General features: G+C 59.7%; 51 protein-coding genes and 1 tRNA gene (1 of these 52 running past the window's edge). 25 read left to right on the top strand and 27 right to left on the bottom strand.

The features are described 5' to 3' along the window. Window positions 1-219, top strand: the 3' end of a protein-coding gene (locus CRO46_RS13580; protein ID WP_097108342.1) for an alpha/beta hydrolase. 579 nt of this gene lie to the left of the window's left edge; the window shows 219 of its 798 coding nt (coding positions 580-798); the start codon falls outside the window, past its left edge; it ends in the stop codon at window positions 217-219. A 241-nt stretch (window positions 220-460) separates the two neighbouring features. Next, window positions 461-1,069 (top strand): transglutaminase-like cysteine peptidase, encoded by a 609-nt coding sequence (locus CRO46_RS13575; protein ID WP_097108341.1) that lies wholly within the window; start codon window positions 461-463, stop codon window positions 1,067-1,069. Between the two features lie 31 nt (window positions 1,070-1,100). Here the strand turns inward: CRO46_RS13575 and CRO46_RS13570 are convergent, their stop codons facing one another. The 3 genes from CRO46_RS13570 to mbfA all read right to left on the bottom strand — a co-directional run bounded on the left by CRO46_RS13570 (window position 1,101) and on the right by mbfA (window position 5,541). Continuing rightward, window positions 1,101-2,282 (bottom strand): MFS transporter, encoded by a 1,182-nt coding sequence (locus CRO46_RS13570; protein ID WP_143439049.1) that lies wholly within the window; start codon window positions 2,280-2,282, stop codon window positions 1,101-1,103. A gap of 97 nt (window positions 2,283-2,379) precedes the next feature. After that, entirely contained in the window at window positions 2,380-4,284 is a 1,905-nt protein-coding gene (locus tag CRO46_RS13565; protein ID WP_097108339.1) for a polysaccharide biosynthesis protein, read from the bottom strand. 273 nt (window positions 4,285-4,557) lie between these two features. Further along, entirely contained in the window at window positions 4,558-5,541 is a 984-nt protein-coding gene (mbfA, locus tag CRO46_RS13560) for an iron exporter MbfA (protein WP_097108671.1), read from the bottom strand. 125 nt (window positions 5,542-5,666) lie between these two features. Here mbfA and CRO46_RS13555 point away from each other — a divergent pair, with 125 nt between their 5' ends. The 7 genes from CRO46_RS13555 (at window position 5,667) to CRO46_RS13525 (ending at window position 12,683) form a co-directional block, all read left to right on the top strand. Then, entirely contained in the window at window positions 5,667-6,506 is an 840-nt protein-coding gene (locus tag CRO46_RS13555) for a YiiX/YebB-like N1pC/P60 family cysteine hydrolase (protein WP_097108338.1), read from the top strand. Between the two features lie 47 nt (window positions 6,507-6,553). Beyond that, on the top strand, window positions 6,554-6,835 hold the full coding sequence (locus CRO46_RS13550) for a SulP family inorganic anion transporter (RefSeq protein ID WP_097108337.1): 282 nt from the start codon (window positions 6,554-6,556) through the stop codon (window positions 6,833-6,835). A 316-nt stretch (window positions 6,836-7,151) separates the two neighbouring features. Next, complete coding sequence (locus tag CRO46_RS13545; RefSeq protein ID WP_210421528.1) at window positions 7,152-8,360, top strand: sugar transferase; 1,209 nt, start codon at window positions 7,152-7,154, stop codon at window positions 8,358-8,360. Window positions 8,361-8,437: 77 nt separating this feature from the next. Next, window positions 8,438-9,367 (top strand): SDR family NAD(P)-dependent oxidoreductase, encoded by a 930-nt coding sequence (locus tag CRO46_RS13540; RefSeq protein ID WP_097108336.1) that lies wholly within the window; start codon window positions 8,438-8,440, stop codon window positions 9,365-9,367. Then, window positions 9,340-10,620 (top strand): glycosyltransferase family 4 protein, encoded by a 1,281-nt coding sequence (locus CRO46_RS13535; RefSeq protein ID WP_143439048.1) that lies wholly within the window; start codon window positions 9,340-9,342, stop codon window positions 10,618-10,620. The genes CRO46_RS13540 and CRO46_RS13535 overlap by 28 nt, the downstream gene beginning before the upstream one ends. Window positions 10,621-10,671: 51 nt before the next feature. Beyond that, window positions 10,672-11,523: a dTDP-4-dehydrorhamnose reductase family protein gene (locus CRO46_RS13530; RefSeq protein WP_097108334.1), complete on the top strand. Its 852-nt coding sequence runs from the start codon at window positions 10,672-10,674 to the stop codon at window positions 11,521-11,523. A gap of 125 nt (window positions 11,524-11,648) precedes the next feature. After that, a complete protein-coding gene (locus tag CRO46_RS13525; protein ID WP_097108333.1) occupies window positions 11,649-12,683 on the top strand; it encodes a polysaccharide biosynthesis protein in 1,035 nt (344 codons plus the stop codon). A 107-nt stretch (window positions 12,684-12,790) separates the two neighbouring features. On the opposite strand, the gene CRO46_RS13520 is transcribed toward CRO46_RS13525, so the two are convergent. From CRO46_RS13520 to CRO46_RS13435, 18 genes are all read right to left on the bottom strand, one after another. Continuing rightward, window positions 12,791-14,146, bottom strand: a complete 1,356-nt coding sequence (locus CRO46_RS13520) for a UDP-glucose dehydrogenase family protein (protein ID WP_097108332.1) — start codon at window positions 14,144-14,146, stop codon at window positions 12,791-12,793. A gap of 145 nt (window positions 14,147-14,291) precedes the next feature. Further along, window positions 14,292-15,530: a glycosyltransferase family 4 protein gene (locus CRO46_RS13515; protein ID WP_097108331.1), complete on the bottom strand. Its 1,239-nt coding sequence runs from the start codon at window positions 15,528-15,530 to the stop codon at window positions 14,292-14,294. Between the two features lie 39 nt (window positions 15,531-15,569). Continuing rightward, entirely contained in the window at window positions 15,570-16,676 is a 1,107-nt protein-coding gene (locus tag CRO46_RS13510; protein WP_097108330.1) for an N-acetyl sugar amidotransferase, read from the bottom strand. Beyond that, window positions 16,673-17,929 (bottom strand): hypothetical protein, encoded by a 1,257-nt coding sequence (locus CRO46_RS13505; protein WP_097108329.1) that lies wholly within the window; start codon window positions 17,927-17,929, stop codon window positions 16,673-16,675. Before CRO46_RS13505 ends, CRO46_RS13510 begins: the two co-directional genes overlap by 4 nt. Beyond that, the gene (locus CRO46_RS13500; RefSeq protein WP_097108328.1) at window positions 17,929-18,687 is read right to left on the bottom strand and encodes an AglZ/HisF2 family acetamidino modification protein; all 759 of its coding nucleotides are present in this window, start codon (window positions 18,685-18,687) and stop codon (window positions 17,929-17,931) included. The genes CRO46_RS13505 and CRO46_RS13500 overlap by 1 nt, the downstream gene beginning before the upstream one ends. A 7-nt stretch (window positions 18,688-18,694) precedes the next feature. Beyond that, window positions 18,695-19,318, bottom strand: a complete 624-nt coding sequence (gene hisH / locus CRO46_RS13495; RefSeq protein ID WP_097108327.1) for an imidazole glycerol phosphate synthase subunit HisH — start codon at window positions 19,316-19,318, stop codon at window positions 18,695-18,697. Further along, window positions 19,315-20,775, bottom strand: coding sequence for a hypothetical protein (locus CRO46_RS13490; RefSeq protein ID WP_097108326.1), 1,461 nt, complete (start codon window positions 20,773-20,775; stop codon window positions 19,315-19,317). The genes hisH (CRO46_RS13495) and CRO46_RS13490 overlap by 4 nt, the downstream gene beginning before the upstream one ends. Next, window positions 20,776-22,050: a lipopolysaccharide biosynthesis protein gene (locus tag CRO46_RS13485; protein WP_097108325.1), complete on the bottom strand. Its 1,275-nt coding sequence runs from the start codon at window positions 22,048-22,050 to the stop codon at window positions 20,776-20,778. A 1-nt stretch (window position 22,051) separates the two neighbouring features. After that, window positions 22,052-23,149, bottom strand: a complete 1,098-nt coding sequence (locus CRO46_RS13480) for a DegT/DnrJ/EryC1/StrS family aminotransferase (RefSeq protein ID WP_097108324.1) — start codon at window positions 23,147-23,149, stop codon at window positions 22,052-22,054. Next, window positions 23,146-23,616 carry an acyltransferase gene (locus CRO46_RS13475; protein WP_097108323.1) on the bottom strand — a complete coding sequence of 157 codons (471 nt, stop codon included), beginning with the start codon at window positions 23,614-23,616 and terminating at the stop codon, window positions 23,146-23,148. Before CRO46_RS13475 ends, CRO46_RS13480 begins: the two co-directional genes overlap by 4 nt. A gap of 4 nt (window positions 23,617-23,620) precedes the next feature. Then, a complete protein-coding gene (locus CRO46_RS13470; protein WP_097108322.1) occupies window positions 23,621-24,676 on the bottom strand; it encodes a Gfo/Idh/MocA family protein in 1,056 nt (351 codons plus the stop codon). Between the two features lie 96 nt (window positions 24,677-24,772). Then, window positions 24,773-25,423 carry an imidazole glycerol phosphate synthase subunit HisH gene (hisH, locus tag CRO46_RS13465; RefSeq protein WP_097108321.1) on the bottom strand — a complete coding sequence of 217 codons (651 nt, stop codon included), beginning with the start codon at window positions 25,421-25,423 and terminating at the stop codon, window positions 24,773-24,775. After that, window positions 25,420-26,196 carry an imidazole glycerol phosphate synthase subunit HisF gene (gene hisF / locus CRO46_RS13460; protein ID WP_097108320.1) on the bottom strand — a complete coding sequence of 259 codons (777 nt, stop codon included), beginning with the start codon at window positions 26,194-26,196 and terminating at the stop codon, window positions 25,420-25,422. Before hisF ends, hisH (CRO46_RS13465) begins: the two co-directional genes overlap by 4 nt. Window positions 26,197-26,216: 20 nt before the next feature. Then, the gene (locus CRO46_RS13455) at window positions 26,217-27,545 is read right to left on the bottom strand and encodes an N-acetyl sugar amidotransferase (protein WP_097108319.1); all 1,329 of its coding nucleotides are present in this window, start codon (window positions 27,543-27,545) and stop codon (window positions 26,217-26,219) included. A gap of 90 nt (window positions 27,546-27,635) precedes the next feature. Next, window positions 27,636-28,664 (bottom strand): N-acetylneuraminate synthase, encoded by a 1,029-nt coding sequence (gene neuB, locus CRO46_RS13450; protein WP_097108318.1) that lies wholly within the window; start codon window positions 28,662-28,664, stop codon window positions 27,636-27,638. Then, on the bottom strand, window positions 28,665-29,363 hold the full coding sequence (locus CRO46_RS13445) for a NeuD/PglB/VioB family sugar acetyltransferase (RefSeq protein WP_097108317.1): 699 nt from the start codon (window positions 29,361-29,363) through the stop codon (window positions 28,665-28,667). It lies immediately after the preceding gene. 10 nt (window positions 29,364-29,373) lie between these two features. Then, on the bottom strand, window positions 29,374-30,558 hold the full coding sequence (gene neuC, locus CRO46_RS13440) for a UDP-N-acetylglucosamine 2-epimerase (protein WP_097108316.1): 1,185 nt from the start codon (window positions 30,556-30,558) through the stop codon (window positions 29,374-29,376). A gap of 4 nt (window positions 30,559-30,562) precedes the next feature. Next, window positions 30,563-31,525, bottom strand: coding sequence for a Gfo/Idh/MocA family protein (locus CRO46_RS13435; RefSeq protein ID WP_097108315.1), 963 nt, complete (start codon window positions 31,523-31,525; stop codon window positions 30,563-30,565). Window positions 31,526-31,668: 143 nt separating this feature from the next. Here CRO46_RS13435 and CRO46_RS13430 point away from each other — a divergent pair, with 143 nt between their 5' ends. Both CRO46_RS13430 and CRO46_RS13425 read left to right on the top strand, forming a co-directional pair. Further along, window positions 31,669-32,382, top strand: coding sequence for an acylneuraminate cytidylyltransferase family protein (locus CRO46_RS13430; RefSeq protein ID WP_097108314.1), 714 nt, complete (start codon window positions 31,669-31,671; stop codon window positions 32,380-32,382). Window positions 32,383-32,440: 58 nt separating this feature from the next. After that, window positions 32,441-33,802 (top strand): DUF2793 domain-containing protein, encoded by a 1,362-nt coding sequence (locus tag CRO46_RS13425; protein WP_097108313.1) that lies wholly within the window; start codon window positions 32,441-32,443, stop codon window positions 33,800-33,802. Between the two features lie 8 nt (window positions 33,803-33,810). Here the strand turns inward: CRO46_RS13425 and CRO46_RS13420 are convergent, their stop codons facing one another. Next, window positions 33,811-34,932 (bottom strand): hypothetical protein, encoded by a 1,122-nt coding sequence (locus CRO46_RS13420; RefSeq protein ID WP_097108312.1) that lies wholly within the window; start codon window positions 34,930-34,932, stop codon window positions 33,811-33,813. A gap of 136 nt (window positions 34,933-35,068) precedes the next feature. Here CRO46_RS13420 and CRO46_RS13415 point away from each other — a divergent pair, with 136 nt between their 5' ends. From CRO46_RS13415 to CRO46_RS13380, 8 genes are all read left to right on the top strand, one after another. Continuing rightward, window positions 35,069-36,505 carry a hypothetical protein gene (locus tag CRO46_RS13415; RefSeq protein ID WP_097108311.1) on the top strand — a complete coding sequence of 479 codons (1,437 nt, stop codon included), beginning with the start codon at window positions 35,069-35,071 and terminating at the stop codon, window positions 36,503-36,505. A 4-nt stretch (window positions 36,506-36,509) separates the two neighbouring features. Next, window positions 36,510-37,235, top strand: a complete 726-nt coding sequence (locus CRO46_RS13410) for a class I SAM-dependent methyltransferase (protein ID WP_097108310.1) — start codon at window positions 36,510-36,512, stop codon at window positions 37,233-37,235. Continuing rightward, window positions 37,232-38,281, top strand: coding sequence for an N-acetylneuraminate synthase family protein (locus CRO46_RS13405; RefSeq protein WP_097108309.1), 1,050 nt, complete (start codon window positions 37,232-37,234; stop codon window positions 38,279-38,281). The genes CRO46_RS13410 and CRO46_RS13405 overlap by 4 nt, the downstream gene beginning before the upstream one ends. Then, window positions 38,268-39,254 (top strand): phosphotransferase enzyme family protein, encoded by a 987-nt coding sequence (locus CRO46_RS13400; protein WP_097108308.1) that lies wholly within the window; start codon window positions 38,268-38,270, stop codon window positions 39,252-39,254. The genes CRO46_RS13405 and CRO46_RS13400 overlap by 14 nt, the downstream gene beginning before the upstream one ends. A gap of 63 nt (window positions 39,255-39,317) precedes the next feature. Continuing rightward, window positions 39,318-40,334, top strand: a complete 1,017-nt coding sequence (locus CRO46_RS13395) for a Gfo/Idh/MocA family protein (protein ID WP_097108307.1) — start codon at window positions 39,318-39,320, stop codon at window positions 40,332-40,334. Then, window positions 40,334-40,987 carry a hypothetical protein gene (locus tag CRO46_RS13390; protein ID WP_097108306.1) on the top strand — a complete coding sequence of 218 codons (654 nt, stop codon included), beginning with the start codon at window positions 40,334-40,336 and terminating at the stop codon, window positions 40,985-40,987. The genes CRO46_RS13395 and CRO46_RS13390 overlap by 1 nt, the downstream gene beginning before the upstream one ends. Window positions 40,988-41,221: 234 nt before the next feature. Then, window positions 41,222-43,087 (top strand): ABC transporter ATP-binding protein, encoded by a 1,866-nt coding sequence (locus CRO46_RS13385; protein ID WP_097108305.1) that lies wholly within the window; start codon window positions 41,222-41,224, stop codon window positions 43,085-43,087. Beyond that, window positions 43,087-44,724 carry a hypothetical protein gene (locus CRO46_RS13380; RefSeq protein ID WP_097108304.1) on the top strand — a complete coding sequence of 546 codons (1,638 nt, stop codon included), beginning with the start codon at window positions 43,087-43,089 and terminating at the stop codon, window positions 44,722-44,724. The genes CRO46_RS13385 and CRO46_RS13380 overlap by 1 nt, the downstream gene beginning before the upstream one ends. Before the next feature lie 9 nt (window positions 44,725-44,733). Here CRO46_RS13380 and CRO46_RS13375 read toward each other — a convergent pair whose 3' ends face one another. The 5 genes from CRO46_RS13375 to wecB all read right to left on the bottom strand — a co-directional run bounded on the left by CRO46_RS13375 (window position 44,734) and on the right by wecB (window position 50,429). Next, the gene (locus CRO46_RS13375) at window positions 44,734-45,492 is read right to left on the bottom strand and encodes a right-handed parallel beta-helix repeat-containing protein (protein WP_097108303.1); all 759 of its coding nucleotides are present in this window, start codon (window positions 45,490-45,492) and stop codon (window positions 44,734-44,736) included. Continuing rightward, window positions 45,489-46,643, bottom strand: a complete 1,155-nt coding sequence (locus CRO46_RS13370; protein WP_097108302.1) for a DegT/DnrJ/EryC1/StrS family aminotransferase — start codon at window positions 46,641-46,643, stop codon at window positions 45,489-45,491. The genes CRO46_RS13375 and CRO46_RS13370 overlap by 4 nt, the downstream gene beginning before the upstream one ends. Before the next feature lie 4 nt (window positions 46,644-46,647). Continuing rightward, window positions 46,648-47,886, bottom strand: coding sequence for a polysaccharide biosynthesis protein (locus CRO46_RS13365; protein WP_097108301.1), 1,239 nt, complete (start codon window positions 47,884-47,886; stop codon window positions 46,648-46,650). A gap of 40 nt (window positions 47,887-47,926) precedes the next feature. Further along, window positions 47,927-49,012 carry a nucleotidyltransferase family protein gene (locus CRO46_RS13360; RefSeq protein WP_097108300.1) on the bottom strand — a complete coding sequence of 362 codons (1,086 nt, stop codon included), beginning with the start codon at window positions 49,010-49,012 and terminating at the stop codon, window positions 47,927-47,929. A 295-nt stretch (window positions 49,013-49,307) separates the two neighbouring features. Then, window positions 49,308-50,429, bottom strand: a complete 1,122-nt coding sequence (wecB, locus tag CRO46_RS13355) for a non-hydrolyzing UDP-N-acetylglucosamine 2-epimerase (RefSeq protein WP_097108299.1) — start codon at window positions 50,427-50,429, stop codon at window positions 49,308-49,310. A gap of 296 nt (window positions 50,430-50,725) precedes the next feature. On the opposite strand from wecB, the gene lepA reads away from it, so the two are divergent. From lepA to CRO46_RS13320, 6 genes are all read left to right on the top strand, one after another. Next, complete coding sequence (gene lepA / locus CRO46_RS13350) at window positions 50,726-52,534, top strand: translation elongation factor 4 (RefSeq protein ID WP_097108298.1); 1,809 nt, start codon at window positions 50,726-50,728, stop codon at window positions 52,532-52,534. A gap of 255 nt (window positions 52,535-52,789) precedes the next feature. Next, window positions 52,790-52,876 (top strand) — tRNA-Leu (locus CRO46_RS13345). Between the two features lie 87 nt (window positions 52,877-52,963). After that, the gene (locus CRO46_RS13340) at window positions 52,964-54,325 is read left to right on the top strand and encodes a DUF6538 domain-containing protein (protein WP_143439046.1); all 1,362 of its coding nucleotides are present in this window, start codon (window positions 52,964-52,966) and stop codon (window positions 54,323-54,325) included. Between the two features lie 277 nt (window positions 54,326-54,602). Further along, the gene (locus CRO46_RS13335) at window positions 54,603-55,355 is read left to right on the top strand and encodes a TIGR04255 family protein (RefSeq protein ID WP_097108296.1); all 753 of its coding nucleotides are present in this window, start codon (window positions 54,603-54,605) and stop codon (window positions 55,353-55,355) included. A gap of 360 nt (window positions 55,356-55,715) precedes the next feature. After that, window positions 55,716-56,363, top strand: coding sequence for a Fic family protein (locus CRO46_RS13325; protein WP_097108294.1), 648 nt, complete (start codon window positions 55,716-55,718; stop codon window positions 56,361-56,363). 437 nt (window positions 56,364-56,800) lie between these two features. Beyond that, window positions 56,801-57,583, top strand: coding sequence for an AAA family ATPase (locus CRO46_RS13320; protein WP_179759063.1), 783 nt, complete (start codon window positions 56,801-56,803; stop codon window positions 57,581-57,583). Window positions 57,584-57,671 lie beyond the last annotated feature (88 nt).

Genomic DNA, 57,671 nt, shown 5'->3' with positions numbered 1-57,671 from the left:
GTTCTCGACGGACTGATCGACACCGGGGCGCCGGTTCATATCATCCAGGGCATGGCTGACCCGGATGTACCGTGGGGCCACGCCTTGCGGCTGCTCGAACACCTGCCGTCAGAGAACGTTACCCTGACCTTCATAAGGGACGGCGATCACCGGCTGTCGCGGGACGAAGACATCGCCCGCATTCTCGCTGCCGTGGACGGGATCGCCGAACACGCCTGACCCCGGACCGGACCCTGACGGGTTGTCCGCAACCGGCCTGCCGCCGCTTCAGTGGCGCATTTCCGACCGGCAGCGGGACGACAGAGAAGACGCTGTAACCCGGGCCCTGCCGCAAAGCTGTGATCGAAATGCCTCGGCCGGTAACCATGTCCGGACAAGACGCGGCCGCGCAATTGACTCTTCCGCCCATCCGACATTAACTCTTTGTTAACGAAACGAGACGGCGTGGAGTAGACCGGCGATGTTGCGCGGACCGGCACAAGCAAAGCGGGCAATGATTGCCCTGTTGGCATCCTTTGTGTTGCCCGCGGGAGCCTTCGCCTCGGGCCTCTCGATGCAGGTTGGCCGGATCACCTCGCAGCCCATCGGCCACTACGAATTCTGCAAGAAGTTCAGCGCGGAATGCGCCCCCGTGAACGGATCGGGTGCGGCGCCAAAAGTCACCGACTACGGCTGGGACGTGATCCGCGAAATCAACCGTGCGGTCAATTTCTCGGTGATGCCGAAAACCGACCTGGAGCTGTTCGGCAAGGAAGAAGTGTGGACCTATCCCACCATTGCCGGGGACTGCGAGGACTATGTTCTGCTCAAGCGGCACATGCTGATCGAGCGCGGGTTTTCTCCCTCGGATGTCCTCATCACGGTGGTGCGCAAGCCGGATGGCGAAGGCCATGCGGTACTCACCCTGCGAACCTCGGAAGGTGATTTCGTGCTCGACAATCTGGTCGATGAGGTCAAGAGCTGGCGCAAGACGCCCTACAGCTACCTCAAGCGCCAGGCATCGACGAATTCCGGGCGCTGGGTCACCATCGAGAACGGATCAGACGTTCTGGTCGGCGCGCTCAAGTAAACATCCCGATGCATGCCATATTGCTGAGTGCTCAGCCGTCCGCGGCGGCAGGGTGCCCAAGTGCCAATGCGCGGTTCTCGATGATGCGAAGCGCCAGGGAGGCAGCTACGCCGATCACGGCAATGAGCATGAGCAGGAGGAAGGCCATCCCGATTCCGGAATGGGAAATTACCAGCGCGGTGCACACCGGGGCACCGGCCATCGCCAGCAGGCGGACGGTGGCAAGGTTGCCGGTCATGGCGCCGTAACCCTCGGTGCCGAACAACCGGGCCGGCAAAATCGCGCGGGAGATGAAATTCAGACCCTGACCGATGCCGAAACTGACGGCAAAGGCAATCACGATCAGCTCTCCATCGATCCACAGCCCCGCTGCAAGGCATGCGAGGCCAAGCAGCAGGGCCGCACTCGAAATCACCCCGACGACAGAGGACGCAACCCGCTCACCGGTCAGCATTTCGACAAGCCTCGCTGCGACCTGCATCGGTCCGATGACGGCCCCCGCCAATGCCGCAAGCGCAGGCCCCCGCCCCATCTGGTCAAGGATGAGAAAGAAGGATGTGTGGACCGCCGACATCAGGAAACTGCCGCCGGCAAAGGCGATCGCCATGAACAGGAATGCAGGGGCTCGTTTGCCGGGCCCGAGCAGGCCCGGATCTCGATTCGAGACCGGGATTGGCTCTGTCAGCTCAAGTGCTCTGGTCCGGCCCGGAATTGCGGCATGGATCGGCAGGGCCACGAGAACATTGATCGCGGCGAGAACCAGGCAGACGCTACGCCAGTCCATGAAGCCGAGCAGCCAGTGAATCAGCGGCCAGAAAACGGTGGATGCAAAACCCGCAACAAGCGTAACATGAGCAATCGGGCGCCGCGCATGACGGCCGTGGATTGCCGTCAGGGCGGCAAAGCCAGTCTCATACTGCACCATCCGCGCACCCAGCTCGATAATCAGCATGGCGACAATGAAGGCGGCCATAGAATGAACCGCCGACAGGTTGACGAGAGCAAGAGCTGCCAGGCAGGATCCCGCTACCATGACCGGACGGGCACCGAACCTGTCCATCGCCCGCCCGACCAGCGAGGCGGTCACGGCGCTGGTCAGCAACGCAACGGAAAAAACCCCGAAAACGAAACTGTTGCTCCAGCCCTGGCCGCGGGCGATTTCGGGTCCCAGAATGGCAAAGGGATAGTAAAGTGTTCCATAACCGATGGTCATGGAAACCCCTATCAGCAGCGTCAACGGCTCGACGCGGCGCCCCGGGCTGGTCACCTCGCCATCCGGCAAATGACAGCGACCGTCGGGCCGAGCATTGTCATCCAGCCTCCAGCCCCATGCCGGCGACGCGACGCAGAAACTCAAGCAATCTGTCACGGTCTTCACTGATCGTCAGATCCTGAAGTTCGCGCATCATTTCTTCGATATCGAGACCTTCGGGAGCAGACTCGGCGGCAACGGTTATCTTCTGGTGCGACGTCGGTTTTGCCGCCTCGACGGAGAAGTACAGCTCCTCGTGCAGCTTTTCGCCGGGTCGCAAGCCGATCTCGTGCATGGCGATGTCGCCTGCAGGGTTGGACGCGTCGCTGACCGTCAGGTTGGACAGCTGCACCATCTTGATGGCGAGGTCCCGGATTCGGACCGCCTGTCCCATGTCAAGCAGGAAGATGCGCCCCGGGAATTGTTTACGAGCATCGTTGTGACGGGCGAGACTTCCGGCCTGAATGACCAGTTGCGCGGCCTCCTCGATGGACATGAAATAACGTGTGGTTTCGGAGTGGGTCAGTGTAATCGGCCCACCCCTGCGGATCTGCTCCTTGAACAACGGTATGACCGAACCGCTGGATCCGATGACATTACCGAAGCGGACGGCGCAAAATACCTTTGCCTTGCCGTCTTTCTGCGCCTTTTCGGCGAAATCCTGGACGATGAGTTCCGCGACGCGCTTGGAGGCGCCCATGATGCTCGATGGCCTGACAGCCTTGTCGGTCGATATCAGGACGAAAACCTCGACATCGCTTTCATAGGCGGCCGACGCCACCGTTGACGTGCCCCATACGTTGTTCTTGATGCCTTCAAACGGATTTGCCTCGACCAGCGGCACATGCTTGTAGGCTGCAGCATGGAACACCGTCTCGACGGCATGTTCGCGCATGATCCTGCGCATCAGCGCCGGGTCATCGACGGATCCAAGCACTGCAACCCGTTCAAGGCCGCTCTGGCTGGCCAGTTCCCGGTCGATCTGATAGAGCGCGAACTCGCTTGAATCCAGCATGATCAGCTTGGACACCCCGACCGTGCTCAACTGCCGGCAGAGTTCGGATCCGATCGAGCCGCCCGCACCGGTGACCAGCACGACCTTGTTACGGGTGTTGGCCTCCATCAGGACGGGATCCGGCGGCACCGCATCCCGTCCAAGCAGATCGCCGATCTCGACGTCGCGAATCAGGTCAACCGTATGCTTGCCGTCGGCGATATCGACGAAGGCAGGCAGAATGCGCACCCGCAGTCCGAGATTGCTCAGCCGCTCGACCACTTCCGCACGACGCGCCGAATTGGCGCTGCGCATGGTCACGATGCCTTCGCTGATGCCCTTCTTCTCGATCAACCGTTCCAGGTCTGCCGGGTTGCTGATCCGGATACCGCCGATCGTGGCACCCCACATGGTCGGGTCGTCATCGACCTGATGAATGGTGATCCGGTTGCTGCTTTGCTTCAGCGTCGCCGCAATCTGGCGGCCGGCATCGCCCGCACCGTAGACCAGGATGTTCCTGCGCTGCGTCTGCTCCTGGGTGAACTCAAGTATGAGCCATCGCGAGACATAGCGAAAACCGGAGATCAGCAGCAGGGACAGGAGCCAGAACAGCACCAGAACGGTGCGTGGGACAAGGGTGGAGCCTTCAAGCCGGGCAACATAGGCCACAACAGCCCAGAACACAGCGGTCAGCGCCACAGCCTTGAAGATCGTCCACAATGCATGCTCGCCCACATAGCGCGTGATCGAAGTATAAAGCCCGAAGGCATACATGATCGGAATTCCGATCGCCGGTGCCGCAAGCATGAGGAGCACCTGATTGATGTCTGGATCGTAAAGCGCGTTGAAGCGAAGCGAATAGGCCAGCCAGACGGCACCCGAAAACAGGATGGAATCGATCATGACAAGAATGAACTGCTTGGAGCGTCGGCTTCTGGCCGCAAGCCAATGGATCACCTTACGCATCATGCCCGTATTCTCTTGTTGTCAATCGATTCCCGCCGAAACACGAGATCCCACAGAAGGCTCAATGGCACAGCCCCCGGCGCTTGGCAACACGAACACGAGACGGATGGCCGAGGGGCTGCCGCCCCCGGAGTTGGCGGGGTTGGTCCGCCGTCAGGTGGATCCCTGACCGGAGATGGCGCAATCTCGGCCTGAGAGAGCGCCCTCTGCAGGTCCGGGGTGGCGGCAGTCCACTAGACCGCCCGACCGCCCGGTCGGGGAGTGCACTGGTTGTTCTCAGGCATTGCCGATCAGCAGGCCTGCTGCAAAGACCAGCGCGCCGCCCAGGACCACCTGAAGGATCGCACGGCTCCAGGGCGTGTCCATCCAGTGGTTCTGAATCCACGCGATGGCCCACAGCTCGACAAACACCACGGCTATGGCCACTGTTGTCGCGATGGTGAAATCGGGAATGAGATAGGGAAGCGCGTGACCGAGGCCGCCGATCGCCGTCATGATGCCTGATGCAAGGCCGCGTTTGAGCGGTGACCCGCGGCCGGAGATCACGCCATCGTCATGGGCGGCTTCGGTAAAGCCCATCGAAATGCCCGCGCCGACCGAGGCTGACAGGCCGACAAGGAAGGTTGTCCAGGTATCACCGGTGGCAAAGGCGGTGGCAAAGATCGGTGCGAGGGTGGAGACCGACCCGTCCATCAGACCGGCGAGGCCTGGCTGGACATAGGTGAGGATGAATTTGCGCCGGTCGGTCTGGGCTTCCTCAGCCTTGACGTCTTCCGGCGTGTGTTGGAGCCCGAGCCTGCGGGCGAGTGATTCATGGCTTTTCTCCGCCAGAGCGAGATCGCCGAGCAGCTTTCTCGTGTCGGCATCCCCGGTGCGGGCAGCCGCGGCCAGATAGAAGTTGTGGGCCTGCGCCTCCATTTCCTCAGCGGTCAGCCGGATCTTGTCGATCGACTGGTTCTTGACCAGCCAGTCGGGCTTGCGTTCGTGGAAACCTCGGACATGCTCGCGGCGAATGAGAGGGATGCGGTCGCCGAAGCGGCTCTTGTGGCGCTCGATGAGACGCACCCGGTGAACGCCCTCTTCCGCCGCCATCTCCTCGAAGACCTTGGCGGACTGCGGGAAGTCGCCACGCAGATGATCCGCATAGGCAAGGTAAATCCGCGCATCATCCTCTTCCGACGATATGGCGAGGGCCAGGACTTCCTGCTCGCTCAACGATTTGAATGACCGGCGGCCGGAACCGAGAATGCGAGACAACATGGAAAACCTCATAAATTAGAATAATTCTAAACTACGATGTTCCAGCGCGGCTATCAAGGCCGGTAAACACAAAGTTGAAGCCGCCCGGGTTGATCAATGAGCCAACCCGGGCCAAGTGTTGCACCATGACCGAAGCGCGTGGCATCGCAGACAGCTTTCTGGACCGGCTGGGACGTTTTCTTGCCCGGCGGCTTCACTCTACCAATGCCGGTTACGAGCCCTACACGCCCTCCGATCCGACAACGCTTTCCCGCACCCTGCAGCCGGGCGATATCGTGCTCGTAGAAGGAAACCAGAAGGTCTCCGCAGCAATCAAGTACCTTACCCAGTCGACCTGGTCGCATGCAGCACTTTATGTCGGCAACGCGCTCAAGCCTGACGAGCAAAGCGGATCGGACTATCCGCAGCTCGTCGAAGTCAATCTTGGCGAAGGCTGCGTTGCCGTGCCGTTGTCAAAGTACAGCCGGTTCAACACACGCATCTGCCGGCCCGTGGGGCTGACGCCGGAGGACCGCGCTGCGGTGGTCTCCTACATGGTGGAGCGGCTCGGTGTCCGCTACGACATGAAGAACATCTTCGACCTCTTGCGCTACTTCCTCCCGACGCCTCCCGTGCCGGTGCGCTGGCGCAGGCGGATGCTCGCCTTCGGCTCGGGTGACCCGACGCGCGCCATCTGCTCTTCGATGATCGCCCAGGCCTTCCAGTCCGTTCGCTACCCGATCCTGCCGGAAGTGACGCGCGCACCGGGCAGACAAAGGGCGGATTCGGACTATTCGCGGCGGGAAATCCTTCATATCAGACACCATTCGCTGTTCGCGCCGCGGGACTTCGACCTCTCGCCCTATTTCAGGGTGGTCAAGCCAACGCTCGAATACGGGTTCGACTACAAGGCGCTGGAATGGGGCCACGGGCAGACAGCCGCCTCGGCCGCGCCCGGCGAGCCCGGCGGTGAACCCGAAGATTGACCATACCCTGCCTGCGGCGGGAAAAGGCTTCAATCGGAGGGGTCCTCATGACAATTTCGGCAGATACTGATGGTGACCTCCGGAAGCATGGCCGGGTGTTCCACCCGAAGATCCCGACCAGGTTGCGCAACTGCGACGGTCAGACCTTCCTCCCGGACCTGGGAGCCGGACTGGCGGTCGCGATGGTGGCGCTGGTGCTGTTGATGGCTCTTGCAATTGCCTCGGGCGCCAACCCCGGCACAGGCCTCGTCAAGGCGATCGTTGCCGGCCTGGCAATCTCGGCACCGGGCGTCAGCCGCGCAAGGATCGGTGGCCGGACAGGTAGGTAACTGCGCTGTTTCACGTCCTGCTCAATGCACGACAATGGCGGCATCGGGGTGGACCGGGCGAGGAAACCTGTTGATGCGAGCTGATGCAACGGATATTGGTCTGCCGCGATCAAGCATGGAAATCGCGTCGACAGGTTTGCATCACCAGCCAATGGTTCTCCGAAGATCTTGCTCTTGCCCGACACAAAAACCGTCAAAGGCATCTCCGCAGGCGATTTGAGACCATCGCACGTGACACGGCCTGATTGGCCGATGCGGGGCTTGCGATGAGCCTTTATCCAGGGGTCAGCTTTTCGCAGCCAGAGGGGTGCCACACGTGAAAATCGTCATAACGGGCGCGACCGGATATGTGGGCCGGAACCTTGTTCCGCTGTTGCGGGAGGGTGGCGCAGACATGCTGCTGGCCGGGCGTGACAAGGCAAAGATCAGCCGTATGTTTCCAGGCTTCGCGTGCTGTGACTACACCGAGCTCGCCGAGAAGGCCAAGGGCTGTACGGTTCTGCTGCATCTGGCGGTTCTGAACAATACGTCCAGCGAACCACTTGAGACCTTTCTGAAGGTCAATGTCGACTGTGCGCTGGAAACAGCCATGCTGGCGCGCGAAGCCGGGATAGAGACCTTCGTGAATTTCTCTTCCACGCATGCGCTTGATCAGTCCAACACCTCGTCCTACGCGATCAGCAAGCGCAAGGCGGCGGACGAACTGGCACATGTCAAGGGCATGAGGGTAATCAACCTCTACCTGCCCTATGTCTACAACCCTGATTTTTCTGACCGGCTGACATTTCTTTCGAAGCTTCCGGCCCCTCTCGCCCGGTTCGCCTTCAGCGCGATCGCTTCGCTCAAACCCACCGTTTCAATCCACCGGATCGCCCAGGTGGTCGCATCCCTGGACAGCCGGGATCCCTCCGACTTGGCCGAACCGGCCATCATCAGCGATGGCCAATCCGGCAATCCGGTCTATGGCCTGATCATGCGGGGTCTCGATCTGGTTTTCGCATTGACCGTCACGGTGGTCTTCTGGTGGCTGCTGCTGATCATCTGGGCACTGGTAAGGTTCGGATCGAAGGGTCCCGGAATCTTTGCGCAGGAGCGGGTCGGCCGAAACGGGCGGCCCTTCACCTGCTACAAGTTCCGGACCATGCAGACAGGGACTGCACATCTGGGCACCCATGAAGTCAGCGCCAGTTCAGTGACCCGGCTTGGCGCGGTGCTGCGCAAACTCAAGCTTGATGAACTGCCGCAGATCATCAACATCTTCCGCAACGAGATCAGCCTGATCGGGCCACGGCCATGCCTGCCGGTTCAGCGCGAACTTGTAGAAGCCCGGCGGCGACTGGGTGTGCTCGCACTCAAGCCAGGAATCAGCGGCCTGGCGCAGGTGAATGGCGTTGACATGAGCGACCCCGGGAAACTGGCAAACCTAGATGCGCGTTACCTGGCACTCCAGTCACTGCTGCTGGATCTCAAGATCATCATTGCCACGGCACTTGGAAGCGGGAACGGCGACCGGGTTGCCAAGTAGGCCGGTTTCCCATTCATTCAAACAGGGATGCCGCGAGCGCGGCGGGATCAGATCGAACTGCAAAGGACACCAACATCATGAAAGCACTCGTCACCGGAGGCGCCGGCTTCATCGGATCAAACCTGTGCCGGCTGCTTCGTTCCCAGGGACACGAGGTGGTGGTGATCGATTCGCTGCTGAGCGGTTATCGCCTCAACCTGGATTTCGATCCGGAGATCCGCTTCGTTGAAGCCGACATCCGTGATGCGAGTGCCGTGGAAGCCGCTGTCGAGGGCTGCGATGTCGTTTTCCATCTGGCCGCAGCAGTCGGCAACAAGCGGTCGATCGATGACCCGCGGCTTGATGCGGACATCAATGTGATGGGTACGGTTACCTTGATGGAGGCAGCCCGCAGGGCCGGTGTCGGCCGTGTGGTGGTCTCTTCATCCGCCGGTATCTTCGGTGAGCTCAAGACGCTGCCGATATCGGAAGACCATCCGATCGATCCGGACAGTCCCTATGGCGCCTCGAAGCTGTTCAAGGAAAAGTTCTCGCTGAGCTATTCGAAGCTCTACGACATCGGCGTGGTGGCCCTGCGCTATTTCAATGTCTACGGGATCAACCAGCGATTTGACGCCTATGGCAACGTCATCCCTATCTTTGCCTACAGAATGCTACGCGGTGAGCCGATCACTGTGTTCGGCGACGGTGAACAGACCAGGGATTTCGTCAACGTCCAGGACGTGGCCCAGGCAAACTACAAGGCCGGGTTGGCTGAGGGGGTCTCGGGCGCCTTCAACCTGGGCAGCGGAACCCGTATCACCATCAATGCGCTGATTGAGATGATGCAGGAAGCTTCGGGCATCAAGGCAACCGTCGAGTACGGCCCGCCGCGCCCCGGCGACGTGCGCGATTCACTGGCCGACATCTCGGCAGCTCGCGCCTCGCTCGGCTTTTCGCCATCCGCCGACTTCGAAGCCTGCCTGCGGGACTATATGGCTTGGCTCAAGACGGACATGGCGAACTGACCATGGATGCCGCAGCGCCCGCCGGGGACAAACTCGACATCCTGATCGTCAGCCAGTATTTCTGGCCCGAGGACATCAGGCTGAACGAGCTCGCCATCGGGCTTGCCGAGCGCGGCCATAACATCACCGTACTGACGGGATTGCCGAACTACCCCACCGGCAAGATTTTCCCCACGCATGGCTGGCGCGGTCCGTGGACAGAGACGTACCAGGGCGTTCGGGTTATCCGTGCTCCGCTCATCCCGCGCGGCCGGAAAAGCAAGATCGGGCTTGTGCTGAACTATTTCAGTTTCGCACTGACGGCGAGCGTGCTGGCGCTGTTTCGTGCCGCAAGGCGCTACGATGCCGTATTCGTCTACGAGATCTCACCCGTGACCGTGGGCTTTCCCGGCATGGTCGCCGCCTGGAAAGCGGAGGCGCCGATGTTCCTGTGGGTTCTCGATCTCTGGCCGGAAAGCCTTTCAGCATCGGGGATGATGAATTCACCACTCGCCAACAAGGTGGCGAGTTGGCTTGCACGCAGGGTCTACGCCGGCAGCGATGTGATTCTCGCGACCTCGCAGGGATTCGAAAGCTCGATCTGCCGCGTGGCGGGCAAAAAGCGCGAAGTCAGATGGTTTCCGCAATGGGAAGACCTGCGCAAGGATGCGGCGCCGATCGGCGACACCCGCCTTCCTGCGCTGCCGCAAGGCTTCAAGGTGGTGTTTACCGGCAATGTTGGCGCGTCCCAGGATTTCGAGACGGTGGTTGGCGCGGCGGAGCTGCTCAAGGATCGCGAGGACATCCAGTTCGTCATCGTCGGCGACGGCCACAAGCTCGACTGGGTGCGCGAACAGTCGGCCAAACGCGGACTGTCCGAAACCTTCCATTGCCTGGGTCGGTTTCCGTCGACCACAATGCCGGCATTCTACCGGCAGGCCGACGCGCTCCTCATCTCCCTGCGCGACGAGCCCGCATTCGCGGTGACCGTTCCGGCAAAGCTGCAATCCTATCTCGCGGCCGGAAAGCCAATTGTCTCCTGCGTCAGCGGAGAAGTGAAGAAGATCGTGACGGACAGCGGCGCCGGTATCGGCGTCGATGCAGGCTCTCCCGAGGCGCTGGCTTCCGCGATCGCAGAGCTAGCCGCCAGGAACCCGGCCGAGCGGGGGGAGATGGGCCGGCGCGGCCGCGCCTACATGGAAAAACACTACAACATGGACACGCTTTTTGATCAGCTCGTGGAATGGTTCCGAGCGGAAAAGCGTGCCCCGTAAGGCCGGCCAACGCGCGTGCCGATAAACTGACGAACAGGAATGGAGAGGGACATGCGAATACTTGTACTGGGTGGCGACGGCATGCTGGGGCACCAGATTCTCAAGCAGTTGTCCCCGCGGCACGAAGTGGCGGTGACCTTGCGCCAGGACAAATCCTGCTATGTCAGCTACGGCCTGTTTACCGAGGAAAACTCATTCTTCGGGGTCGACGTTCGCAGCATCGACCGGGTCAGTGAAGTGATGGCGCAATTTCAACCTGATGCGGTGATCAACTGCGTCGGCATCATCAAGCAGCGTCCCTCCGCCAAGCAGTCGATCCTCAGCCTCGAAATCAACGCACTGCTACCGCACAGGCTGGCCGTATTGTGCCGCCTGGCGGGCGCACGGCTGGTGCATATGAGCACGGATTGTGTCTTCACGGGGAGCAAGGGCAATTACCTCGAATCCGACGTCTCGGATGCCGAGGATCTTTACGGCCGGTCGAAATTCCTCGGCGAGGTGGACGACGAAGGCTGCATAACGCTGCGCACCTCGATTATAGGCCCTGAACTCAGCCGCAAATCCAGCCTGCTCGAATGGGTGCTGGCGCAGCAGGGAACCGTCAAGGGATTCCAAAATGCGATCTTTTCAGGATTCACCACGATCGAGATGGCGCGAATCATCGAAATGGTGCTTCGGACCAAGACGGAAGCGCGGGGAATATATCAGGTGTCGAGCGAACCGATTGACAAGCATGCCCTGCTTCTGCTGATCAAGCAGTCCCTGCATCCCTCGATCGAGGTGGTTCCCGACTCCGCCGTGAAGATCGATCGAAGCCTCGATTCAACCCGGTTTCGCGAGCACTTCGGCTACACGCCGCCTTCCTGGCCGGAGATGATAGCAGAGCTGGCCAGGGCCAGGTAACCGGAGGGGCCAACCGCCTGCCCGCGCCAGGGTACATATCGTGCGGCACGGGTTGACGGTTTTCCGCCGACCGGGCATCACACGGCCAAGACAAGTGCGACCAGTCAGATTCAAGGAAGTAACGGATGTTTGCAGACAAGGTGCTGTTGATTACCGGAGGGACCGGCTCCTTCGGCCGCGCGACCGTCAAGCGCTTTCTTGATACGGACATCCGCGAGATCCGCATCCTGAGCCGGGATGAGAAGAAGCAGGATGACATGCGCAAGCATTTCAATCATCCCAAGCTCAAGTTCTACCTGGGCGATGTGCGCGATCTGGCGAGCGTCGAGCGGGCCATGCGCGGCGTGGACTACTGCTTTCACGCCGCAGCGCTTAAACAGGTACCGTCCTGCGAATTTCATCCGATGGAAGCCGTGCGGACCAATGTAATGGGCACCGAGAACGTGCTTGAAGCAGCGATCACTCACCGGCTGAAGCGGGTGGTCTGTCTTTCCACCGACAAGGCTGTCTATCCGATCAACGCCATGGGCATTTCCAAGGCGATGATGGAAAAGGTCATGGTTGCCGCTTCCCGCAATTTGGATCCTGAACAAACGGTGATCTGCGGAACCCGCTACGGCAACGTCATGGCGTCACGCGGCTCGGTCATCCCGCTCTTCATCGAGCAGATCCGCGCCGGCAAGCCGATCACCATCACCAACCCGGAGATGACCCGGTTCATGATGACGCTGGAAGAGGCGGTGGAGCTGGTGATCTATGCCTTCACCCACGGCCGCAACGGTGACATCTTCGTGCAGAAGGCTCCTGCAAGCACGGTCGCGGTGCTGGCGAGAGCCATCACCGACCTGTTCAGGAAACCCGACCATCCGATCAAGGAGATCGGGACACGGCATGGCGAGAAGATCTTCGAAGTGCTGCTGAGCCGCGAAGAGTTCGCCATCGCTGATGATCTGGGTGGTTATTATCGAATCCCTGCCGATGGCAGGGATCTGAACTACTCCATCTTCGTGGAGGAAGGCGAGGCGCGCCTCAACCAGCTCGATGAGTACAATTCGCACAACACCACGCGCCTGAACGAAGCCGAGTTGAGCGAGCTGCTGATGAAGGTGAGCTATGTTCAGCAGGCGCTCGAGGGTACGCAGCCGGAAATGCTCGACTGAGACTAACGGCTCATGGCTGAGACGGCACCCGTGACGTGACACCTCCCAGGCACCGGCCAACCCGCCTGCCCCCTCCAGCCCGGGACCTTCAATCGAGCAGCTGGCCGCTACTTGGTTTCGGTCCGCGTCCGGCTGGAGCGTCCGATCCCGATGATCTCAAGCCCGTAGCCGGCTGCCATGGCCGGGTCGAATACATTCCTGCCATCAAAAATGACAGGATGCTTCAGTTTTCCGGCGATCTCGGCCATGTCGGGCGAACGGAAGCTCTTCCATTCCGTTACCAGAACCAGAGCATCGGCACCCTCCAGCGCCTCTTCCTGTGATTGCGCCAGAACCATGTCGGGACGATCGCCATACACTCCCCGACAGGCTTCCATGGCCTTCGGATCATAGGCCCGGACCCGGGCCCCGGCGGCCCAGAGTGCCTCCATCAAGGTGCGGGACGGCGCTTCGCGGATATCGTCGGTGTTGGGTTTGAAGGACAGCCCCCACAGGGCAAATGTCCGGCCTTTCAAATCTCTGCCGAAGCGGGAGCGGATCTTGTCGAACAAGAGGGTCTTCTGGTGGTTGTTGCGATCGTCGACCGCTTCCATGACCAACGGATCGATGCCGTGCTCGCGGGCCGAGCTGATCAGCGCCCGCACATCCTTTGGAAAGCAGGATCCGCCATAGCCGACGCCGGGATAGATGAAATGGTAGCCGATCCGCGGGTCCGACCCGATGCCCAGCCGCACCTTCTCAATGTCGGCACCGATCTTGTCAGCCAGAAGCGCCATCTCGTTCATGAAGCTGATCTTGGCAGCAAGCATGCAGTTGGCCGCATATTTTGTCAGTTCGGCGCTGCGAACATCCATGACGAGGATCTTGTCGTGATTGCGGTTGAACGGCCCGTAGAGCTCGCGCAGCAGCTGCTCCGAGCGGCCGCCAGCGGTCTCGACACCGAGAACGATCCTGTCAGGCTTCATGCAATCCGCCACCGCGGCGCCTTCCTTGAGGAACTCGGGGTTTGAGACAACGTCGAATTCGAGACCGGCCAGGCCACGCTCGGCCAGCCGGGCCGCAACAGCCGCCCTGACCCGGTCGGCGGTCCCCACCGGCACCGTTGACTTGTTGATGATGATCTTCGGATCCTGCATCAGGGACCCGACCATTTCGGCCACCGAAAGCACGTGCCGGAGATCGGCCGACCCGTCTTCGTCCGGCGGGGTCCCCACGGCAATGAAGATGATTGGCGCTGAAGCCACGCCGACAGACGGATCTGTGGTGAAGCTCAGCCGGCCTGCAGCCTGGTTGTCGCGAACAAGCGCCTCGAGACCGGGCTCGTAGATCGGCACCTCGCCCCTTTTCAATCCAGCAATCTTCTCCGCATCAACATCCACGCAGGTAACATCGTGACCGACATCGGACATCGTGGCCGCCAGGACCAATCCGACATAACCGGTTCCAAAAATCGCAATCTGCATGGGAGCAACTCTCTGCTTTTCGACATTGGTCCCGTTGACGGGAGGGTGACCTCGTAAACCGCGCCGGCATCACAAAGTCAAGCGGAGCGAGGCCGGCGATGCGCGGTCAAGTCCAGGCAGCAGCGGCGCAAGCTGAAAAGCCGAACTACCGATGCCCGGTTCCGTCGGGGCTGGAGTTCCCGGCTCCGTTCACGCATCGTTGAAACACGCCAAAGAGTTCGGCGGCGTTGCGCTCGACACTGAAATTGCGCTCCGCCAGCGCCTGCGCTTCCTGCCCCATGGCTCTCGTCTTTTCGCGGTCGCCTGCGCAGGCAAGGATGGCGTCGGCCAGACGCTCCGGCGCGTGGGGCGGAATGGTCAGCCCTGTCACACCGTCAATGATCGTATCATCGGTCGGCTCGGTTACCGCCACGATACTGGGAACAGCGGAAAATGCAGCCTCGAAAACCGGGCGCCCGGGGGCATTGAAATGGGAGGGGAAACACAGAACGTCGAAATGCCGGTAGGCCTGCGCGATATCGCTCATGAAGCCGAGCATGTGAAAATCGTTCTCCAGACCGTAGTCTGCGATCTTTGCCTGAACCTGTGCCTTGATGTTCTGGTTGAGCCCGAAGGCGTGGAGCAAGCGGGCCTTGAGCGACGTGGAGGGGCGGGCGTCATCACCGACGATGACATATTCAACATCGCCGCCGCGCTGCTTGACGATACGGGCGGCCTCGACGAGATCCTGTATGCCCTTGACCTTGAGGAGATTGCCGACAAAACCGACACGCAGTGCGCCGGGGCGCAACCGCGCGATGCTTTCGCAAAACGCGGTGTCTGGTTCCCCTGCAGGCTTCGGCGTAAAGGCATTGTGGATGACCTCGACCGGCAGATCCTCCGGCAGGCTCTGGCGGACCGTCTCATCGATCGCGATCACCGCATCGGCATTATCCCGCAGGACCGCGTTTACGAAGCGGCTGCGCAGCGCCTTGCGGTCGAGGCGGGCAACGGAACGGACATGGACGACAACAGGCACGCCATAGCGCCGCTTGGCCAGCCACATCGGCAGAAGCCCCGTGAACTCGTTGACATGGATAAGGTCGATGTCCGGCCAGCGCCTTTGCGCTTCGCGTATCGCGGAAAACGTCGCAGGCAGGTTGACGATCTCGCGCAGCAGCACCAGCCAGCGGAAACCGCGGTAGTAGCTGTACTGGGTGTTGTCAAACTGGCTGAGCCCGGACACGGCCAAAACCTTGCCCAGCTTGCCGAAAAAACCCTCAACGGTTCCACGCGGTGTCAGAAAATGGGCTTCAATGTCGACAGGAAAGGCACGCACTGCCTCTGTCAGGCTGCGGGACGATCCGCCGAAGGCGCCCGTGATGTGAATGAAAAGAACCTTCATGAAGTTGTGCCGCTCCGCCTGATCGGTTGATCCGCCGGCTCAACCGACATAACGCCGTGTTGCGTTGACCATCTTCTTGGCGGTTTCGAATATCTTGTGGCTGGTCCTGTAGTCCTCGAAGGTCTTTGTCGGCGCGGCCATCATGGCATCGAACTCCGCCTCGGAGAAGCCGAGCTTCTTGATCGTGTATTCGCGGTCTTCCTCAAGCAGGTTTTCGGGATAGGCCGGCAGCTTCATCTGCTCCAGCGCCTCTTCCCGGGTCATCTGGCCCGAGAGAACGAGATTGGAGTAATGGGCCTTGCGCTTGTCGATGTCGAATTTCCGCGGCAGGATGTAGGCTTGGTAGAAGCGCGTGTAGATGGATTCATAGTGCTTGCCGCCATAATAGACCCAGCCGAGCTGGTTCTGCAGCACATCCATGGCCTCCGCCTTGTCGTAGTTGACATAATTGAGGATGGAGACCATGCGAATGCGCCGTATGAAGACGAAATAGGCAAGCTTGAACAGGGAAAAATGCGGATAGGTGGACAATCGCGACGTGCCGAACCGTTTGTGCACATCCTTGACGTACCGCCAGTCGAAATATCCGTAGCCCCACTTCTCCGGCAAAATGGCTTCCGAGACCACATTTGTGCCGGTGATAACGTGCTTGAGCCCATGCTTTGCCGCAAGTTCGTAGAGCAGCGCGAAAATGGCATGGTCGGTCGGGACTTCACCATCCGGTGTAGACGCTTTGAGGAAGGACGACTGCAGGTTTCTGAATTCCTCCCAGTTGAGAACATGGGTGTATAGATCGATGCCCAGCGTGTTCAGTGTCTTTTCGATGTTGGCTACAGCGAGTTCGGAGTTCCAGCCATTGTCGAGATGCACAGCGAGAGGGCGCAATCCAAGTTTCTTCACAAGCCAGGCGACATAGGTGCTGTCCACTCCGCCACTTACGCCGATGACGCAATCATAAGGTTTTCCGTTCCCGACCGCCTTGATTTCCTCGATCAGCGTCTTGAGCCGCTCGTCCCGCTCCTCGACGGGAATCAGGCGGGTTTTGGATACCAGATCATAACGGTGGCAATGATTGCAGACACCTTCAGCATCGAAGCTGATGTCGGGATCGGTCGTATCCATGATGCAACGTGTGCAGACTGTCATGCGGAAATACTCTCACGAATATTGGGGTCATCAGCTCTCGCGGAGGTCATATCCTCTCTGACATTTTCAGCAAAGGTTTTTCGCCCGTGAATCAGGAGCTGGAAGTAGAGCACGAAAAGAAAGCTCGAAGGGTGCAGCACGCTGCCATAGTTCGTGGCCAGAATCACGATGCCGGGGAAGATGGCACACCCCAGATAGTCGCCGGCTCTTGCATGCTGGTGGAGCCGGGCGACCATGAAGAAGATCAGAAAGAATGCAGGCCAGCCGTATGTGGCAAGAAGGCGGGTAAGGAGGGCTTCCGAACCAGACAGAACCGGCTGATTCGGCTCGGGAACGGGTACGGCCAGGGAGAAGAAATCGAAATTGCCAAGGCCCATAAGGTACGGGCTGCTCAGAAAAAATTCGAAGTGCTTCTGCCAGATCCAAGGACGCGTTATCTGTTCATAGACATCCTTTACTTCGAGCCCCGTCTTGCCGCGCAGCAACAGCCGGGAAACAATCTCGTTGTCCTGGAAATGGACCAGAATATACGGAGCAACCAAAATGGAGCCGTGAATCACCAGAACCAGGACCAGCGGAACGAAGAACAGGATGCGCCAGTTCTGCCGCACCCGCGAGAACCAGACCGCCAGCGGCGCATAGATCGCACCCGCCAGTATGGCGGTCCTGACGAAGGAGAAAACCAGGAAATAGAATCCTGCCGTGTTCGACAGAAGACGGAGCCGAAAGCTCTCCCGGCTTTCCGAGACAACAATCACCACGAACAGCGAGAACAACCCGGTCAAGACGACGCTGGGAAAGAATGAGAGCCGCCAGATCGTGAAGTCGGAGGAGGTCATGCGCGGCAGGAACCCCCAAGGATTGTTGTCCAGAACAATGTAGCCGGCACAGCCAGCCAGGACCGATCCCGCAAACAGGACCATGTAGGCCCGGGAGCTCAGACGCACATCCAGCGCGCATACCCACAACAGCACCCAGACGAACAGAAAGAGCTGGATGGCTGCACGGTAGTCCCCCATTGCAAGCTGCCACCCACCGGCCATCAAGACGAAGACCAGGAGCGGCCAGCCGATCCCGACTGAAGCCGCCGCAATGCCACGCCACCACAGAAGCGGGACCAGAAGTGCCGGAAGCACGATGGCAAAATAGAGCGGCGAATAGGGCCTGACCGCGGTGTCCTGCCCCACCAGCATCGATAGCATGATCGAGAGAACGATAAATCCGAGATAGGAGATGCGTTTGAGATCAGGCATCACCCGAGCGCAGCCTCCAGTTGATCCCTCGGCGGATAGGTAATCAGCACCGCCTTGTGCCGCCCCTGAAAGACAAACATCGCGCCCGCGGCGACAGCTGACGCGCCCTTCTGTTTGGCCGCCTTGAAATCCTCGACGTTTCCCGCACCGCCCGACGCTATCACCGGGACACTGACGGCGGCGCACACGGTCTCGACGAGATCGAGCTTGTAGCCGTTCATCATTCCCTCATGATCAACCGATGTGAGATAGATCTCGCCAGCTCCCAGAGCCTCGACCTGCCGGGCCCACTTGACCGGATCCTTTTCGCTCACCCGTGCTCCGCTGGCGGAGTGAACCTGAAATCCGCCGAAAAGGGTCTTCTTGACGTCGATGGACACGATGATTGCCTGGCTGCCAAATTCGTCTGCGGCAGCCCGCACCAGGTCCGGCGTGGCAAGTGCAGCATGATTGAGGACGACCTTTTCAACGCCGGCCTTCAGAATCGCACGGATGTCCTCGACCGTTCGGATCCCCCCGCCATAGGCGAGTGGCATGAAGCATTCCGCGGTGATGTTGCTGATTGTCTCGAATGCCGGCGGACGCCCCTCACGGGAGGCGGAAATGTCGAGAATGATCAGTTCGTCGACTTCCTTTGTGTTGAATATCTTGATGGCGTTGATCGGATCGCCAATGTAGACCGGCTTTGCAAATTTCGTGGTCTTGACCAGACCACCCTGCTTGAGAAGCAATGTCGGGATAACCCGCGTGGTCAGCATGGCGATTCTAAGCCTTCAAAGCGAAATTGTTGAGGAACCACATACCATAGCGGTGGCTCTTTTCCGGATGAAACTGCGCGCCGCGTATGTGGCCCCGCTCAAGGGCAGAGGTGAAGTGAAACCCGGCATACTCCGTCTCCAGCAGAGCGTCGGCCGGGTCGGTACAGACAACGTGGAACGAATTGGCAAAATAGAAGCGCAAGCGGTCAGGCGGCTCTGAGAGAACCGGCGACGGCTTCATCCCGCGGGCCTCGTTCCATCCCATGTGCGGCACGCGCATGCCGGGATGGTCCTGACTGCGGAACTGGATTGCCTTCGCATCTATCCAGCCCAGGCCAGCCTCGCTTCCCTCTTCGCTGGCCAGGCCCATCATCTGCATGCCGAGACAGACGCCGAGAATCGGAACCCGCTCTTCGAGAACCTTGGCGTTGAGCGCTTCGACCATGCCGCTGGCCCTGAGCGTGCGCATTCCGGCATCGAACGCTCCGACCCCGGGAAGAATGATCTTCTCGGCTGCCATCACCTCGTCCGCAGTTGTCGCGAATCGCGACACGATCCCGAGCTTCTTCAGCATGTTCTTCATCGAGCCGAGATTGCTGGTGCCGTAGTCGATGATGGTAATGGGTGTCATGCCGCAACCGTGTTTCTGTCTGACGCCTCCGGTGCCACGGACATGCTGGCCAGAACGGCTTCGACCCGCCCCGGGAAGTCATGCTCGAAGAAGTACCGGCTGGTTTCGTCTGGCACAACTCCGAAGGATCGGTCCCGTACCATCCTTGCAAGATCAGCCGGCGTCTCGATAAGGCACGCGCCCGGAACATCGAGAAGATCAGCCACCGATTCATGCGTTTCCAGAGCGAGAACTCCGGTCGGCGTTCCTATTCCCAAGGCATCGTAGTGACATGTCGACGAGATGCTGATGTGAAAATCGGAGCGGGCGATAAAGGTATGCGTGCTGTTGGCCGACGCGCCCGAATCGATGACGACCCTTGGATCGGCGCCAAACCGTTGCTCATAAAAATTCTGGTCGTGGTCATAGGCCGGGTGCAGCTTGATCACCAGTTCGAACTGTTCCTCGCAGAGGCGGAGAAATGCCGTAATGAAGTCGCCCAGTTCCTTGCGGGCGATGCCTTGCGTGCTCAGCGTTATCCTCGGAACGGCACCAGGACTGTATTGGGACGCGCGAACAGACCTGGCCCTTTCGAGGAACGGTGCTCCGACCGGGTGCACCCGGTTGTTCATGTACAGCCATGAATCGCGCAGGACGTCGGCGGAGAACCTGCCGTAGACCGCAAACGACGAGGGCATAAGCAACCCCCTTGCTTCATCTTCCGACAGGTCCGGGGGAAGGGCGTTGGGATGGACATGGGTAAATACGCCGTGCTGCATCTCGATGTAGGGGACACCAAAATGCTGCGCTGCACTCATCAACCCGAACTGACCGTTGTCGGGACAGAGGACGGCTTTCGGACGCACGCGTCGGAGCACCAGGCGGTAGAGCAAGACGCGCCACCAGAATACGTTGTACACACGGCGGATTCGGGCCGGTGTGTAGTCATCGAAACCCAGTTCGCTGGTGATCGCCCGAGAAATGGCCTCAAAGACCGGGTGGCGAACCACCACCGGAAACAGGCGTCCCAAAATGGCGCTCAAGGCAATCACCGATGTGTCGTCGAAAACCGGCGGCGTGGACGCCTTGGCGATTCTGCTTTCATACCCGGCCGCATCGCAGGACGACACCTTGACCATGTCCGGCATGACCCACCTGAGATCATCGAAGTAGACATCCTCAAAGCCAGCCGGCGTCTCACGCCGGTAGGCCGAATCGAACGTCTTGCAGAAATAGGAAGAGCGCGGCAGCCGGAAGAACTGGAGAAAACCGCGCAGGAGACTGCCGACCAGCCGGCGCCGTCCGGCCGGTGCACGCTCAAGGCCAAGCCCCTGGATCCTGACCGATACTTCGAAGCGGATGAGTTGCCAGACCGCGGTCCCGTTTACTCGCTGCGCGAACACGCCGGTCCGGCGTTCGAACTCCCTGACGAAAACCGAGACCTCCGCTTCCGTCATCTTTTGCTGGGATTCACTCATCTACAACTCGCGTGTATGGACCAGAAACGCTGCCCTCCAAGGCAACGGTCTGAGGCGCTGGGAGAGGATAAACGCGGAAACAAACAGGAAGATCTGGGCAACCAGATAGGCCTGAGCCGCCCCCTTGAGGCCCACAACTTGTATTAGTACAAATGACAAACCCGCGTTGAAGAGTCCACAAGAAATGGTGACGGCGGAAAGAGAAAGTGTCTTGTTTCTGTAGAAAATAATGTTGGAGACAAAAAAGTACATGCCACCAAATGCCTGGCCAAGTGCAATCAGCCAGATCAGAGAGGCCGCTTCGGCGAATGCGGGTCCGACGAGTACAGGCAAGACCCAAGGGGCCGCGGCTCCCGCAGCAAGGGCTATTGCGACCAATCCCAAGAAGTACAAAAGGCCGTAACGGACAATGCGCACGTCCACGGCTTTATCATTGCGCTTGAGTGCCTCGAGTTGCCACGGGGAGATGGCCCTGTTGCACGCATCTGCCAGCAGATAGATACCGAGACCAATCTGGACCGCGACCATGTAGATCCCGGTCTCGGCCACTCCCAGAAGATTGGCTATCAGCACCCGGTCAACCGTTGCCAGCAGCATGCCGCCCAGAACATGCGGGATGAGGGGTAGTCCGAATTTCAGAGCATTGAGAATATAGGCCCTGCTCGGAACCAGCTTGAAGTAGCCGTCGGCGAACAGCGAGACGGCGGCGGCAAAGCCAAGCAGCAGAATACCGGCAGATATTCCGATAAGCCGACCTTCCCAGGCCAGCGCGAACGCCAGCACGAGCGCCACGGAAATGCTTGCGTCCACCAGCGCCTGACCAACCCGGAAGACGGCAAAATAGCCGGCGTGCTTTGCAGACTGGAAAATGGCAAGCCGGATGAGAAGGACGAACTGCACGGCCGACACGCCGACGGCGACCATCAACCAATCGTGCGGAAGTTTGGTCAGGTGTTCAAGCGGCTCCCGGAAGACTGTCACCAGCGCAAGCAGGGTCACGCTGGTCACCGCGAGAATGATGAAGCTGTTTCCGACATAGCGCGGGAAGTCATACTCGTCCCGGTCGAAATAGCGCATGCCGACGGCACCGTGAACGGAAAGCCCGGTCAGGGATCCGAACGCGGTAATGACGATCGAGAACATGGCAACAATGCCGTAATCTTCCGGCGTCAGGACCCTGGTCAGGACAGGCATAAGAAGCAGCGGCATCGCCGCCGCGAGCGCATTGGTGGCCGTAAACAGGAAAACCGATCGCAGGATCCTGGCGTTCAGCATGTCAGCCAAAGAAGGATTTCAGGGCCTTGCTGACGGTTGTGACGTCGGCCTCGCTCATGTGCTCCCCGATAGGCAGGCTGAGAAGGGTGCCGGCTGCCTTGTTGACAAAAAGGTCTTCGCCGCCCTGGTTCAAATAGTCGTAGGCGCGCAACTGGGTCAGTGCGACGGGGTAGTGGATGCCGGTTTCGATCCCCTGGTCCGCCAACCAGCGCTTGAGTTCGTCACGATGATCGGTGCGTACGACAAACAGATGATAGACCTGTCTGGCCCAATTGGCGCGACGCGGCAGCGCGATCCCCTCGATGCCGGCCAGTTCCGTCATATAGAGTTCTGCAATGGCAATGCGGCGCTGCGTCCAGTCATTCAGGTGCGGCAGCTTGGCTGACAGCACCGCAGCCTGGATCCCGTCCAACCGGGAGTTTCGCCCTTCAAAGTCATGGTCATACTTGGCAATGCGGCCATGGTTGGCGATCTTGCGGGCCTTTTCGGCAAGGGCCGCATCGTTGGTGACAATCGCTCCGGCATCACCATAGGCACCGAGATTCTTGCCCGGGTAGAAGCTGAAGGTTGCGATATCGCCGATCGTACCGACCGTCTTGCCGTGGCTGGTCGCACCATGGGCCTGGGCGCAATCCTCGATGATCTTCAGATCGTTTTCGTCGGCCAGCGCCTTTAGTTCGGCCATATCACAGGGATGACCGTAGAGATGTACCGCCATGATGGCCGATGTCCGGGACGTCAGTTTTGCCCGCACGGTTTCCGCCGTCAGGGTGTAATGCCCCGGATCCACGTCGGCAAAAACCACCTTCAGACCTGTGCGCGTGACCGCCTCGGAACTGGCTATGAAGCTGTTGCCCGGCACGATCACCTCGGAGCCCGGGGGAAGGTTCAGCGCCTCGAGCGCTATCTCGATCGCATCGGTTCCGTTGCCAACCCCGATGCACCAGTCCGCTCCAAGCCACGAGGCGAATTCTTCCTCGAACTTCTTCGCGTAGGGACCGCTTACAAAGGCCGTATCGGCGATGACGGAGGCAATGGCCGCATCGATTTCAGGCTGAATGGATTGATACTGCGACTTGAGGTCGAGGAACTTGATCATGGCAGGTTTCTGAGTTTGCGGCAGGGATTTCCGGCATAGATCCCCGGCTCTTTGATGTCGCGTGTGACAACGCTTCCAGCCCCTATCACAGCACCGTCACAAATGCGAACGGGAAGTATGGTGGCATTGCTGCCAATGGAGACATTGTTGCCGATCACGGTGCTGCGCCATTTTGTCTTGTCACCGCGGGCGGGGCCGCCCCCTTCGAACAGGTCGTTGATAAAGACGACCCCGTGGGCAATGACGCTGTCGGCTCCGATGTCGACGAATTCGCAGATGAAACTGTGGGACTGGATCCGTGTCCGCGCGCCAATGCTGACATTGCGCTGTATCTCGACAAACGGGCCAATGAAGACGTCATCAGCGATGGAGCAGCCATAAAGGTTGACCGGCTCTATGACGGTCACGCCCTCGCCGAAAGTCACGTCGGCGGCTATGCCGCTGCTTCGAATGACGGGGGCCGCCAAGATCCTACCTCCCGAGCCTGGAATGAACAGGCTTGACCGGCAGAAAGATCTCCTTGCCGGTTTCAACGGATTCATAGATCGCGTTGATGAGCTGGATGCTCTTGCGTCCTTCGCGTCCATCGACGGTCTGGGATGCGCCGTTGGCAAGGCAATCAACGACGTGCTCGTAATACATCTGGTGGCCGAAACCGTAGACGTTCGGCGGGTTCACCGAGTATTTCTCCATGAAGCTGTCTTCTTCCTGACGGCCATCGGCAAAGTTCCATGTCTTGAGCTTGTTGACGGCAAAGCCGCCAACCTCGACGGTGCCGGTGGCGCCAAGCAGCGAGATCGACCCTTCCAGATCCTTCGGACGCGCGGCGGTGGTCGCTTCGATCAGACCAAGCGCGCCATTCTTGAACTTCAGCAGGACGACGGCCGTATCTTCGGCCTCAATGTCGACCAGCGCCGTGGTGCTCTTGGCGAAAACGCTCTCGACCTCCCCCATCATCCATTCCAGAAGATCAATGTGGTGGCTCGCCTGGTTGGTCAAGACACCGCCGTCCATGGCCCAGGTTCCGCGCCAGGCGTCCTGATCATAGTAGGACTGATCGCGGCACCAGCGAACCCGTATCGTTCCCATGATCAGGTTGCCGAAACGGCCTTCGTCAAGAGCTTCGCGCAGTTTGACCACCGGAACGTTGAAGCGGTTCTGCTTGACCACGAAAAGGCGCGAGCCCGAGGCCTCGCAAGCCGCGATCATCGAATCGGCATCTTCGAGCGTCAGTGCCATCGGTTTTTCCACGACGATCGCCTTGCCATACTTTGCCAGCTCGATGACATGCCTGGCGTGGTTGCCGCTTTCGGTCAGAACGACAACAACGTCGATCTCGCCGCCCGACATCATTTCGTGCATATCGGTGAACACGGGAACATCGAACTGCCGGCCGATCGCCGCAGCCTTGGCTTCCACGATGTCGCAAACAGCAACAAGACGTGCGCCATCGATCTGATTGTGACCGAGAAGTTCGGAATGCCGTTTTGCGATCCGGCCGCAACCCACGAGGGCGAAGTTAAGCATTGTGCGCCATCCAGCCTGTTTTGGTCCAAGTCCCAAGCCCTATCACATTCCGCTGTGACGGAAACGGTTGCCACAGGCGCGCAATGGTTGAAGGGCTCAGAGGTTTATGAAGCGCTCCAGAAAGCCCAGACCCGCCGGCCCACTGCGTTCGGGATGGAATTGCACGCCCATCAGGTTGTCACGCCGGACAGCCGCCGTGATGGCGTTGCCACCATAGTCGACAACCGCGAGGCGGTGTGCCGGATCAGAAGGGGTGCAGTGAAATGAATGGACGAAGTAAAAGGAATCATGCGCGCCGCCATTGGCCACCGGCGTCGCCGCCCAGTCTTCGCCGGAAACGTTTTCTGCGGGTCGGACTTCGCCCCAACTGATATGCGGGACACGCAGCGGTGCGCCGTCGGTACCGGTGCCCGGTATGCGGTCAACAATTCCGGGAATAAATCCCAGGCCGGTGTTCTCGCCGAACTCGGTCGACTGGTCCATCAAAAGCTGCATGCCAATGCAGATTCCAAGGAACGGCCGTTCGGTTTCGACAAAGCGGCGAAGCGTTTCATCCAGACCCAGGTCGCGGAGTGCGGCAATTGCCCTTCCGAACGCGCCCACGCCTGGCAGTATGACCTTGTCGGCAGACAGAACATCGGAGGCGCTCCGGGTCAGGTTCGGTTCACAACCAGCTTGCTTGAGGGCGTTGCAAACGGAGAACACATTGCCGATGCCATAATCGACCACAACGATGGATTTACTCATACCTGCACCATTTCCGACTTGTGAGCCCGCACCGGTATCGACGCCTTGGCAAGATCATCGCGCAGAGCCCCGAAGGTTACCGCATCGGTGTGCAACGCCTTGGCGAGGGAAACCGCAGTTGCACCCGCTCCCACGGCCTGAGCAACATGCGCACTGCCTGCGGCACCGCCCGAGGCGATGACCGGAATATCAACTTCGCGGGTCACGGCAGCGATCAGATCGAGATCCATGCCTTTCATGGTGCCGTCACGGTCAATGGAGGTGATGAAAATTTCGCCCGCACCGAGGCGCGCGCCTTCCACGGCCCATGCAATCACATCACGCTCGGTGTGATTGCGTCCGTTGTCGGTCATCGCCTCCCACCCACCTTGCGGCAAGCGCTTGGCTTCGATCGAAAGTACTGTCGCCTGGGACCCGTAAGTGTCCGAGATTTCACGCAGGATATCAGGCCGCTTGGTTGCGGCGGTGTTGATCGCAACCTTGTCGGCACCGACGTCAAGCAGTTGCTTGACGGACTTGAGGTCCCCGATTCCGCCACCGACAGTGATCGGCACAAACGCCTCCTGAGCCACCTCCCGAACAATGTCGGAGAGATTGTTTCGCTCATAGAGACTGGCGACCACATCCATGTACAGCAGTTCGTCAGCACCCTGCTGGTAATACAGCTTCGCACGCTCTGCAGGGTTGCCCATTTTCCGCCAGCCTTCCATCTGAACACCCTTGATCAGGTGCTGGAGCTTGACGTCAAGACGGGCAATGAGACGGATGTTCATGGTAAATCCTGACTGCGCGATCAGTTCTCGTCGAAGACACGGCGGCGAAGTTTCCACTCGCCGTTCTCGTAGGCCCAGAGATGCGGCGAGCGGAAGCGATTGGCCAGGGCATCGAAATAGTCGCGGTCCATGACCGGCGCTTCGAACTGCTTTGACGCTTCCGGGAATTCCTTCTCGGGCAGGCTGAGATATTCCATCAGTTCGTCGGCAAAACGGTCGGGGAACTCGCCGTCGTAGCGACGCACAAGAGCCACACCCTCTTCGCGCTCGATGTCGTTCGAGCGGATTTCCTGGGCGGCATCGTAGGTGGTGCGGCCAATACCGAACTTGATGAATGTCGTGTAGTAGTGCAGATCGTCGATGCGGTCATCGATCGAATTGTACTTCGAATAAGTGCCGGGGGTACGCTCCGGCGACGCTTCAAATCCGCCGTTCTCGACAGCGAAATAGTAAGCCGCCTGGGGGTGCCACTTCAGATAGTAACCGAGGTAATGCACCTCGATGCCCTTCTTGTTGAGCTCTTCCGGATTGGACGGGCGGTACACATCGAGATCGACCGGACGCACCTTGTAGTCATCCTGCAGCGACTGGATGGAGGTGCCGCCCAGGAAAATCTCGCTGTCGGCAGAGTTCGAGAAGTAGGAGAAATCCCGCTTGGCAGAGGTGTTGTCTGCGATCGGATTGCCGTACTCGGCTTCATTCTCACCGTAGAAGATAAGCGGGATGTCCATGCGCGCTGCCATCTTGGGAGCATAGGACTTCTGACCGAAGATGAACGGCTGGAAGGGATGGAACAGGTTTTCCACGGCCAGCCGCGTGATCAGGCGCTTGACGCGGCCGTTCGGGGTCAGAAGGTAGTTGTCGAAACCGGAATGAATCCAGCGCTGGAAGTTGCGCCAACCCCATTCGGTGTAAACGTGCGGAGCCCATGTCACCGTCAGCGGGTTCATGCCGAATTCGTACTTCAGCATCCACGACTGGTAGAAGCTGTCCTTGCCGCCGGACCCGGGGACAAGGCAATCATAGTGGCCATTGCGCGAGCGGAACTTGTCGCACAGGACCTGCAACTCGCGGCGGCGCTCTTCCCAGTCGATGTCACCGTGCTTGCGCTCGGCCATGCGGCAGGCGTCGCAAACGCCTTCGGCGTCGAAATTGATGGTCTGCTTCTTGCTGTCCTTGGTGTGCTTGTGCTCGACGGTCGAGTTGGGCCGCTGGTTCGAGATCACGCACCTGGAGCAGAAGGCCACGCTCTGGGGCAGGCCATAATAAGTTTCCGGATCATCCTTACTGGACGCATACTTGCCCAAATCAAGTTTGTCTTTGCGTGGATCCGAGTGGATAAAGCCCATGGAACGTCCTGCCTTCAGTCTGATCTTGTTTGCCGGTGGTTAACCGCAATCACGCGTGAGCGCAAGGCCAAAGCCCGCAGCTTCGCAGCTTCAGGCGATATCCGCCTCTTCCACAGGCGAGAACGCCGCCACGTCCCGCGTCAACGACTTGCCAACCAGTTCCTTGAGGCGGGCCGGCGGCAAGCCTGTCTCCGGTCTGAGCGGGACGAGGTCGTCGGCGGTGACGACGTGACCCTGCGGAAGGTCGCGCAGGAATTTCAGGCCTTTCCTGACCAGCGACCGGGCCTCCATCTCGACCGGCCGCGGTGCCTTGACCCCATCACCACGGATAAGTTCGGCGCGGCGGATGTCGTCGACCATGGCCTTGAGCTCATCCGGCTCCAGCGAGGCTGCATGGTCGGGCCCTTCCATGGTGCGATCAAGGGTGATGTGCTTCTCGATAAGCTGCGCACCGGCCGCGACCGCCATTGGCGCCACCAGGATGCCGGTGGTGTGATCGGAATAGCCAACGGATTCGCCAAGCTCTCTGGCCATCGTCCCCATCGCAGCCAGATTCACCTCTTCAAGCGGCGTTGGATAGGCCGAAGTGCAATGCAGCACCACGAGGTCACCCTCGTGATCGAGCCTGTCCCAGACGGCCCTGATCGTGCGCACGCATTCAGCGACTTCCTCCAGAGTGGCCATGCCCGTTGACAATACGATCGGCAGGCATGCCTCCGCAGAGGCTTCGACCAATGGTGTGTTGGTGATCTCACCGGAGGCTATCTTGATCCGCTTGATCCCGAGATCGAGGAGCAGCCGCAGGGAGGCCTTGTCAAAACCGGTCGACATGAACTCGATCCCGCGGGCCTCGCAATGGGCCACAAGCTCTTCGTGGTCCTCTAAGCTCAGTTCCAGAGACTTCAGCAACTTGTACTGGTCCAGGTCGGCATCATTCTTCTTCTGATAGGCAACCGCCTGGGTACCCTCAACGATCAGATCGTCGGCGCGGAACGTCTGAAACTTGGCGGCATCCGCGCCCGCATCCGCAGCAACGTCGATGAGCCGCCGGGCGATTTCCATATCGCCGTTGTGGTTGACTCCGATTTCGGCAATGACAAAGCATCTCTTCGAGCTCATTCAGCCCTCCCTGGGCAGTGTGGTCATTTTCAACAGTCGCGCAGGAGTCCCGCCATAGATTCCCGGCTTGGATATGTCAGTCGCCACCGCGGCGCCGTTTCCGATGACGATACCGGAGCCGACACTCTTTCCGTGCCGAATGCTCGCATTCGAACCAAGGAAAGACCCTTCTCCAAGCCTGGCGCCGCCCGCAAGGACAGACCCAGGTGCAAGATGCGCGAAATCAGCCGTCTCGCTGTCGTGTTCGACAACTGCATTGTGATTGACGATCACGCCTTCGCCGACCCTGGCAAGAGTGGCTACCACCGCTCCCGCGCACACCGCAACCCCTCTGCCGATGAGCGCCGAGGGACTTATGACGGCGGCTGGATGCAGAACGTTTGCGGGGGCAAATCCCTTTTGCAGAAACTGGTTGAAGAGCCGCCGCCGCAGGGCAGGGTCTCCGACCGCGGCAATGAACCGCCACTCCGCCGGGCGCGCATCGACATCGGTTTCCTTTGCCACGCAGGGGCAAAGGGTGAAGGTCCACCCGGTTGCCGCATGTGGGTCTACGACCAACAACCGTGAAAACCGGCCGCTCAGGAACGCCGCCTCGGCGACAACCCTGCCATGACCGCCGCCTCCAACGATCAGAAGACCCCGCTGGGAACCTTCGCTTGCGGGTGAAGACGGCTCGGCGCTTTTGCGGGTTCCTGCCATGGCCTGGCCGCTACCCTTTCCGGATCATGCCGGGCAGATCGCTGAACGGCTTTCTGCCCAGGCCTTCAAACCGCGCCTTCTCGAGCACCGAAACGATGCGGCCTGTCGCATTGCCGGGCCTGCCGTAGGGAGGCGTCTTCGCCTTCAGGCCGTCGCGGAATGCCGGGTCGAGCGCCCTGGCGATACCGGCCTTGATGTCCGCGGCGGTTTCCGCGACGTCGATGATGCTCTGCGCGCGCAACCGCCCCTCCTGGCGTGTTCCGATGTTGACCGTGGGGACATCAACCGCTGGAGCTTCGATGATGCCCGAGGAGGAGTTGCCGATCACCATCGTCGACGCCTTCATCGCTGCAAGATAGCGCACCTGACCGAGGGATGTAACCAGCCGTACCCGGTCCGGCCACCGTGCCTCATAGCTTTCCAGCCTCTCGTTGATGCGCCGCCCGCCCGGATCGGCATTGGCCTTGGTGATCACCAGCTTGAGATCCGGAAAGGTCTCCAATGCCTCAAGCAGTGCTTCAAGCCCTGCCAACGGTCCGGTTTTTTCCATTGTGGCCGGATGGTAGGTGACCAGCGCGTAGTCAGAGTCTGCGGGAAGGTCGAGGTCAGCCATCAGACCGGCCTTCGACGGCAAATCCAGCCGGAGAAAATTGTCCAGGCCGACGGTCCCCACATTGAAGGTCCGGTCGGGCGCCTCGCCCATCTGGATCACCCGCTGCCGGTATTCCTCGGCTGCGGTGAAATGCAGGTGCGCCATTTTCGTGATGGCGTGCCGGAAAACTTCATCGATGGCGCCCAGAGTGACTTCGCCGCCATGGATATGGCCGACCGGTATATGCAGAAACGTGGCCGCGGTCGCCGCCGCCAATGCTTCGAAGCGGTCTCCGAGCAGGATGAGACAGTCCGGCTTGATCCCCTCGAGCGCCGACAGAAAGCCCTCGGTCGCCCGGACATAGGCGCGGCCCATGCCGGCGTCGCTGTCGTCCCCGTCCAGGCAGGGCACGGTCGCGTCGATTTCGAAGCCGTCCTGCCGGATGAACCGAATGGTTTCACCGAACTGCGGCGCCAGATGCATGGCGGAGGCGATGATGCTGAGCTCGAACCGGGGGTGATCGCTCAGATCACGCATCAACCAGTAGAGAAGGCCGTAGTCCGCTCTGGTTCCGGTCGCGATGCAGATGCGTGATCGGGTCATGGCCTCAACGATCGGCTATACCGTAGATACGGGCGACCAGCTCGGTGCTCTTGAGCGCATCGTCGATGGTTGCGGCACCGGTGTCCCGCCCTTGCCAGGCCCCCACGACCCGCTCCGCCTGAAGCCTGAAACCGGGCTTGTATCCCTGGTCGGCTTGTGAAGCTGCTACCTCGTTGAGACTGCGTTCGCCGGCATTCTGATAGACCGCCTTTTCCAGCGGGCGCATTTCCCAGCGCCGGTGCGGCGCTGACACCGTGCAGGCCCAGGGCCCCGGCCCGTTCCATATGCCCTGGTAAATGCCGGTGTCGCCAGAGGAGAAGCGGACATGCGCCAGCACCACGCCCGGGTCTTCCGCATCCCACGGCTGCAGGACCTCCACATCACTGATTTCGCCGCGGCCAAAGGCCACGAGATAGTCAACAAGGTGGATCGAGTTGGCGTACATCCAGTTCTGGACCACCGATTCGGCGTGACCGATGACACGGGCCGTCTCGAGGCTCTGCTGGTCCTGCACCTCGATGAAGCGCGCACCACCATTCTCGGCGAGATCGGACAGGGCGGCCTGGGTGGAGCCGAGCGTCCGGCGGTTGAGGCCAACCCAGACCTGCCGGCCCTTCTGCTTGACGAGTGCATGCAAAGACCGCGCTTCCGCCAGATCGAGGCCTATCGGCTTCTCCATGAACAGCGCAACCGGCCGCTCGAGGATCTTGCTGGCGACTTCCAGAATGGCAGGTTCATAGACAGCCATGACCACCAGATCCGGTCTTGCCGTATCCAGCATTTCACCAAGGTCGTCGTAGACCGCATCAATGCCGTGGCTTGAGGCGATGTCCTGCGCCTTCGACTTGGTCCGGTTGCAGATCGCCACGAACTCGACGCCTTCGAGACCTTGGAACGCCTTGGCGTGCTCGGCTATCATTCCACCGGCGCCGACGAAGGCGACGCGACAGATTCTCGGATTTTGCATGGCAACACTCTCGGAATTGGACTGGATATATCCTACAGGTCCGCCTAAAGCAGCCTATCCCCCGTGTCAATCGAAGGCCTCGCCTTCCGCGCCTGGCCGGTTCATACAGGGGCAAGACTTCCATTTGCCCAGAGGAATACGAAATGAAGATGTGCGTTGTGGCCGCCCGGGCAGGGTCGAAGGGACTGCCGGACAAGAACATCAAGATGTTTGCCGGAAAGCCCCTGCTTGCCCACACCGTCGAGCAGGCGCGGGAATCGGGAATCTTTGACATCATTGCTGTGACCAGCGACAGCGACCGCTATCTCGGGATCGGGCGGGACGCCGGCGCGAACCTGCTGATCGACCGACCGGCTGAACTTGCCACCGATACCATCAGCAAGCCGCCGGTGCTGCGTCATGCGCTGGCAATGGCGGAAGCGGAAGCCGGGCAGGAAATGGAAATGCTGTTCGACCTGCAACCGACATCACCGCTCAGGATGCCGGGCGACATTCCCGGTGCGGCGCGGACACTGAGCGAGCGGCCGGACCTTCACAATGTCGTTTCGGTCAGCCATGCGAAGGCCTCGCCCTACTACACCCTGGTGGAGGAAACCGCGGACGGGCGTGTGGAACTTTCCAAGCCGCGGGACGGGCGTTACGGACGCCGGCAGGACCTGCCGAGCTGCTATGAGCTCAACGGTTCGATCTATGCCTGGAGACGGGAGCCGATCCTGGCCGAAATGCCTGCACTGACTGACAAAACAGGTTTCTGGCTGATGGCCGACGAGTGCAATTTCGACATCGACACGCCGCTTGATTTCGCCATCGCCGGCTTTGTTGCACATCATCATTTCGGCTGGCCGGAAACCCGCTGAATATCCACCGTGTCACCGGGCATGGGACACTGGATCCGGTAACCAACCGGAGACTGCCATGACCGCGACACCGAAGCTCGAGCTGCCGCTTCTGGCCGCCGCCCAGGCCCAGAAGCATGTCACCCACAATGAAGCGCTGATGGCGCTTGATGCGCTCGTCCACCTAAGCCTGAAGAGCCGGACGGAGCTTGCGCCGCCGCCCGATCCGGAAGACCAGTCCGCCTATCTCGTCCCGGACGGCGCCGGTGGCGGGTTTGCCGGGCAGGACGGGCGGATAGCGACCTATATCGACGGGCAATGGCTGTTTCGCACGCCGCGCGCGGGCTGGCTGGCTTTCGTGGAAAGCGAGTCCGCCGCCCTTGTCTGCAACGGCACCGGCTGGCAGCCCCTCGGCGAGGGCGGTGGCGGCGCAACGCCCGCACTGCTTGGCATCAACACCGTCGCCGACACGACGACGCGCTTCGCTGTCGCCGCAGAGGCATCGCTGTTTACCGGCGACACGGGCGATCACCGTCTGAAGATCAACCGGAGCTCCTCGAACGACACCGCCTCGATGCTGTTCCAGACCGGGTTTTCGGCCGTCGCGGAATTCGGCCTGACCGGGGACAGCGCACTCCATCTTCGCCACAGCGCCGACGGCAGCAACTTTGACGACGCCATGGTGGTCGATACGGTGTCCGGGCAGGTGGCTTTCCCGGCGGTGTCGGGCGCGGTGGGCGGCGATTATCTGATCAATGGAGATTTCTCAATCAACCAGCGCGGCTTTGCTGGCGGCGCCCTAGCCGACGGTAATTTCGGTTTCGACCGCTGGAAGGCGGTCGGTGCGAGTAGCCTTTCGCTTTCAGGCGGGTCCCTCACCCTTGCTTCGGGCAAGATACGCCAGGTGATCGAAGCCCCCGAGCTGGCCGGGGAAACCGTGGTGGTGTCGCTGGATGACCCGACCGGCGACATTGCCGTCGAACTGGGCAGCGCCAGCGGCACCATTCCAGCAGGCAGCGGCCGGCAGGCGGTGCGCCTGACCCTTGGCGGCGGCGACAGCGGCAATGTCGCGCTTTCGCTGTCGGCGGTTGCGGGCAGCGTCGGCTTTGCCCGGGTCAAGCTGGAACTGGCCCCGGTGGCAAGCCGCTGGCGATCGCGCCGGGCGGGCGAGGAGCTGTTCCTGTGCCAGCGCTACTACCGCATCCTGACCTTCAACCTGTCGACCGGCAGCGGCAGCGGAACCCAGAGCTACAGCCTGCCCATCACCCCGCCCATGGCCTACACGCCGAGTGCGACACGGGTGGGGAATGTTGTTTCAAACGGGGAAACGGGGACCACACAAATCGTATCGACCGAGGTCAACAACAGTTCGACCTTTGGCGTCTACAACAGCGGAACCGGCGTGGTTGGCGGAAAATACCTCCTGGAAGCTGAACTCTGAACCAGTTGCTAGCCTGCTGGAGACCCAATCAGGTCCAGTATCCGGGACGTGGCAGACCCGGGATCGGCCAGATTGCTCCGGGCAGCCCGCCAGCAGTCCCGCTTGCCCTCTTGCCCTATCGCTGCAAACAGCTGAGTGCTCAGATCAGTGCCCGGAAGCGCCACCTTTGCAAGACCCAGCGCCACATAGGGCAGGACCTCGAAGGAAATCCTTGAGGCGAGGTCACCATGCAACTTACTTGAATGAAGCATCGCCACGGGTGTCACCAGCGGGCTGCTCGAATGAAAATTCAGGTAGGCCGCATCATAGAGACAGTTTGACATCACGGCACACACGCAATCGCACAGCAGCAGCGCATCCTCGATCGGCCAGGCCTCGAGGAAATGAACCTGCGGCAGACAGGAATGCATGATTTCGAGCGTCTGCTGCCGCTGCGCTTCGCTCTCGCGGGGATGGGGCTTGTAGACCACGTCCACCGTCACCGGAAATTCGCGGACCGATTGCGACCACTGGGCAATCGATTCGCGATAGCCGGGCAAATGATGAAGCGCCTGCCCGAACCAACCGATGACCGGCCGGTCTGCCAATCCCACACGGTTTCTGGCTGAATGCCTTCTTTCGGCGATGTCGAGCCCTGCATATTCCGCGTGTCTTGTTGAGCCCACAACAACGCAGTCGGTATCATGCGCAGCTCTGGTCAGTTTTGCCGCTGCCTCGTCCAGAACCAGGAAACGGTCCGGCTTGCGGCCGAAGAATCCGTTCCACTCACCCCAGAAATCCTGCAGCAGGAAACCCTTGCAGGATCGCATCTGCAACAGCGCTTCATCGATGCCGCCCTGTCCGGGGGAGGAAAGACCGGCGACAATCACATCGGGATCAACCTCCCGCACAATGCGTCCGGCTTCCGCAAGGAGAGCCGCGGCCTCGGGACCAGCCGGTTCGTTGGCAGCGGGCAGTTCCACCGCAATGGGAGCAATTCCGCGACGCGCCAGAATATTCAAAGCCGGCTCCTGAGCCACCACAACGACCCGGAAGCGGTCATCACGGGAGGCTTCATCGATAACCGGTGCAGCATAAAGGGCGGCGGCCGCATCGCGGGCAGAGAAAATTATAGTTTTTCGATTGTGCATCCGATAACTATCACTGAGGAAAGGCCTGAAGGGGTAGAGGTCCAAGCCCCTGGCCTGCTATCTCTGAAGGAGTGGAGTGGAAAGCCGCTCAGTTGTTAAGTCAAGTGTGCGGCTGGTTTTTGGTGATGAGTAATTAATGATTCTTTTTTGCGTCTACTCCGTCTCACAGATCCGGATTTTCGAGGAATTCGCTCGCCGGATGCCGGAGACGGAACCTTGTTTCTTCCTGTCATTCAACGACGCCAAGGAGATCAACGACACTCTTCGTTCGGCAGCTTCAAGCCTCTCCAGCCACCTGGAGGTTCTTTCGGCACTCAGCGACGGTGTCGCGGATTCGGAGCTTGACGACGAACGGCGAAACTCGGACTTCACGCGTTTTCAAGAGAAGATTCCGCTCAACGAGTCCTATTGCAACCTCCTGTTTCGTCAGAAAGCAGCATGCCGGAAACTGCTCAATGAGAAAAAGGTCGACACCGTTATCGTCTGCGAGGACGGGCCTGGTGGCTGCGCCCCACTGATAGCTACAGCGAAGGATATGGGTATCCTGGTCGTCGAGATGCCTTTCGGCATCGGCGAGATGCGTGACTATCAGATGTATATCGAAAACCGGGCTGAAGAGAACACACTGAACCTGGTGCCCGAGGACGAGACTGGAAGAGCCCTGCGCCAGTATGCTTCAAAATGGATCCTGCCGACCGATTACGGCTCGATCACGCTGTTCCCAGCCGAGTTCGTGCTGGCCCGGATCGCCGCAGGCCTGGACCTGCCCGAACCTTGGGTCGTCCATGGCGGTCCGGCGGATGCGCTTTTTGTCGAGTCCGACGCAATGGAGCGTATCTACAAGCGGGAGAATGTCCCCACGGCAAAGCGCATCATGACCGGTTCGTGTTATGCTGATACCGTCTATGATGAAATTAATTCGGACCCAGCACTAAAGCGGGCGTACGAGACAGCGAGCCTCATCAATCCTGAAAAGCCACGCATTCTCATCGCACTTCCGCCCAGCTATCACGGCGAGCGCAAGGCAGAGTTTGCCACCTACAAGGAAACACTCGAGCGCTTGCTGAAAGGCTGCAAGGCTGCACACCCGCATGGCCATATCACTGTTTCCGTGCACCCGGCAGCGGACGCGCCAACCCGCCAAATGATTGCCGTTCTGGCGGACGACGTCTCGGAAGACTGGCTTCTGCGCCTCATAGCGAGAACGGACGTTTTTGTTCCTGTTTTCTCCAGTACAACACGCTGGGCATTGATGGCGAAGAAACCAATCGTGAATTATGATTTGTACCAGTTCGACCTACCCACCTACGACACGGCTCCTGCGGTATTCACCACCACGAAACTGGACGTGGCGCTTGAGCGACTGGGTGACATACTGGCCACACCGGAAAGCTATCATCGCGCGGCTCTGGAAGTCAGCGACTGCAGCAGCGAATGGGGCATGATGGACGGGCTTAACTTCGAGAGGATCTGGAGCACCTTGGGGGATTTGAGAAAGGCGAACAGGGAAGCCAGAAGGCCGCTGAGTGTGACGCGGCGGGTGCTTTCTCTCTTCAGGAAAAGACAGGACTAGACGCATGGTGTCGGACTACAAGAGAACCGAGGTCTACAGCGGACCGGAAGCAGCGCAACCAAAGCACATGTTCGTCTGGCTTTGCAACAAGCTTGCGGACACCGGCATTGCCTGCGGCAGCATCCTCGACGTGGGCGCCGCAACCGGCGATTTTCTCAGATATGCCGCGAGCCGGTTTCCGAATGCCACATGCGAAGGACTGGAATACGATAGGGAGCTTGTGCAGATCGGCAACGCCAAGGCGGCTGCCATCAAACTGCATCACGGTGACGCCAACAGCATGGATGCTCTGAATGACCAGGCTTTCGATGCGGTATTTTTGACAGGAACACACAGCATTTTCGAGGATTTCCGGCCGTCCTTCGCCGAATGCATTCGCGTCGCTCGTCCCGGTGGCCGGGTGTTCATCACCGGGCTGTTCAACGACTATCCTGTCGACGCACGTATCCACTGGCGATATGCGGAACGTTTCGAGGATGACTGGCATCCTGGTTACAACCTGTTTTCCAAGGCGAGCATAGCCGCGTTTCTGGCGGGACAGCCAAGGGTGCCGGCGCACACCTTCGAGAAATTCGTGTTGCCATTTGATCTCGAGCCGCAACAGGATCCAATACGCTCCTGGACCGAGCCTGGCGACACGGGAGAGCGCAACTTCCGCAATGGCATCATGCCCCTCAATCTCGAATTGCTGACCCTGACGATCGGATCAGACAGCGGAGCGGAGCGGTGAGCAACAAGCCGAAACAGAAAATCGGCAGCCAGTATATCGGCGCGGGAGAATTGCCGCTGTTTCTTCCCGATATCGATGTCTACTTCAAGAATGACACAGACGGGGCTCGCCGGCTCGTGAACGAGCTTGCATCGCTCGGCGTCACCACGCTCAAGGGCGCCATTCTGCACGATGCGGAAATTTGCCTGCCAATGGGAGACACGGGATACTACGTCCCCGGAAAAGGTGTAAGGACGGAAAACTATCGCGCAGTGATTGAGCGGCATGTGGTGCCGCTGGAAACCTTCAGGCGGATCTATTCCGAGGCAAGGGACAAGGGTTTGGAACTCGTCCTGAGCGTTTACGACGAGGCGGGCATCGCCCTGGCGCTCGAACTCGATTCTGCCGCCCTGAAGATACCCAGCAGCAACATCACGCATGCACCGTTGATTCGGGATGCCGCTTCGACCGGACTGCCGCTGATAATCGATACGGGGCGCTCGACGATGAACGAGATAGAGCGCGCCGTTGGCTGGGCCCGCGATGCAGGTGTCAAAGTTCTGATCATCGAACACAGTCCACCCGGCCCACCGGCCCCGGTCAACACATTCAATCTCAACATGATGACGGCGTTGGGCGAAAACCACGATTGTTATGACGGGCTGTCGGATCACTTCATGGGCATTGACATGATGCTGGTTGCCGCTGCACGCGGAGCCGATGTCATCGAGAAAGGGGTCTGCCTCGACCGGACCGAAAACGACATCGACATCGCCCATGCCCTGCCGATCTCTCAGGTCGGAAATGCACTAGAAAAGATCGAACTCTTTCACCAGTCGCTGGGATCACGAGAGCGCGTCCTGCCGGCAGACAGGCCGCGCCCGCCGGACCGTATGTGCGTCGTGGCTGCTGTCGACCTTCCCGCAGGAACCCCTATCACGCGAAGCAACGTCCGATTCGCATTTCCGCCGCTGGGCATTGGAAGCGAAAACTGGGACAGCCTGGACGGAAGGCCGGTGCACAGATTTGTCCCCGCCGGGCAACCGCTGCAAGATGATGACCTCTGAAACCGACTTCAACGCGCCTGCCCATCCGGGCCATGATCCGATCCCGTTGCGCTTTTCTCCGGTTGACGGCAAATGGCTTTCGAATGTCTTTGCCGACCTTCCCATCGAAAGAGTGGAAAAGGCTGCGAACGGATGCAGCACCGCCGATGCCGGTTACTATCGGCTTACGCTTGCAGATGGCCGGCTGCTGTTTGCAAAGGTCAAGTCGGGCGAACGGGCGACAAGGGAACACAAGGCGGCAGAACTGTCTTCTCAACTCAACCGGCTCGGAGCCGCGACGCTTGCCGCAGAACGGACACGAAAAGAGGATGGTTTGAGCCTTTTCCTCTACCCATGGATAGAACCGGCCTTTTATGACGATAGCTTGAAGGGGCTGGCAAACCTGGGTGGTGCGCTCGCGCTGCTTCACAGCAAAATGCGGAACCTGCCACAACCGAACGCGCCTGGGCAGCACCTCTTGGACATCTGGGCAGACCGTCTGCGGCTGGCCCGCAATGCCGACCACGCCGCGGATTATCTCCTGGCGCTGTCCCGGGCGAGTGATGCTCTCGCGCGGACGAAGAGCCAGATAGCCCACAATGACATTCATCGAGGGAATGTCATATTTGAGGGCTCGGAAGTCGTGGCATTCATTGACTTCGAAGACGCGGTCGACACCCGCTCTTCTCCGCTGATCGACATTGCAGCAAGCCTGGAACGATTTTGTCTTTCACCGGCTCCAAGCGAGATCAGGGTGCGCGCGCTGCTGACCGGTTATGCAAACGCTTCGGACGGGACTCACGCGATCAGTGCGTGCGATATCACTCATGTTGGCCTGTGCCGCTGTTATCATGCGTTGACCGTTCTCGAGTTGTCGAAAGACCCTGAAAACCCGGCATGGCGTGACGAGAGAGATAAGTTCTTAGCACTACTGGACGATTGGCCGCAGTGGGGCGAAATCATCGGCAGAGCTTTTGATGGTTTGCTCATTTGACGCCATCGGCCACAAGCTTTATTCCGAACCCACCTTCAAACATTCAAAGGCCCGGATCAATTCATGAAAACAGCACTCATCGGACTTGGACGAATGGGCATGCGGCAGGCGACGGTGCTTCGCCAATGCGGTCTCGACATCACGGCGATCAGCGATCTGAATGCCGATGCCTGCGCAACCGCGGGCGAAGAGTATGATGTCGCGCCCGAGAATCGGTTCGCTTCCGGCGAGGAACTGATCGAAAAAATCAGGCCGGAGCTGCTGGTGGTCGCCACCACCGCGCCGAGCCATCGCGAGCTGGTGATCAAGGCCGCCCAGAACGGCGCGCGGAAAATCCTGTGCGAGAAACCGATGGCGGTCAGCCTCGACGAGTGCCAGGATATGGTCGACGCCTGCCAGGCGGCCGGGGTCGAGCTCGCCGTCAATCACCAGATGCGCTCGATGGAACAGTACACCGTTCCCAAGTACATGGCCGCGTCGCCGGAATTCGGCGGCATCGGCAGCGTGATCGTCAGCGCCGGCAATTTCGGCATGGCGATGAACGGAACGCATTATTTCGAGATGTTCCGTTACATGACGGACGAGGAACCGGTGCTGGTCAGTGCCTGGTTCTCCGACGACAACCTGCCCAATCCGCGCGGCCCGCAGTTCAAGGACGCGGCGGGCAGCATCCGGCTTGAAACACCGTCGGGCAAGCGCTTCTACATGGACTGCTCCTCCGACCAGGGCCACGGCATGCAGGTGACCTACAATTGCCGCAACGGCCGCATCACCATCGATGAGCTCGACGGCTCGATGCATTACGTCGCGCGGCATCCCGAACACCGGAGCCAGCCAACCACCCGCTACGGCATGCCCTATGACAAGGGCGAGCGCACGATCACGCCGGCCGACGCGGTAGCGCCGACCCGGGCGGTGCTGGAAAGCCTTCTCAAGGGCGAGGATTTCCCCAACGGACAGGACGGGCTGCTGGCGATGAAGCTGCTGATCGCGGCTCATGTTTCCAACGCGCGCGGCGGCATCACCATAGACCTGCGCAAGGAAGAGCTGCCCTCGGACTTGGCGCTTCCGATCGCCTGATGGCTGCGGGAGCGGTGCTGATCGGCAGCGGTCCGAGCCTCGACAGCGGAGAACTCTGCGAACTGGCCGGACTGCCCGCCATTGCCTTCAACCGCTCGTTCATCGCCTGGCAGGACTGGGGCTTCACGCCCTGCTACTACGCCTGCACAAACGCCGCCACGGCCGCACTGGTGATCGATGATACGGAAAGCATCCTTGCCTTCGAAGGGCTTGAGAGGATCTGGCTGCACCACCTGTTTGCGCAGTGCGAGGCGGCGCGCAAGGACCCGCGGGTGAATTTCGTCAGCCCGGCCGAAACAGCCTTTGGCGTTCACGACGGCCAGATCGCCGACTACGGCAATGTCGGCGCCTCGAGCCTGCAACTGCTTTGGAGCATGGGCCACGACCGCATCCTGCTGATGGGAACCGACGCCCGGTACCGGCGGCGTGAAGGCGGCCCGGCGATCAATCATTTCCGGGCCGACTATATTCCCGCAGGGTTTTCCAGCACCGCGCCGGCACGCTCGGAGAAATGGGCCGATGCCATTGCCGACGCCCGCGCCCACGGGATCGAGTTGCGCTTGCGGGCCAGGGGATCCGCGCTGGGCGACATCGCCGGGCTCGAACAGGACACGGCAACGCTCGCGCAGACGCTGGCCTGGCTCGCCCAGTAGAGCCTGCGCTGCCGGCCGCACAAGCCGGATCCGAATGGTCAACATGTCGGACACGCCGAGGTCTCCGACATCGGCCAAGCCCCCGGGGGCGAAGTGACAACAAAGCCTAGAACACTCTGGAAGTCGTTTCACAGACCATGTATGAGTGCGGTCCCGGTCAGGGCGCAATACCATTGGTCCGCATCACGTTATCCGGGCTTGCTGGTCAATGAAACACAACTGATGGACAGGTGAATGCTCGGCCAGACCGCAAAACGGCTCCGGAACAAGGTTTCCGCAAAGCTGGCATCCATTCGAGGCACCCTGGAAGTCGTGCTGCTGACGCTCCGGCTGGCTGAAGGGCATCGGGGCTTTGTCTTCGGCTACATTCTCCTTGCGATCATCAATGCGGCCACCGAGAGCTTCTCCATCATGCTCATCGTGCCGCTGCTTCAATCCTTTTCATCCGACAGCATCTTCGCCGGCGTTCCGGTGCTCGACTCCGTCGGGCAACTGCTGCTGCCATTTGAACCCGAAGTCAGGCTGCGCTGGGTTGCCGTCATCCTGCTCGGGATCATCCTGGTCAAGTCCGCAGTCCAGTATTTCACCGAGGTGATGATCTACATCCTGCCCCTGCGGCTCGAGCGCGATTTGAGAATGCGCGCGTTCGCGGCGATGATGGAAAGCCGGCTGTCCTTCGCGGAAGGCATATCGACCGGTGACATCGGCAACTACACCGCCTCGTTTCCGGCACGCGCCGGCCTCGCACTTCGTTTCCTGATCCAGGGCACAGCGGCAGCGATCACCATCATCATCATGCTGGCCCTGTTCATCGCGATTACGCCGTCGGCGCTGATGGGGCTGGCCGGGTTCGTCATCATCGGGTCGATCCTGTTCAAGCGCCTGACCGGTCCGCTTGCCAGCCGGCTGGACATGGAAATGACGGAATCGCAACGCGACTTCACGCAAGCCTATTTCGAGGCGGTCAACAACAAGAGAACGATCAGGATCTTCAACGCCACCGACACGTTTCTCACCCGCATCAACAAGCTTCTGGAGCGGCTTCGCGGCGTGCAGACGCAGACGATCGCGGTGCAGAACGCGACCTACCCGTTCTTCGCCACCCTTTCGGGGGTTCTCGTCTGCGGCCTCGTGCTGATGGCAAGCTTCGCAAGCCCCGACCAGGCCCAGGCGCTGCTCGGCGTTCTGCTGCTGTTTCTGGTTGCCTCCGCACGCATGCTCGGTCCCTTCAGCGTGGCCCACATCGCCCGCATGCACTTTTCCATCCATGCAGATCCGGTTCGCAAAATGGATTTCTTTCTCAAGGAAGCTGCCCGGAACCGTGACACTGACGGCGAGATCGTGCTTCCGAGGGCCGCCCAGGAGATCACCTTCAGTGATGTCTCGTTCGAATATCCCGGCTCCCGGGCAGGCGTGAAGGATCTGGACTTCAGCGTCCGGCCCGGCGAGTTCCTGGCCATAGTCGGCCCCTCCGGCTCCGGCAAGTCGACGATCTTCCATCTGCTGTCGCGGCTGCGGCGACCGGACCAGGGCGAGATATCGATCAACGGTCACCCGCTCAATGACCTGAAGATCCGGTCGTGGTGGGACCAGCTCTGCATCGTCAGCCAGGATGTCCCGATCTTCAACGCGACGGTTCGCGAGAACATTCACTTCGGCAAGACCGATGAACCCGACGACGGCCGTATCTGGGTTGCGCTCGAAAACGCGGTGGCCGCCGATTTCGTCAGGCGCATGCCCGAGGGGCTCGATTCCCCGCTGGGAGAGTTCGGTTCGAACCTGTCGGGCGGTGAGCGGCAGCGCCTGGCCCTGGCCCGCGCCTTCTATCACCGCACGCCCGTCATCCTGCTTGACGAAGTGACCAGTCAGCTGGATGCCGAAACGGAGCAGCGGATCGCAGAGAGCATTACGAAACTGCACAGCGACAACCACACCATCATCGCCATTGCGCACCGGCCGAAGACGATCCGCGGCGCCGATCGGGTGCTGGTCCTGAGGGACGGACGAGTGGTGGCCAGCGGCGATCATGACACGCTGCTGGCGGAGAACGAATTCTACCGGGACATGGCGGGGCCAGTGGAAACCATGGCGCGCTCCTGATGAAGATCGTCGTTTTCACCAATGCGGCGCATCAACGGAAATACATAGACACGGTCCGTAGCGCGGTCGCCGGAACGAGTGACGTGGTCGTGGAATCGGTTGAGGCCGGCCTTGAGGAAACCGATGACGACAAGAAAGGCGAGGCTGGCGGCAGCGAGTCCTTGCTTTCCTACATCCGAAGTTTTGTCAAAGGGGCCGCTGCGCTCGGCTCACGGGCGGGACGCATCCTCGCCAAGATCCTGCTGTCGCCCCTCTACCTGACCTATTACGCGGAACGAGGTCTGCGCAGGTTCGCCCGCAGGCACAAGATGACATTCCTGCGACCCTCGAAATTTCTCCGGAAACACCCGCGGGTTGTTGCCGGTTTCGAAAAAGTGCTGCGCGCCTTGCTGTCGATCCTCCGCAAGCTGAGTCCCCCGGCGGCGCTGGGCTTCATCGTGCGGACCTGCAGCAAGATCTGGAGCTTTTACAAGCGCCAGTCCTTGGCCTATGCGGTGTTTTCGGAGACGCTGTGGCGCGACTATCTGGCCGAACGGCTGTTCTCCCGGAACCCAGATCTGATCGTCCTTCTCGAGGACAATGCCGAGGGCCTGACCGGGCTGGTTTCGCACATGGCGCGGCAGCGCAGCATCCCCTACGTCGTCCTCCCGGACTACATTCCCAATCCCGCCGAACCGGCGCGCTATTATTTCGACAACCCGCAGCATTCCGCCGATAGCTTAACCGGGCGGGTCATTCGATATTTCGCACCTCGGTGGATCCTCGAATATGACGGCAAGCGGCTGCTGCGGCTGCCTGGAAACGCAGTCTTCGTCAGATGGATGCGAGGTCAGCACTGCCCGCAGCCGTGGATCCTGAACGCCGGCTATGCGGAGGCAATCCTGCTGGAAAGCAGGGCATCGGTGAAACACTACGAGAAGCTCGGGTTCTTTTCGCAGAAGCTCAAGGTGATCGGCGGGGCGACCGAGGACAGCCTCCACGAGATCGCCTTGCGCAAGGACGAGTTGCGCCGGATGCTCGACGCAGAGTACGGCTTTTCGGCAGACAAGCCGCTGGTAATCTGCGGCCTGCCACCGGACCAGTACACGGCAGCGACAGAGGGGTTCGAATTCCGGTCCTACGAGGAACTCTGCCGGCAATGGTTCGCCGCCCTCGAGGCGGTCACCGATCGAGCGAACGTCCTCGCTGTCCGGCATCCCCGCATGAAGGCGGAGGTGTTTGCGCCCTACCTGAAAGGGCGGGTCAGGCTGGCAAACCGCAGTCTCGACGGCATTCTGCCAGCCTGCGATCTCTATATTGCCTGCATTTCCACGACGATCCGCTGGGCGCTGGCGCTTGGGATCCCGGTCCTCAATTATGATACCTACCGGTACGATTACGGAGACTTTTCCTCGGCGCACGGCTGCCTCGAGGTGACGTCGGTGGAGGCGTTCCAGCAGGCGCTTGAAACAATGCTGCTGCCGGGCGGCCTTGACGAGATCAGGTCCGCCGCGGCCGCGGACGCGAGCGAATGGGGCCTCACGGATGGTAAATTCAAGGAGCGCCTTCGCGATACGCTTCTTGAGGTCCGCCGGACCTACAAGGGCAGGACCACGCCCACCCATGCGGGCAACTACCGCCTGAAAAAGCTGTCTTGATAGCGGAACTTACCCGTCAATGACGCAATCGGCCGGTAGCCTGACCCGCGGATCTGGCGTGGCAGCGTCGAGCAGAGGCGCATTGCCCGCTGGCTTGAGGTGACACTCGTCGGCCTCGATGAGATAATCGAACAGATAATCGTACTTCTTCGGTTCGGGTCCGTCCGACGAGGTCACGACGGTGCCGCGCAATGATACCTTGCTCGAAACCACCTTGATGCCGATCAGCGACGCATCGGCCACGCGGACATTCTCGACGATCACCGAACCCAGCGGCTCTCCGTCGATGCCTTCCTCGCCACGGATCCCGAACATGAAACCCTTTACCGTACCGTTTTTGATCTTAACGTTATCGCCGCTCTCGATGTAGATGCCTGACTGCACACTTGACTGGCCTGTGCCTGAGACGGTCTTGCCGTTGAGATCAACAGTGACATCGGAAGCCTTTATATAGACGAGGTACTCGGTATCCTTTTCAAAGGTGATGTCTTCCTGCACCGTATAGCAGCCCGGCCGATCGAGAATCGCCGGGCCGAACACCTGATAACAGCCATCCTTCAGCCTGTTCTGGTAGGGCGACCGGTTCTTGTCGACCGGCGAAATCGCCATCGCGATCGTAGCAAGCGATCTGTCGATCGAGGAAAGCCCGGTGTCTGCGGATTCAAGCAAGTCGGCGATCGGCGCCAGCGCCGAATACGTGCCGACACCGACCGCGAAGATTATCCCGGTCGTTGCATACAGAACCAGGTTCTCCGGATACTTGCTCATAGCTTGCGTATCTCGTCCCGTGTGATTTCGATGACCTTGGCCTGGTCGGCATCACTCAACCCTGTGGAACAGGGCAGGGTCAAGACCCTGGGCCAGATTTCATCACTGACGGGCATCGGAGTCGCAGGTGCCGTTGCATAGGGTGCCTGCAGGTGAGCGGGCTTCCAGAACGGCCTTGCGTCGATTCCCGCCTCGCGCAGACGTCCGCGCAGGTCGGGCAGATGCCGGGCAAAATCCGGGCGGAGCACAACGCCTGCGAACCAGTGGCCGTTGCGGACGTAGTCAGGGTCGGGGAACGGCTCAACCGTGTCGAGGTCGGCGAATGCGTCGCGATAGGCGATGGCGATGCGCCGCTTGGCATTGAGAAACAGGTCCAGGTTTTCCATCTGGGCGCAACCGACCGCGGCCTGGATATTGGTCATGCGGTAGTTGAAGCCGACCATGTCGTGATCGTAGTCTGCCCCCACCCGAGCCGTTGTGGTCAGGTGGCGGAACAGCTTCGCCTTGGCTTCGTCATCGGTGACGATGGCTCCGCCGCCACCTGCAGTCACCGTCTTGTTGCCATTGAAGGAGAACATGGTGAAGTCGGCACCCAGTGATCCGGAAGGCCGGTTCTTGTAACCGGTCCCCAGCGCCGCCGCGGCATCGGCGACCACCGGAAGCTGATAGCGTTCAGCCAGTGCGATGATCGGATCCATGTCTGCAGGGATGCCAAGCGTGTAGACGGGAAGAATGGCGGCAACGCGCTGGCCGGTTGCGCTGTGGCGCAGGCTGCCGTCTTCTGCCCGTTCGGTTTCGGCTTCGAGCGTGGCGGCGAGCAGTTGGGGATCGAGAGTCCAGCTTCCGGCAGCCACATCAAAGAGCCATGGCCGGGCCCCGCAATGGGCAATCGCTGCTACCGAGGCAATGAAGGTGAAGGACGGCGCGATCACCAGATCACCGTGTCCCACGCCCGAGGCAACGAGGGCGGCATGCAGGGCCGTCGTTCCGGCGGAGGTCGCGACCGCGTATTTGGCGCCTGAAGCTTCAGCCACCATTTCCTCGAAGCGTCCCACGAAGGGGCCGACTGTCGATACGAAGGTCGATGTGATGCATTCCTGGAGGTACTCTGCCTCGCGGCCGGCAAGGTTCGGGACTGCTAAGGGGATCATCGGCTCATACTCTAAGATCGAGTGATTTATCGCTGGATTTGTGGGTCGTGAGAAAGGACGGCTCGATCCGCGCAACCAGGTTCTTGAGCTGATCCTTGTCTATACTCGGCGGGCGCGCAGCGGTAGCACCTTCACGGAAAATCGCCTCGACGTCATCGATCAATGCCGAGACAAGCCCGTTCTCGGCCGGCTTGTAGGCGATCGCCATCAACTCGTTGAACCCCACGTCCAGCGCAGTTTCGCCTTCGGCGATGAATTCCTCGTAGGGCTTTTCGCCGGCTGTATCGAGCGGCGTCAGCAACAGCGGCCAGCGGCCTTCGGCGCGAAGCTTTCCGACCGATGCCCGCGCCTCGGCTTCGTCGGTCATGATTTCCGGCTTGAAGCCGGATTTCTCGAGAAAGCCGCTTGCCATGCGCTCAAGCAGAAGCAGGTGTTCATCCGGATTGAGCTTCGGCACAATGATGTGCTGATCCGGTCCGCAGATGGATGCCAAGGTGCAGAGCTGCCCGGATTCTTCGAGCGAGACGAAATAGCGGCGGGTATCGCGCGGCGCGGCAAGCGGCTGGCCTTGTTGCAGTCGCCGCTCGAAACTCTGTAGCAGCGATCCGTTGGAGAACGCCACATTGGCAAAGCGCGCGGAGGTAATGGTCGCTTCCAGTCCTTCGGCCGCCTCGCCGCTGAACATGACGTGTTCCATCAGCCGTTTGCTGGCGCCCATGAAGGAGCTGGGGTTTGCGGCCTTGTCCGTCGAAACCGAGAAGAAGCGCCCCGAGAATCCGGTCTCCTTCAACCAGCGCAGCAATTGTGCCTGCTTGCGGAAATTGGTGTCAAACATCTGCAACATCGAGAAGACGTCCTTCTCCGAGCGGACATGCTTGATGGCGGCGAAGTTGAGAACGATGTCATAGGGCGCCTGCTCGTGAATAAGCAGCCGCATTGCCGGAGAGCCATAATCAAGCGGCAGGGTCCGGAAATCATCAACGGCGAGCACCTGTTCACGCGAACGCAGCGTTCGCACCAGTTCGGCAAGCTCGTTTTCATTCTGGTCGACCACATGCAAGGATGCCGGCTCATAGCCCGCAAGCACTTCAACCGTCGAAGAGCCGATGGAGCCGGCTGCGCCGATCGCCAGAATCCGACGCCCCTTGACCCTTTCCTCCAGCGTACTCGCAAACTTCCGGAGGTCATCGGAAAACAGTGGCATCGATCGCCCGGTGGCGAGACTGGCAAGTGTGTTCGGCACGAATTCACCTATTGCTTTGTGTTCACGTCAACGTGTGCGCTCAAGTGCTGGAGCCGGTGTCCGGGGATCCCTTTCCTCCGTCCACGGCGGAGAATGTGTTGTTGGCGCGCTCGAGATCGTCCGGCCGACCAATGTCGAGCCAGTGTTCGCGCACCGGGAACGCGACAATCGGCTTGTCCAGATCGATCAGGCGATCAAAGAAGCTGTTCATGTCGAAAAACTCGTCAGACGGGACATGATCAAGCACCTCCGGCTCAAACAGGTAGATACCTGCGTTGACCAGGAAGTTGCATTGCGGCTTTTCACTCAGCCCGGTGATGCGCCGGTCACGGACATCAACGACACCGAAGGGGACCTCATAACTGAAGTTGTTGACTGCCATGGTCGCCACCGAGTTGTTTTCGTGGTGGAAACTGCGCATCGCCATCAAGTCGACAGAGGTCAGAATATCGCCGTTCATGACAAAGAACGAGGTTTTCGGCCGATTGTCGAGCAGAGAGAGGGCACCAGCTGTCCCCATGCGCTTGTTCTCGCGCACGAAGGTGAACCTCGCGCCATAGCGCGATCCGTCACCCAGGTGCTCTTCGAGCATATGGCCGAGGTAATTCACGCAAAGAGTGATGTTGGACAGGCCCTGCGCCACAAGCCGGTCGACGATCGTGTCGATAAGGGGACGACCACCCACCGAAATCAGCGGCTTGGGGACCTTCTCCGTCAGCGGACGAAGACGGGTCCCCAATCCACCGGCCATGATCACCACCTCGTTGACGTGGCTGGTCTGCTGCTCGAGCATCGGGAGATAGGCAAGGTCGCGGACGCGCCCTTCATCATCGACAATCGGCATGTGGAGAATCTGTTCATGCCGCAACCGGCTCAACAGAACCTGCTTGTCGGACCCCCAATGAGCGGTTCGCGGTTTTGCCTGCATGAATTCCCGGATAGGTGTCTCAAGGCCATGACCTTGCAACAGCGTCCGCCGGATATCGCCGTCCGTCACAATCCCCAGGAGGCGCCGCTCCCCATCAATGATGATTGCGATTTTCAAACCGCTGGTATCGATTGCCTCGATCGCGGCGCGCATCGGCTGGTCTGGAAGCAACAGAACTTTTTCTATGTCAACATACACGGCTTTCACCTAGCTAGCCTTGGCGCCAGCGAAGCGCCCCACCCCTTAAATTTCCGGTCTGCAGCGGGCCCCCCAGCGGAGACGCAGATGGCCCCGAGAGGGTCTGAATGCAGAAAGCACTCAATACATTCAACCTGTTCGACTTGCCACCCCTTTTCTTACCGCTCTCTCCACATGCAAAATGGTACACGACGGTCAGTAGCAAGGCAGAGATCGAGGCAAACGCCCGGCGACGAGAGCGCAACCGCCGCCCCACGGCCGGCGTGGCCCGTCGGGGGCCGGCAGCGCCGCATTGTCAGCGGTGCCAGACCCGCCGATTGACATAATCTGTGTAGCTCATGACGATCCGGACAATCTTGTCGGATACATTGGTAGGCGTGTAGTCATTCGGTATTCTCAGGCTGCGGTTATCGCCGCGAGGCTGTTTCTCAAGAATCTCTAGCGCCTGCATGATCCGGACGGGGTCGAGCCCGACCATCATCACAGACGCTTCCTCGAAGCCTTCCGGGCGTTCATGCACTTCACGCAGGTTAAGCGCCGGAAAATTCAGGATCGCACTCTCCTCGGTGATGGTCCCGCTGTCAGACAGCACGGCGCGCGCCTGTACCTGCAACTGGATGTAGTCGAGGAATCCGAAGGGCTTTTCGAACCTTACCAGCGGATGCGCCGTCAGGCCGATCGCATCCAGCCGGTTGCGCGTGCGCGGATGGGTGGAAACGATCACCGGCTCGCCGTTGCGCTTGGCCAATCCATTGACGATTTCAATGAGCGCCGAGAGCCGTTCAGGAGCGTCGACATTCTCCTCGCGATGCGCGCTAATGACGAAGTAGCGGCCCTGCTCCAGGCCGAGTTGCGCAATTATATCGGATTTCCGGATGTCCTCACGGTAATGCTCGATCACCTCTCCCATCGGGCTTCCGGTGACGATGACCTGATCAGGGGGGAAGCCTTCGCGCAACAGATACTGGCGCGCGATCTGGCTGTAGGTCAGGTTTATGTCCGAGACGTTGTCGACGATCTTGCGATTGATCTCTTCAGGAACCCGCTGGTCGAAGCAGCGATTTCCGGCTTCCATGTGAAAAACCGGTATCTTGCGCCGTTTTGCGGAGATCGCCGAAATGCAGCTGTTGGTGTCCCCCAGCAGCAGGACGGCGTCCGGCTTGTGCCGCTCCAGCGCCGCATCCGACTTGACAATCACATTTGCAATCGTCTCGGCGCTGCTCTGACCCGCGGCCTCCAAGAACTCGTCGGGACGCCGAATGTTCAGCTGCCCGAAGAAGATCTCGTTGAGTTCGTAGTCGTAGTTCTGGCCGGAGTGGACCAGCACGTGTTCGAAATGCTGATCGAATTTGGCGATGACCCGGGACAGCCGGATGATTTCCGGACGCGTTCCGACGATGGTCATAATCTTGAGCATGGGTACCCCCGGGGCTGTCGTTTGGCTGCCTGACCGAAGTTGCGGGCCAGTGTAGCCGGCCCGGTGCTGCGGCTGCTCCTTGTTTCACGCCCGATCCCTGCCTTGCAAGTATGCAACTGAAAAAGCCTCAGATCCGAATTGGGCGTGCCGGGCGGCGCGATCATCTTTCTGCGTGGATCAACGATAATGGGCAGTCTTGCCGTTTCCGGATGGAGACACCGGTTCCAGGGGTCGCGCCGCGCCGTCCAGCGGTTTCCGCGATTGCCTTTTTCCGCAGTCCTGCTAAATCGCGGGCTATGACAAACACCCCGCTCTCCCATATCCGCAATTTTTCGATCGTGGCACACATCGACCACGGCAAATCCACGCTTGCCGACAGGCTGATCCAGACCTGCGGCGGACTTGCCGAACGTGAAATGAGCAAGCAGGTGCTCGACTCGATGGACATCGAGAAGGAGCGCGGCATCACCATCAAGGCGCAGACGGTGCGGCTGCACTATACCGCCAAGGATGGCGAAAAATATGTGCTCAACCTGATCGACACGCCCGGCCATGTCGACTTCGCCTACGAAGTCTCGCGCTCGCTCAGGGCCTGCGAAGGCTCGCTTCTGGTGGTGGACGCCTCGCAAGGGGTGGAAGCGCAGACGCTGGCCAATGTCTACGCGGCGCTCGATGCCGACCACGAGATCGTGCCGGTGCTCAACAAGATCGACCTGCCGGCGGCTGAGCCTGACCGCATCAAGGAACAGATCGAGGAAGTGATTGGCCTGGATGCCTCGGACGCCGTGATGATCTCGGCCAAGTCCGGTATCGGCATTCCCGACGTGCTGGAAGCCATCGTCACCCGGCTTCCCGCGCCCAAGGGTGGCGATGCCAAGGATCCGCTGAAAGCCATGCTGGTCGACAGCTGGTATGACACCTATCTCGGCGTCATCGTGCTGGTGCGCGTGATCAACGGCGAGATGAGGAAGGGACAGCAGATCCGGCTGATGGGCACCGACGCCCGCTACACGGTGGAGCGGATCGGCATCATCACGCCGAAGCTCGTGACCGTCGACACGCTCGGGCCGGGCGAGATCGGCTTCATCACCGCCTCCATCAAGGAAGTGGCCGACACAAGGGTGGGCGACACCATCACCGAGGAGAAGCGCCCGACCGCGGAACCTCTCCCGGGCTTCAAACCGGCCCAGCCGGTGGTGTTTTGCGGGTTGTTCCCGGTCGATGCGGCGGATTTCGAGGATCTGCGCGCGGCCATGGGCAAGCTCAGGCTCAACGACGCCTCGTTCTCGTTTGAAATGGAAACCTCGGCAGCGCTCGGCTTCGGCTTCCGCTGCGGCTTTCTCGGCCTGCTGCACCTGGAAATCATCCAGGAGCGTCTTGAGCGCGAGTTCGACCTCGACCTGATTGCCACCGCCCCGTCGGTGGTCTACCGGATGAACATGACCAATGGCGAGGTGCTGGAACTGCACAACCCCGCCGACATGCCGGACGTGGTCAAGATCTCGAGCATCGAGGAGCCGTGGATCAAGGCCACCATCCTGACACCGGACGAATATCTCGGCGCGATCCTGAAACTGTGCCAGGACCGGCGCGGCATCCAGACCGACCTGAGCTACGTCGGCAAGCGGGCAATGGTGACCTACCAGCTGCCGCTCAACGAAGTCGTGTTCGACTTCTACGACCGGCTAAAATCGATTTCCAAGGGTTATGCCAGCTTCGACTACCAGATCACCGGGCACGAGGCCGGCGACCTGGTGCGGATGTCGATCCTGGTCAATGACGAGCCGGTGGACGCGCTGTCGATGCTGGTGCACCGCTCGGCAGCGGAAAAGCGCGGCCGTGCCATGTGCGAAAAGCTCAAGGACCTGATCCCGCGGCACATGTTCAAGATCCCGATCCAGGCGGCCATCGGCGGCAAGGTGGTGGCGCGCGAAACGATTTCGGCGATGCGCAAGGATGTCACCGCCAAGTGCTATGGCGGCGATGCCACGCGGAAACGCAAATTGCTCGACAAGCAGAAGGCGGGCAAGAAGAAGATGCGCCAGTTCGGCAAGGTCGACATTCCGCAGGAAGCCTTCATCGAGGCGCTGAAGATCGGCGACTGATCCGGCCGGCGCCCTTCCGTCGGCCATCCTTGCCGCGATGTAAGGACAGATCATCCCCGCCCACCGGCCGCCAATGCGGCCGTTTCCCCCGGTTGACCGCCCGCACCGCCGGCATCGCCCGACCTGGCGCCAGCTGCTGCAATGCCGGAAAAGCAGGCCGCGTGCGCCGCGGCGGGAAGCAAAAACGAGATAATTGATATGACCGTGCATTCTGCCGTTGACAGGAGCGCCCAGACCCCCTAAATCCGCGCCAATGCCCAGATGGCGGAATTGGTAGACGCGCCAGCTTCAGGTGCTGGTACTGGCAACGGTGTGGAGGTTCGAGTCCTCTTCTGGGCACCACTTATTTTTCCGCTCTTGAATTAATTCAATGACTTCAGACACTTGGCCAGCCCCTCGGTACAGAACACGGTACAAGGAGCGGTACAGGTGGGTGTCGTTGTGAAGTATGTTCAGCAGGTAGGTGGACGATATGTCTACCGACGCGCGGTCCCCGAACGGCTTAGAGATGTCTTCGGAAAACGCGAAATAAAAATTCCGTTGGGAACATCCCAAGCCGAAATGATGCGAAAGTATGGCCCGGTCCATGCTGAGACTGAGAAACGCTTCACACTTATTCGCGAATCTCTAGCCCCGGCACCGCAAGGCAGCCCGGTTGGTGCGACAGACTTAGATCGCTTCAACCAAGCCATTGAGCGCATCCAAAGCATGGGCTGGTCTACTGAACTCGAACGTGCTGACGAGACGGAGAGGGAACACCGGCAGATCACGAGAGAACTGGAACTCGAGAAGTACCGCCCGAACAAGCACGGCGGCTATGAGGGTGTTCCTCCGGAGGAAGTCGCTTTTATAAGAGCGTTGACCTTTGATGAGATCCCAGAGCCGACGTTGCTCGATGCGAAGAAAATCTATGTCAAAGACAAGATCGCCGGAACTGCACGGGAGAGGCAAAACCTACTACGGCTTGAACGGGCATTGAAGCCGTTGGTCGACATAGTAGGCAAGGACCCACTCCTAAAACAAATCACCCGCAAAGATGGGAAGAAATGGGTTGAGGCGATGGTGAGGGCTGGCAAGTCTCCCGCAAACATTGAACGGACCCTGAAACCGCTTCAGGCGATGTTCAAGTATGCCGACCTTGAGTTTGCGCTGGGTGGTGGCACCAGCCCCTTTGACAAACTCGACCTCCCAAAACACAGACCAGCGAAACGAGAGGCTTTACCGCCGAATGTCGTTCAAAGCGTCCGCGAGCATCTTGATGTCAAGGGTATGCATGACCTTAAGCACATCTGGCTGCTAATGGAGTGGTCAGGTGCAAGAATTGGTGAGGTTAGTGGGCTGCTCATCAAGCACGTAGTCCTCGACCACGAGGTACCGCATATCGTGATCGAGCCTCATGACAAGCGTCCCTTGAAGACCATGACCTCACAAAGGAAAGTCCCCTTGGACAGCTTTGCATTGGGCGTAGCTCGGGATGCGCTGAACGCTGCGAACGGGAAGGAAGAGCTTTTCGGGAGGTTCTGCAAGCCTCGGGGCGGCGATAACGCATCACAGCATCTCAACAAGGTGATCCGGTTATTCACCGACGACCCTCGGCACGTAAACCACAGCCTCAGGCACGGACTCAAAGATCTGATGCGGTATGCTCAGGTACCTGATGCCATTCAGAACATGATCCTGGGGCACACCAACAAGGCTGTTGGCGACGGCTACGGCAGTGAGCGCAGAAACCTTAGGCTGATGAGAGACGCGTTATTGAAGGCTCATTCGATCGAAACGGACAGCCTGTAGGGATCAAGAGACCCGAACCGAGGGGGTTCGCAAGGAGCGGCTCAGAGGCCGTTCAAGGACAGTTGGAAGCTGAATGGGCGCTCAGGATGGCGGCGGTTGGTGGGGAGCACCGAGTCCTTAGGAAAACTTCAAGGCCCAATTTTGGCCTCCTAGGTCCACTGATCGCGACAAATAGGTGCAATTGTTAACGAACACCTGCTCTGATTCTTGACGCGAGGTGACGCTTGGATTCTAAGTGTTTTCGATGGGAGCGCCCGTCACTTGGGAGACAGAGTAGTTGGAAACCGCAAATCCGAAGTATCCTAACGCAACCATTGTGGAGGCGTTGTGCGAGATTCATCTCGTGAGGCAGGATTCTAGCGAGTTCAATCTGTCGCGCCCACTGCCCTTTTATATGGCTGTTCAAGAGCTTTTTCCCACCATGGAAACTGTCTTCGATGAACAAATAGAGGTGATATTTTCTCCGACCGGAGAGCCTACCCATAACCGGATCAATTCCCCTCGTCTCAGATTCTTCAATGAATCTCGGACAAGCCTGATCCAGTTAGGTCAAGATGGAAATGTGTTGACGTTCAACGTCCTTAAACCGTACCCTGGGTGGGAAGCACTGCGAGCAACCGTTGAATCCTTGTGGCCCAAGCTCAGGGATATCTTGAAGCCGCAGAAGATTGGGCGCGTTGGACTGCGATACATTAATCGAATAGAGCGCTCCCAAGAGTTCCCTCTCCTCTCTGATTGGCTTAAGCCCAACGACTACCTACCCAAAGCTGTAGTCGCCTCTAGATCCCCGTACAATTTCAATGCAAGCGTGGAGGATGCCGAAGGAAGACAACTCAACATTCGAGTTGGCGAGCCGGAACCCGGCGGCGCAACGATTTTCGACATCGACGTTGTCTCGAAGCGGAGCCATAGCCCCGAGACAGAGGAACTGATTTCGACCCTCAATCATTTACACGACGAGGAGTGGTCTGTCTTCGAAGGCTCAATAACAGAGACCTTCATGCGGCATCTCAGAGGAGCGCAAGGTTGAGGCGAGTAAAAAATCGAAAATGGAAATAATGGGGGTTTGATATGTATAATTTCGGAAGATACGCAGTTTCGCCGGAAGCTTGGTATGAATACGCGACACCTGACTACTCCGTAACGTACAAGGACTCTGGTGAGCCAAGCCGCGTGGACTTTGATCCAATCGTGAATTTGGAGCTGGTGCTTAGTAGGGCTATTCAGTCACCGGTGGAAAGCGAGGATCTTCGCTACACAGCTGCAGCCGCTCTCCAGAGGCTTACGAGCAGAAGCGAGGAAAGCGTTGACGATTGGGCAAATCGGCTGGCACCAACCTTTTTCGCTGACCTCGAAAACCGAAGCTCCTAGGCAAGCGTAAGCTAAAAATATGGCGGTGGAGCCGGATTGCCCTACTAACTGGGATTACGAAGATGTAGCAGACAAGTCGGACCTAGTGGTTCGCACTCGAGAGATGCTGGTTAGTCTCAGGGGAAGCAATCCGGCTAATCAGCTCGCTCATGCAATGGATACTCGACAAATCCACGGCCACTTCTTCCGTGGGTACGCCCCTAAGGATTTTCCATATTTTGTGGGTCACTATCGCGGCGAGAATTTTCGCTGCCTGAAAGACTACGAGGTAGGCATCACATCTGACCCGAGAGTTGGCCATCCAGCGGCTACCGTTCCGCTGGAAATGGATGAGTTCTCCAGACAGCTCGAAGAGACCATAGCAATCATCGATTTCCAGTTGAAGGCTCCTAAGTCTCTGTTCTCGGAAGTCGACAAGCTGGTCTCATACTGCCGAGTGGTGGCAGCATTGTTCGTCTACTTTCTGGAAATCCACCCATATGCCAATGGTAATGGCCATATGGCGCGAGCAATTGTCCTTCTGCTCTTGGGTCGACAGTCCATCTACCCTTCAAACGGCTGGAGCATCGACCCCAGACCCAAGGACCCACCATACTCAAATCTAATCTCACGCTATCGAAACGGCGATCACGACCCTTTGGTCAGATTCCTTATGAACTGTATCTGACAGTTCATTGCGTTCGGTAGCACTGGGCTCCCGCGCTGCTTCGAAGCGCTTGGTGGGTGCGATAACCGGGCCTATTGAACCTACAGGCAATCGCCCATCGGTTCATTCACCCTGAATATCAACTTGCGCACAGATTTTCGCACCCATGAGGCACCTGCTTTTTGGGTTGCAAAGTCGTGCCTCAGAAAGGCAAATCAAAATGAAAGACCTCAACAAAATACGTGAATTTGAATTGAAGTACCAGATGGACCTCATCCGGTCCTACCTTCAAAAGAATTCCATGCCATGCAAGGAAAGCGACGTAATCCAGTTCGCTTTGGACATGGCCGAAATAACCATCATGCGAATCCGCCGTTGCCAGAATGCTTGATCCTCAGCTCTTTATCGCCACAGACGGGTTGCCCGCCTTTCTGTCTGGTCCGGCCCTTCAGGATGCCATGTTCCAGAAGCCCGAAAAGATCGTAGGGGACTGGCTCTGCAAAGGGTCGCTAGCGATGGTCTACGGAGCCACGGGGATCGGCAAATCATGGTTTAGCCTGACGGTGGCTGCGTCGATTGCAAACGGACAGGACGCCTTTGGATGGGAAGTGCCGAGCAAACGGAAGGTCGTGTACTTCGATGCTGAGATCGACCCATACGATACGCAGAACCGGATCAAGGGATTGTCCCCAAGCGGAGTGCCCGACGAGTTGGCCCTGTGTTCCGGGATCAGGCTTGAGAACGGACTACCCCAATTGCACGAACCAGAGGCCCAGGAAGCGTACCTAGAGGTGATTGAGGAGCAGGGGGCGGAGGTGGTCGTCTTCGACAACCTCTGCTCAATCGTAACGTCTGGCAGCATCAGTGATGATGATGTCTGGCTGCCCATACAGCCCTTCCTCAACAAGCTGCGGCAGAGGGGGATCGCGGTCATCATCGTCCATCATGCCGGTAAGACTGGGGACTATCTCGGCAGCTCTCGCATGACCCAGAACCTCGACACCGTCATTAAGCTAGAGAAGCCTCAGTCCCACGACCTTCAGAACGGCGCAGTGTTCAGCATCCGCTTCGAGAAGGGGAGAGCGGTGTTCGGCGATGCCGCGACCGGTGTCTTTGCGAAGCTCGTTCAGGGACCTGAAGGCGAGCTTGAATGGGATCTCGGAGAGCTGTCTTCGAGGGACCGCTCTGAGGAGGCAATGAACCAAGTGGTCGATGCTATGCGGTCCAAGAAGTATGAATAGCCCCGAGTTTTCTAGACGCCCTCGGTTTTCATTTCTTGCTGCCGTTCGAACTCGACGGGCGACAGCATCCCGTTCCTGGCATGCTTGC

The organism is Parahoeflea halophila (assembly GCF_900220985.1).
Classification (GTDB): Bacteria; Pseudomonadota; Alphaproteobacteria; order Rhizobiales; family Rhizobiaceae; genus Hoeflea; species Hoeflea halophila.
Note: the sequence above shows the minus strand (reverse complement) of the source record. Positions and strands in the feature narration are given on the sequence as shown.

Coding starts and splice junctions, on each gene's coding strand:
- CRO46_RS13575 (WP_097108341.1), top strand. CDS start 461: ATGTTGCGCGGACCGGCACAAGCAAAGCGGGCAATGATTGCCCTGTTG.
- CRO46_RS13570 (WP_143439049.1), bottom strand. CDS start 2,282: ATGACCATCGGTTATGGAACACTTTACTATCCCTTTGCCATTCTGGGA.
- CRO46_RS13565 (WP_097108339.1), bottom strand. CDS start 4,284: ATGATGCGTAAGGTGATCCATTGGCTTGCGGCCAGAAGCCGACGCTCC.
- mbfA (WP_097108671.1), bottom strand. CDS start 5,541: ATGTTGTCTCGCATTCTCGGTTCCGGCCGCCGGTCATTCAAATCGTTG.
- CRO46_RS13555 (WP_097108338.1), top strand. CDS start 5,667: ATGACCGAAGCGCGTGGCATCGCAGACAGCTTTCTGGACCGGCTGGGA.
- CRO46_RS13550 (WP_097108337.1), top strand. CDS start 6,554: ATGACAATTTCGGCAGATACTGATGGTGACCTCCGGAAGCATGGCCGG.
- CRO46_RS13540 (WP_097108336.1), top strand. CDS start 8,438: ATGAAAGCACTCGTCACCGGAGGCGCCGGCTTCATCGGATCAAACCTG.
- CRO46_RS13530 (WP_097108334.1), top strand. CDS start 10,672: ATGCGAATACTTGTACTGGGTGGCGACGGCATGCTGGGGCACCAGATT.
- CRO46_RS13525 (WP_097108333.1), top strand. CDS start 11,649: ATGTTTGCAGACAAGGTGCTGTTGATTACCGGAGGGACCGGCTCCTTC.
- CRO46_RS13520 (WP_097108332.1), bottom strand. CDS start 14,146: ATGCAGATTGCGATTTTTGGAACCGGTTATGTCGGATTGGTCCTGGCG.
- CRO46_RS13515 (WP_097108331.1), bottom strand. CDS start 15,530: ATGAAGGTTCTTTTCATTCACATCACGGGCGCCTTCGGCGGATCGTCC.
- CRO46_RS13510 (WP_097108330.1), bottom strand. CDS start 16,676: ATGACAGTCTGCACACGTTGCATCATGGATACGACCGATCCCGACATC.
- CRO46_RS13505 (WP_097108329.1), bottom strand. CDS start 17,929: ATGCCTGATCTCAAACGCATCTCCTATCTCGGATTTATCGTTCTCTCG.
- CRO46_RS13500 (WP_097108328.1), bottom strand. CDS start 18,687: ATGCTGACCACGCGGGTTATCCCGACATTGCTTCTCAAGCAGGGTGGT.
- hisH (WP_097108327.1), bottom strand. CDS start 19,318: ATGACACCCATTACCATCATCGACTACGGCACCAGCAATCTCGGCTCG.
- CRO46_RS13490 (WP_097108326.1), bottom strand. CDS start 20,775: ATGAGTGAATCCCAGCAAAAGATGACGGAAGCGGAGGTCTCGGTTTTC.
- CRO46_RS13485 (WP_097108325.1), bottom strand. CDS start 22,050: ATGCTGAACGCCAGGATCCTGCGATCGGTTTTCCTGTTTACGGCCACC.
- CRO46_RS13480 (WP_097108324.1), bottom strand. CDS start 23,149: ATGATCAAGTTCCTCGACCTCAAGTCGCAGTATCAATCCATTCAGCCT.
- CRO46_RS13470 (WP_097108322.1), bottom strand. CDS start 24,676: ATGCTTAACTTCGCCCTCGTGGGTTGCGGCCGGATCGCAAAACGGCAT.
- hisH (WP_097108321.1), bottom strand. CDS start 25,423: ATGAGTAAATCCATCGTTGTGGTCGATTATGGCATCGGCAATGTGTTC.
- hisF (WP_097108320.1), bottom strand. CDS start 26,196: ATGAACATCCGTCTCATTGCCCGTCTTGACGTCAAGCTCCAGCACCTG.
- CRO46_RS13455 (WP_097108319.1), bottom strand. CDS start 27,545: ATGGGCTTTATCCACTCGGATCCACGCAAAGACAAACTTGATTTGGGC.
- neuB (WP_097108318.1), bottom strand. CDS start 28,664: ATGAGCTCGAAGAGATGCTTTGTCATTGCCGAAATCGGAGTCAACCAC.
- CRO46_RS13445 (WP_097108317.1), bottom strand. CDS start 29,363: ATGGCAGGAACCCGCAAAAGCGCCGAGCCGTCTTCACCCGCAAGCGAA.
- neuC (WP_097108316.1), bottom strand. CDS start 30,558: ATGACCCGATCACGCATCTGCATCGCGACCGGAACCAGAGCGGACTAC.
- CRO46_RS13435 (WP_097108315.1), bottom strand. CDS start 31,525: ATGCAAAATCCGAGAATCTGTCGCGTCGCCTTCGTCGGCGCCGGTGGA.
- CRO46_RS13430 (WP_097108314.1), top strand. CDS start 31,669: ATGAAGATGTGCGTTGTGGCCGCCCGGGCAGGGTCGAAGGGACTGCCG.
- CRO46_RS13425 (WP_097108313.1), top strand. CDS start 32,441: ATGACCGCGACACCGAAGCTCGAGCTGCCGCTTCTGGCCGCCGCCCAG.
- CRO46_RS13420 (WP_097108312.1), bottom strand. CDS start 34,932: ATGCACAATCGAAAAACTATAATTTTCTCTGCCCGCGATGCGGCCGCC.
- CRO46_RS13415 (WP_097108311.1), top strand. CDS start 35,069: ATGATTCTTTTTTGCGTCTACTCCGTCTCACAGATCCGGATTTTCGAG.
- CRO46_RS13410 (WP_097108310.1), top strand. CDS start 36,510: ATGGTGTCGGACTACAAGAGAACCGAGGTCTACAGCGGACCGGAAGCA.
- CRO46_RS13400 (WP_097108308.1), top strand. CDS start 38,268: ATGATGACCTCTGAAACCGACTTCAACGCGCCTGCCCATCCGGGCCAT.
- CRO46_RS13395 (WP_097108307.1), top strand. CDS start 39,318: ATGAAAACAGCACTCATCGGACTTGGACGAATGGGCATGCGGCAGGCG.
- CRO46_RS13390 (WP_097108306.1), top strand. CDS start 40,334: ATGGCTGCGGGAGCGGTGCTGATCGGCAGCGGTCCGAGCCTCGACAGC.
- CRO46_RS13385 (WP_097108305.1), top strand. CDS start 41,222: ATGCTCGGCCAGACCGCAAAACGGCTCCGGAACAAGGTTTCCGCAAAG.
- CRO46_RS13380 (WP_097108304.1), top strand. CDS start 43,087: ATGAAGATCGTCGTTTTCACCAATGCGGCGCATCAACGGAAATACATA.
- CRO46_RS13375 (WP_097108303.1), bottom strand. CDS start 45,492: ATGAGCAAGTATCCGGAGAACCTGGTTCTGTATGCAACGACCGGGATA.
- CRO46_RS13370 (WP_097108302.1), bottom strand. CDS start 46,643: ATGATCCCCTTAGCAGTCCCGAACCTTGCCGGCCGCGAGGCAGAGTAC.
- wecB (WP_097108299.1), bottom strand. CDS start 50,429: ATGCTCAAGATTATGACCATCGTCGGAACGCGTCCGGAAATCATCCGG.
- lepA (WP_097108298.1), top strand. CDS start 50,726: ATGACAAACACCCCGCTCTCCCATATCCGCAATTTTTCGATCGTGGCA.
- CRO46_RS13325 (WP_097108294.1), top strand. CDS start 55,716: ATGGCGGTGGAGCCGGATTGCCCTACTAACTGGGATTACGAAGATGTA.
- CRO46_RS13320 (WP_179759063.1), top strand. CDS start 56,801: ATGTTCCAGAAGCCCGAAAAGATCGTAGGGGACTGGCTCTGCAAAGGG.